The organism is Mesorhizobium sp. WSM4807, from assembly GCF_055811615.1.
Genome location: NZ_JBVVQY010000010.1, coordinates 1,400 through 56,812 on the forward strand (window position 1 = coordinate 1,400; position 55,413 = coordinate 56,812).

General features: G+C 62.3%; 53 protein-coding genes and 1 other RNA gene (1 of these 54 running past the window's edge). 33 read left to right on the forward strand and 21 right to left on the reverse strand.

Annotation, left to right across the window (positions count from 1 at the left end):
- Window positions 1-154: 154 nt before the first annotated feature.
- Complete coding sequence (locus AC0L3N_RS15005; protein ID WP_473548508.1) at window positions 155-532, forward strand: DoxX family protein; 378 nt, start codon at window positions 155-157, stop codon at window positions 530-532.
- 103 nt (window positions 533-635) lie between these two features.
- Entirely contained in the window at window positions 636-1,130 is a 495-nt protein-coding gene (locus tag AC0L3N_RS15010) for a DUF3592 domain-containing protein (RefSeq protein ID WP_473548320.1), read from the forward strand.
- 278 nt (window positions 1,131-1,408) lie between these two features.
- Here AC0L3N_RS15010 and AC0L3N_RS15015 read toward each other — a convergent pair whose 3' ends face one another.
- The 4 genes from AC0L3N_RS15015 to AC0L3N_RS15030 all read right to left on the reverse strand — a co-directional run bounded on the left by AC0L3N_RS15015 (window position 1,409) and on the right by AC0L3N_RS15030 (window position 4,852).
- Complete coding sequence (locus AC0L3N_RS15015; protein ID WP_473548321.1) at window positions 1,409-2,248, reverse strand: SDR family NAD(P)-dependent oxidoreductase; 840 nt, start codon at window positions 2,246-2,248, stop codon at window positions 1,409-1,411.
- A 294-nt stretch (window positions 2,249-2,542) separates the two neighbouring features.
- The gene (locus tag AC0L3N_RS15020; RefSeq protein WP_473548322.1) at window positions 2,543-2,926 is read right to left on the reverse strand and encodes a hypothetical protein; all 384 of its coding nucleotides are present in this window, start codon (window positions 2,924-2,926) and stop codon (window positions 2,543-2,545) included.
- 387 nt (window positions 2,927-3,313) lie between these two features.
- Window positions 3,314-3,802: a cupin domain-containing protein gene (locus AC0L3N_RS15025; protein WP_473548323.1), complete on the reverse strand. Its 489-nt coding sequence runs from the start codon at window positions 3,800-3,802 to the stop codon at window positions 3,314-3,316.
- Between the two features lie 420 nt (window positions 3,803-4,222).
- A complete protein-coding gene (locus tag AC0L3N_RS15030; RefSeq protein WP_473485198.1) occupies window positions 4,223-4,852 on the reverse strand; it encodes a TetR family transcriptional regulator C-terminal domain-containing protein in 630 nt (209 codons plus the stop codon).
- A 254-nt stretch (window positions 4,853-5,106) separates the two neighbouring features.
- On the opposite strand from AC0L3N_RS15030, the gene aptA reads away from it, so the two are divergent.
- The 4 genes from aptA to hydA all read left to right on the forward strand — a co-directional run bounded on the left by aptA (window position 5,107) and on the right by hydA (window position 9,754).
- The gene (gene aptA, locus AC0L3N_RS15035; RefSeq protein WP_473548324.1) at window positions 5,107-6,435 is read left to right on the forward strand and encodes an omega-aminotransferase AptA; all 1,329 of its coding nucleotides are present in this window, start codon (window positions 5,107-5,109) and stop codon (window positions 6,433-6,435) included.
- Window positions 6,436-6,547: 112 nt separating this feature from the next.
- Window positions 6,548-6,976: an endonuclease domain-containing protein gene (locus AC0L3N_RS15040; RefSeq protein WP_473548325.1), complete on the forward strand. Its 429-nt coding sequence runs from the start codon at window positions 6,548-6,550 to the stop codon at window positions 6,974-6,976.
- 12 nt (window positions 6,977-6,988) lie between these two features.
- The gene (locus AC0L3N_RS15045; RefSeq protein ID WP_473548326.1) at window positions 6,989-8,239 is read left to right on the forward strand and encodes a Zn-dependent hydrolase; all 1,251 of its coding nucleotides are present in this window, start codon (window positions 6,989-6,991) and stop codon (window positions 8,237-8,239) included.
- A gap of 63 nt (window positions 8,240-8,302) precedes the next feature.
- A complete protein-coding gene (gene hydA / locus AC0L3N_RS15050; protein WP_473548327.1) occupies window positions 8,303-9,754 on the forward strand; it encodes a dihydropyrimidinase in 1,452 nt (483 codons plus the stop codon).
- Between the two features lie 122 nt (window positions 9,755-9,876).
- On the opposite strand, the gene AC0L3N_RS15055 is transcribed toward hydA, so the two are convergent.
- Complete coding sequence (locus AC0L3N_RS15055; RefSeq protein WP_473548328.1) at window positions 9,877-10,281, reverse strand: cupin domain-containing protein; 405 nt, start codon at window positions 10,279-10,281, stop codon at window positions 9,877-9,879.
- Between the two features lie 116 nt (window positions 10,282-10,397).
- Here AC0L3N_RS15055 and AC0L3N_RS15060 point away from each other — a divergent pair, with 116 nt between their 5' ends.
- From AC0L3N_RS15060 to AC0L3N_RS15085, 6 genes are all read left to right on the forward strand, one after another.
- Window positions 10,398-11,189 carry an ABC transporter ATP-binding protein gene (locus tag AC0L3N_RS15060; RefSeq protein WP_473548330.1) on the forward strand — a complete coding sequence of 264 codons (792 nt, stop codon included), beginning with the start codon at window positions 10,398-10,400 and terminating at the stop codon, window positions 11,187-11,189.
- Window positions 11,179-11,697, forward strand: coding sequence for an endonuclease domain-containing protein (locus tag AC0L3N_RS15065; RefSeq protein ID WP_473548331.1), 519 nt, complete (start codon window positions 11,179-11,181; stop codon window positions 11,695-11,697). The genes AC0L3N_RS15060 and AC0L3N_RS15065 overlap by 11 nt, the downstream gene beginning before the upstream one ends.
- Window positions 11,698-12,576: an ABC transporter permease gene (locus tag AC0L3N_RS15070; protein ID WP_473548332.1), complete on the forward strand. Its 879-nt coding sequence runs from the start codon at window positions 11,698-11,700 to the stop codon at window positions 12,574-12,576.
- Window positions 12,573-13,709 carry an ABC transporter permease gene (locus tag AC0L3N_RS15075; protein ID WP_473548334.1) on the forward strand — a complete coding sequence of 379 codons (1,137 nt, stop codon included), beginning with the start codon at window positions 12,573-12,575 and terminating at the stop codon, window positions 13,707-13,709. The genes AC0L3N_RS15070 and AC0L3N_RS15075 overlap by 4 nt, the downstream gene beginning before the upstream one ends.
- Before the next feature lie 80 nt (window positions 13,710-13,789).
- On the forward strand, window positions 13,790-14,761 hold the full coding sequence (locus AC0L3N_RS15080; protein ID WP_123151994.1) for an ABC transporter substrate-binding protein: 972 nt from the start codon (window positions 13,790-13,792) through the stop codon (window positions 14,759-14,761).
- Between the two features lie 171 nt (window positions 14,762-14,932).
- Entirely contained in the window at window positions 14,933-15,382 is a 450-nt protein-coding gene (locus AC0L3N_RS15085; protein WP_473548336.1) for a CHRD domain-containing protein, read from the forward strand.
- Window positions 15,383-15,640: 258 nt separating this feature from the next.
- Here the strand turns inward: AC0L3N_RS15085 and AC0L3N_RS15090 are convergent, their stop codons facing one another.
- The 3 genes from AC0L3N_RS15090 to AC0L3N_RS15100 form a co-directional block, all read right to left on the reverse strand.
- Complete coding sequence (locus AC0L3N_RS15090) at window positions 15,641-17,290, reverse strand: thiamine pyrophosphate-binding protein (RefSeq protein ID WP_473548338.1); 1,650 nt, start codon at window positions 17,288-17,290, stop codon at window positions 15,641-15,643.
- Entirely contained in the window at window positions 17,287-18,462 is a 1,176-nt protein-coding gene (locus AC0L3N_RS15095) for a CaiB/BaiF CoA transferase family protein (RefSeq protein WP_473548339.1), read from the reverse strand. The genes AC0L3N_RS15090 and AC0L3N_RS15095 overlap by 4 nt, the downstream gene beginning before the upstream one ends.
- Window positions 18,463-18,614: 152 nt before the next feature.
- On the reverse strand, window positions 18,615-19,550 hold the full coding sequence (locus AC0L3N_RS15100) for an alpha/beta fold hydrolase (protein WP_473548341.1): 936 nt from the start codon (window positions 19,548-19,550) through the stop codon (window positions 18,615-18,617).
- Window positions 19,551-19,751: 201 nt separating this feature from the next.
- Here AC0L3N_RS15100 and AC0L3N_RS15105 point away from each other — a divergent pair, with 201 nt between their 5' ends.
- The 5 genes from AC0L3N_RS15105 (at window position 19,752) to AC0L3N_RS15125 (ending at window position 25,549) form a co-directional block, all read left to right on the forward strand.
- On the forward strand, window positions 19,752-20,771 hold the full coding sequence (locus AC0L3N_RS15105) for a ribonuclease T2 family protein (RefSeq protein WP_473548342.1): 1,020 nt from the start codon (window positions 19,752-19,754) through the stop codon (window positions 20,769-20,771).
- Between the two features lie 233 nt (window positions 20,772-21,004).
- Complete coding sequence (gene ettA, locus AC0L3N_RS15110; RefSeq protein WP_473548343.1) at window positions 21,005-22,654, forward strand: energy-dependent translational throttle protein EttA; 1,650 nt, start codon at window positions 21,005-21,007, stop codon at window positions 22,652-22,654.
- 45 nt (window positions 22,655-22,699) lie between these two features.
- Window positions 22,700-23,470, forward strand: a complete 771-nt coding sequence (tam, locus tag AC0L3N_RS15115; protein ID WP_473548344.1) for a trans-aconitate 2-methyltransferase — start codon at window positions 22,700-22,702, stop codon at window positions 23,468-23,470.
- 194 nt (window positions 23,471-23,664) lie between these two features.
- Window positions 23,665-24,786 carry a beta-ketoacyl-ACP synthase III gene (locus AC0L3N_RS15120; RefSeq protein ID WP_473548346.1) on the forward strand — a complete coding sequence of 374 codons (1,122 nt, stop codon included), beginning with the start codon at window positions 23,665-23,667 and terminating at the stop codon, window positions 24,784-24,786.
- 145 nt (window positions 24,787-24,931) lie between these two features.
- Window positions 24,932-25,549, forward strand: coding sequence for an MOSC domain-containing protein (locus AC0L3N_RS15125; protein ID WP_473548347.1), 618 nt, complete (start codon window positions 24,932-24,934; stop codon window positions 25,547-25,549).
- On the opposite strand, the gene AC0L3N_RS15130 is transcribed toward AC0L3N_RS15125, so the two are convergent.
- The 3 genes from AC0L3N_RS15130 to tsaA form a co-directional block, all read right to left on the reverse strand.
- Window positions 25,494-26,504, reverse strand: coding sequence for an aminotransferase class IV (locus AC0L3N_RS15130; RefSeq protein WP_473548348.1), 1,011 nt, complete (start codon window positions 26,502-26,504; stop codon window positions 25,494-25,496). The two genes, AC0L3N_RS15125 and AC0L3N_RS15130, sit on opposite strands and share 56 nt — an antisense overlap.
- A gap of 108 nt (window positions 26,505-26,612) precedes the next feature.
- The gene (locus AC0L3N_RS15135; protein ID WP_455841314.1) at window positions 26,613-26,924 is read right to left on the reverse strand and encodes a DUF2293 domain-containing protein; all 312 of its coding nucleotides are present in this window, start codon (window positions 26,922-26,924) and stop codon (window positions 26,613-26,615) included.
- The gene (gene tsaA, locus AC0L3N_RS15140; protein WP_473548350.1) at window positions 26,921-27,442 is read right to left on the reverse strand and encodes a tRNA (N6-threonylcarbamoyladenosine(37)-N6)-methyltransferase TrmO; all 522 of its coding nucleotides are present in this window, start codon (window positions 27,440-27,442) and stop codon (window positions 26,921-26,923) included. The genes AC0L3N_RS15135 and tsaA overlap by 4 nt, the downstream gene beginning before the upstream one ends.
- A gap of 144 nt (window positions 27,443-27,586) precedes the next feature.
- On the opposite strand from tsaA, the gene AC0L3N_RS15145 reads away from it, so the two are divergent.
- Window positions 27,587-28,609, forward strand: a complete 1,023-nt coding sequence (locus AC0L3N_RS15145) for an ArsR/SmtB family transcription factor (RefSeq protein WP_473548351.1) — start codon at window positions 27,587-27,589, stop codon at window positions 28,607-28,609.
- Window positions 28,609-29,526: a methylenetetrahydrofolate reductase [NAD(P)H] gene (gene metF / locus AC0L3N_RS15150; protein ID WP_077383108.1), complete on the forward strand. Its 918-nt coding sequence runs from the start codon at window positions 28,609-28,611 to the stop codon at window positions 29,524-29,526. Before AC0L3N_RS15145 ends, metF begins: the two co-directional genes overlap by 1 nt.
- A 607-nt stretch (window positions 29,527-30,133) precedes the next feature.
- Here the strand turns inward: metF and AC0L3N_RS15155 are convergent.
- Complete coding sequence (locus tag AC0L3N_RS15155) at window positions 30,134-31,051, reverse strand: DMT family transporter (protein WP_473548353.1); 918 nt, start codon at window positions 31,049-31,051, stop codon at window positions 30,134-30,136.
- Between the two features lie 231 nt (window positions 31,052-31,282).
- On the opposite strand from AC0L3N_RS15155, the gene AC0L3N_RS15160 reads away from it, so the two are divergent.
- The 3 genes from AC0L3N_RS15160 (at window position 31,283) to modA (ending at window position 34,043) form a co-directional block, all read left to right on the forward strand.
- Window positions 31,283-32,503, forward strand: coding sequence for an alanine racemase (locus AC0L3N_RS15160; protein ID WP_473548354.1), 1,221 nt, complete (start codon window positions 31,283-31,285; stop codon window positions 32,501-32,503).
- Between the two features lie 92 nt (window positions 32,504-32,595).
- Window positions 32,596-33,261: an MSMEG_1061 family FMN-dependent PPOX-type flavoprotein gene (locus tag AC0L3N_RS15165; protein ID WP_473548356.1), complete on the forward strand. Its 666-nt coding sequence runs from the start codon at window positions 32,596-32,598 to the stop codon at window positions 33,259-33,261.
- 89 nt (window positions 33,262-33,350) lie between these two features.
- A complete protein-coding gene (gene modA / locus AC0L3N_RS15170; protein WP_473548357.1) occupies window positions 33,351-34,043 on the forward strand; it encodes a molybdate ABC transporter substrate-binding protein in 693 nt (230 codons plus the stop codon).
- 39 nt (window positions 34,044-34,082) lie between these two features.
- Here modA and AC0L3N_RS15175 read toward each other — a convergent pair whose 3' ends face one another.
- The 3 genes from AC0L3N_RS15175 to AC0L3N_RS15185 form a co-directional block, all read right to left on the reverse strand.
- Window positions 34,083-34,232, reverse strand: a complete 150-nt coding sequence (locus AC0L3N_RS15175; protein ID WP_473548358.1) for a hypothetical protein — start codon at window positions 34,230-34,232, stop codon at window positions 34,083-34,085.
- 82 nt (window positions 34,233-34,314) lie between these two features.
- Window positions 34,315-35,496, reverse strand: coding sequence for a lytic murein transglycosylase (locus AC0L3N_RS15180; protein ID WP_473548359.1), 1,182 nt, complete (start codon window positions 35,494-35,496; stop codon window positions 34,315-34,317).
- Window positions 35,497-35,576: 80 nt separating this feature from the next.
- Window positions 35,577-36,368, reverse strand: coding sequence for a glycoside hydrolase family 25 protein (locus tag AC0L3N_RS15185; RefSeq protein ID WP_473548361.1), 792 nt, complete (start codon window positions 36,366-36,368; stop codon window positions 35,577-35,579).
- A 330-nt stretch (window positions 36,369-36,698) separates the two neighbouring features.
- On the opposite strand from AC0L3N_RS15185, the gene AC0L3N_RS15190 reads away from it, so the two are divergent.
- Window positions 36,699-38,078, forward strand: coding sequence for a serine hydrolase domain-containing protein (locus AC0L3N_RS15190; protein ID WP_473548362.1), 1,380 nt, complete (start codon window positions 36,699-36,701; stop codon window positions 38,076-38,078).
- Between the two features lie 271 nt (window positions 38,079-38,349).
- On the opposite strand, the gene AC0L3N_RS15195 is transcribed toward AC0L3N_RS15190, so the two are convergent.
- From AC0L3N_RS15195 to AC0L3N_RS15215, 5 genes are all read right to left on the reverse strand, one after another.
- Window positions 38,350-39,555, reverse strand: coding sequence for a M14 family metallopeptidase (locus tag AC0L3N_RS15195; RefSeq protein ID WP_473548363.1), 1,206 nt, complete (start codon window positions 39,553-39,555; stop codon window positions 38,350-38,352).
- A 103-nt stretch (window positions 39,556-39,658) separates the two neighbouring features.
- Window positions 39,659-41,311 (reverse strand): alpha/beta hydrolase, encoded by a 1,653-nt coding sequence (locus AC0L3N_RS15200; RefSeq protein WP_473548364.1) that lies wholly within the window; start codon window positions 41,309-41,311, stop codon window positions 39,659-39,661.
- Between the two features lie 423 nt (window positions 41,312-41,734).
- A complete protein-coding gene (locus AC0L3N_RS15205) occupies window positions 41,735-42,421 on the reverse strand; it encodes a class I SAM-dependent methyltransferase (protein ID WP_473548365.1) in 687 nt (228 codons plus the stop codon).
- Window positions 42,418-43,665, reverse strand: a complete 1,248-nt coding sequence (locus tag AC0L3N_RS15210; RefSeq protein WP_473548366.1) for a BtaA family protein — start codon at window positions 43,663-43,665, stop codon at window positions 42,418-42,420. Before AC0L3N_RS15210 ends, AC0L3N_RS15205 begins: the two co-directional genes overlap by 4 nt.
- An 81-nt stretch (window positions 43,666-43,746) precedes the next feature.
- A complete protein-coding gene (locus AC0L3N_RS15215; protein ID WP_473548367.1) occupies window positions 43,747-47,622 on the reverse strand; it encodes a hydantoinase B/oxoprolinase family protein in 3,876 nt (1,291 codons plus the stop codon).
- A 199-nt stretch (window positions 47,623-47,821) separates the two neighbouring features.
- Here AC0L3N_RS15215 and AC0L3N_RS15220 point away from each other — a divergent pair, with 199 nt between their 5' ends.
- From AC0L3N_RS15220 to AC0L3N_RS15250, 7 genes are all read left to right on the forward strand, one after another.
- A complete protein-coding gene (locus AC0L3N_RS15220; protein WP_123151969.1) occupies window positions 47,822-48,025 on the forward strand; it encodes a hypothetical protein in 204 nt (67 codons plus the stop codon).
- Window positions 48,026-48,485: 460 nt separating this feature from the next.
- Window positions 48,486-49,205, forward strand: a complete 720-nt coding sequence (locus tag AC0L3N_RS15225; protein ID WP_095494817.1) for a J domain-containing protein — start codon at window positions 48,486-48,488, stop codon at window positions 49,203-49,205.
- Window positions 49,202-49,963, forward strand: a complete 762-nt coding sequence (locus tag AC0L3N_RS15230) for an N-acetylmuramoyl-L-alanine amidase (RefSeq protein ID WP_473548368.1) — start codon at window positions 49,202-49,204, stop codon at window positions 49,961-49,963. Before AC0L3N_RS15225 ends, AC0L3N_RS15230 begins: the two co-directional genes overlap by 4 nt.
- A 185-nt stretch (window positions 49,964-50,148) precedes the next feature.
- Window positions 50,149-50,928 (forward strand): lytic transglycosylase domain-containing protein, encoded by a 780-nt coding sequence (locus AC0L3N_RS15235; RefSeq protein ID WP_473548369.1) that lies wholly within the window; start codon window positions 50,149-50,151, stop codon window positions 50,926-50,928.
- 60 nt (window positions 50,929-50,988) lie between these two features.
- Window positions 50,989-51,386: RNase P RNA component class A (gene rnpB, locus AC0L3N_RS15240), an RNA gene on the forward strand.
- 180 nt (window positions 51,387-51,566) lie between these two features.
- On the forward strand, window positions 51,567-51,842 hold the full coding sequence (locus AC0L3N_RS15245) for a type II toxin-antitoxin system ParD family antitoxin (protein ID WP_123151966.1): 276 nt from the start codon (window positions 51,567-51,569) through the stop codon (window positions 51,840-51,842).
- Window positions 51,839-52,141 (forward strand): type II toxin-antitoxin system RelE/ParE family toxin, encoded by a 303-nt coding sequence (locus AC0L3N_RS15250; RefSeq protein WP_473548370.1) that lies wholly within the window; start codon window positions 51,839-51,841, stop codon window positions 52,139-52,141. Before AC0L3N_RS15245 ends, AC0L3N_RS15250 begins: the two co-directional genes overlap by 4 nt.
- A gap of 9 nt (window positions 52,142-52,150) precedes the next feature.
- Here AC0L3N_RS15250 and AC0L3N_RS15255 read toward each other — a convergent pair whose 3' ends face one another.
- A complete protein-coding gene (locus AC0L3N_RS15255; RefSeq protein WP_473548371.1) occupies window positions 52,151-53,266 on the reverse strand; it encodes a cystathionine gamma-lyase in 1,116 nt (371 codons plus the stop codon).
- A 405-nt stretch (window positions 53,267-53,671) separates the two neighbouring features.
- On the opposite strand from AC0L3N_RS15255, the gene mraZ reads away from it, so the two are divergent.
- The 3 genes in view from mraZ to ftsL are tightly spaced (at most 6 nt apart) and all read left to right on the forward strand, a layout consistent with a single transcriptional unit that may run on beyond the window.
- Entirely contained in the window at window positions 53,672-54,130 is a 459-nt protein-coding gene (mraZ, locus tag AC0L3N_RS15260) for a division/cell wall cluster transcriptional repressor MraZ (protein WP_123151963.1), read from the forward strand.
- Entirely contained in the window at window positions 54,127-55,158 is a 1,032-nt protein-coding gene (gene rsmH, locus AC0L3N_RS15265) for a 16S rRNA (cytosine(1402)-N(4))-methyltransferase RsmH (protein ID WP_473548372.1), read from the forward strand. The genes mraZ and rsmH overlap by 4 nt, the downstream gene beginning before the upstream one ends.
- 6 nt (window positions 55,159-55,164) lie before the next feature.
- Window positions 55,165-55,413 carry the 5' portion of a cell division protein FtsL gene (ftsL, locus tag AC0L3N_RS15270; RefSeq protein WP_473548373.1) on the forward strand. It continues 147 nt past the right edge of the window, so 249 of the gene's 396 nt are visible here — the first part of the coding sequence; its start codon is at window positions 55,165-55,167; its stop codon lies beyond the right edge, outside the window.

The window sequence follows — 55,413 nt, forward strand, 5'->3', positions numbered from 1 at the left end:
CCGGGCCGGGGCCAGCGCATTCAAAAACCCGTGCACCGGGCGCTGGGTCCCCTCCCCCCCAATACATCGGGACGGGGCGCCAAACGCCGCCTGCGGGCCGGCACCTGCCGCGGGGCTAACCCCCCGCGTCTCTTTTTGCTTTGGGATCAAGAGCATGTTGTCGAATTTTGAGAATGAGATTCTTCTTGTCGCCCGCCTGCTGCTCGGCGGCGCGTTCGTCTTTGCCGGCCTGCGTAATGTGCAGAATGTAGGCTTCCTGACCCAGCTGATGACGACACGCGGCGTGCCGCAGGCGCGGCTGATGCTGTGGCCGGGGATCGTCCTGCAGATCGTTTCCGGAGCGCTGGTGATCGTGGGCATCTGGACCGCCTTGGCGGCCGCATGCCTGATCCTGTTCCTGCTTGTCGCGACGCCGATGTTTCACAATTTCTGGGACCATCAAGGGCAGGAACGCGCAGCCCGCATCAACGGCTTCATCGGCAACGTCGCGCTGACCGGAGGATTTCTGGCGCTGATGGGCCAGGCGCTTTAAGAGGAATCGCGCTGCCGCTATGGTATGAATTGTCATCAGCGCATTAATCGCTCCGTTGCGATTGCCTCGTATGATTGGCTCAGTTTCGCTTGTCGGAGCCTTTATGGAGCAAAGCTGGAATAGCTTCTGGGGAAGCGTTTCGCAGGCCTTTCACCTCGCGCTCTCGCCGCTTCGGGCGCTTGCCGAAACATTCGGCTATTTTCCGAGCGATATCCAACTCTGGTGCTTCGTCTGCGGTCTCTTTTTCCTTGTGCTTGTCGTTCCCCACACCTATGGCGATCTCGTGCTTCGGCACCGTCGCGTCTATGTGACAGGCAAGGTGGTGGAGATAAAGATGTCCGACGACTCGCCCAGGACGCCGACCATCGAATTCGCCGATCGCCTCGGCAAGATCTGGCGCTTTGAATCGCATTTGCCGGTCAATAACATGACCGGTTCGGTCGGAGCGGCGGTAAAGGTCATGTATGACCCCCTGCATCCGAACCGGGCACGGGAAGTGGGGCGGCCGATCATGAAGGCAACCCATACGGTGGTATGGTATGCCATTATCGCCGGGCTAATGGCGCTGGCCTTCTGGCCCGGCCTGACGTCCGATTGAGCCTTTTCGAACAGCGTGCCATACCGCTTGTTTTAATGCATGTCGTTATCCCAAAACCGCTGCGCACCCTCGGGTCAAAGCCCGACGGTAGGTTTTTGGGCGACGTGCACTATGCGGCAAATCGCTGGCCGGCCCCGCCAAGGCTGCGCCATGCACCCTTGAGCTTTTCCTGGTTGCGGCCGGTGATGGTCACCTTCATACCCGAGCCCGGCTTCCGCGCGTGGCCAGGCCGATGCCGGACGAGCCGCCGACGATCACGGCATGTTGGATTTTCTCAGTCATGAATGCCGTTCCTTCGATATCGGGGAGGGGCGCCCGACGAGGTCAAGGCTCAATGTCCGCAATTGCTGCCTTGCCTTTGCGTCATAGGCTTGCGCGTTGGCGCGAGATTCATTCCGGCCGTCGAAATAGAGGCCGCTCCGCCCTTCGAGCGCTGGCGATGTCGCGACGCTGAGGATAGCATCGGCGCCCGTCTCGACCGAGTTCCACGGCGTGATGCCTGCCTGCCGGACCATGGTCGTGTTCATGTAGCTTGCCGGATGCAGGCTGTTGACGGTCACATTGGCGCCCTTCAGTTCCTGCGCCAGATCGATGGTGAACATGATCTGCGCCAGCTTGCTCTGGCAGTAGGCGCGGACGCCGTCGTAGTTGCGGGTCAGCATGACGTCGTCGAAATCGATCGCCTGCTGGCCGGCCGAGGCAACGTTGACGATGCGCGCCGGCGCGCTCGCCTTGAGCAGCGGCAGAAGCTCTGATGTGAGCAGGAAGCCGGCGAGATAATTGACGGCAAAGCGCAGTTCGTAGCCGTCGGCGCTGACCTGTCGTTTGGTGCCCGCGGTGCCAATGCCGGCGTTGTTGATGAGAATGTCGAGCCGGTCAGTCCTGGCGCGCACGGCCTCGGCGAGACGGCGGACCTCGGCCAGGGACGACAGGTCGGCGACGACAAGCTCGGCCTTGCCGCCGGCAGCTTCGATCTCAGCGACCGTCGCCTTGCCCCGTGTCCCATCGCGGCCATGCACCAGGACCCGCGCCCCGCCGGCGCCGAGCCTTTGCGCGACCAAACGGCCGACGCCATCTGTCGATCCGGTGATGAGGATTGCCTTGTCGTTCAGTTCCATGCTTGGAGCCTCCATGTCATTGCTCTAAGTGGAAGATGGGACGTCCGGCACCGGTCAAACAGGTCAAACTTTATCCTGGTATCGATACTGCCTATACGCCGATGGGTAGTCCCCCGACGCATTCAGCCGATGCTGGCCGCAGCCTGTCAGCTTCCTCATCCTGGGGCGCAGCAAGGAGCGGAGCGACGCAGCGCAGACCCCAGGATGACGAAACGAGAGTTAGGTCGTGAACTCATAAATGCGGAATGACCAAGATGGGCGAAATGGGAAGCTGTCCTTAAAGGTTGCGGAGGTTCAGCCGGGGATAGGGGTGCGGAAGCCGTGAGTGTCGCAAAGCTTTTTGGCCCTGCCATCGATTTTGGAGTCACTATCAATTTCTTCGACTTCGACAGCCCCATCTGTCTTATGCGCAAAGAAGAGAATGGAGGTCGACACGCTGCCACCATCCGTAAGCCCACAAAGGTAGACAACCCCACTTTCTCCTATGCGAGCCATCGCGATGAACACTGTTGGTTCCGTCGAGATGGCAAGGTGCTTCCGGATTGCAAGCTTCAAGGGAGCTACATCGCTAAGCGTAGTGTCGTGGGGAAAGGTTTTCTCGGTGGCATCTTGAGCTAATGCCGAACTAGTCCACGCTCCGACGACAATCCGTGCAAGAAGAATCAAACCTCGCGTCATCCGAACTCCACCGGTGCAAGTTGTGGACGGCAAGAATCGACCCATGCCCTTCCTTCTGGGCAGCGCTACGACAATCCGTGACCCAATCACGACAGCCGAAATCATAGCGGGCAGAGCATCGAAAGACCGCTCTTGGAGCGAACTTCCCGTTCGGAATGACCCGAGGCGGTCATGCCCCAGTGGCAAATTCCAACGTCTCCGGGACCAGCTTTCTTAATATCGCCAATGGGCCACGATTTTTGGCAGAAGGAGAGAGAGAGGGAGCCTGAGCTGCCGAGCTCCGCTTCCGTTGATGCGGTTTGCATTTATCCGCGTGAGGTAAAGCTCGCGCTTCTATTCCGGGCAACAAGGGTGTGCGAGGTGCAAAGTAGCCGGCTGAGCCGCATTTCACTTCTTGCGCGGATCGTCAGCCGGGTTGATGTAGTTGATCCCTCCCGGACCGACAAAATGAACTTCGATGATACCCTCTTCCCCTGCTGTCCAGACGTAATGCGCGTGATTTGCTGGTTGCGCGTAGAAGGTGCCCGGTTTGAGCAAGTCACCATTCTTTTCGACCTTTTCCCCAACACCAAAGCCGACGCTACCGCTGATCACAGTAATGGTCTCGGCATACGGGTGAGTATGGGGCGGAACCTGATAGTTGGCCGGAAACTTGGCGCGCAGGACGACCACGTCGCCAGCTTTCGCCGGATCGCCCACCAAGATGGCGGTTTGAGCCCCTTTCGGCAGGCCCGGATTATCCTTCCATACCAGCTTGTCAGGCGTAAGCAGGGTCACATCCATATCGTCCGCGAATGCCGAACCTCCACATACGGCGAAAACTGCTGCAACTGTAATACCGAAGGCAAGTGTGGATCTGCGATTCATCGATTTCATCGCTTCCTCCTTTTAGCAGGTGCGTGGTGCGCACGAACAAATCATCCCAGAGCCCGACCCGACCAATTGTCAAATCAACTAATCGGTGGTCGCCACAGCCAACCCCCACCGTCGGGAATCGGGGCGTGAGGCGACCTTACCTGTTCCCGCTGTGTAGGTCAGGATATGGCGCTAGCTTCACGTGGTTGCATACCAATCTCATACGCCGGGATCGGGTGACGAGGGCGATATCGACGCCCTTGCCCTATGGTCGGGCCAAGGTGTCAGCCTCGTCCGCCGCGTCCAGCCGGCCGCCGAGATTGTCCACGAAATCAGCGACGAGGCGCGGGCAATCCTCGCACGGCTTGGGAACGATCCATCTTTCTAAGGCCTGTGTGGGAAGTACCGCCGATCTCAATCGCGAACTTATGGGTCCGGACCCTAGCCCTTTGGTTTCAGCCCGTCGATGAACAATTGCTCGAGAAACCTTGCCGCGTCCTCGAAGCGGCCGTCTCCGCCGCGGTCGGGGCCGAGCACGGCGCGGACCTGAACGTCGAAATCGGCATAGTGCTGTGTCGTCGCCCAGATCGAGAAGATCAGGTGCCAGGGGTCGGTGCGGGCGATCTTGCCGGCGCGCATCCAGCCTTTGATGACGGCGGCCTTCTCATCGACCAGCGTCTTCAACTCGCCTTCCAGCATCGGCATTATGCGCGGCGCGCCCTGCAGGATCTCGTTGGCGAACAGGCGGCTTTCCCTAGGGAAAGCGCGCGCCATTTCGAGCTTGCGCCTGATGTAGCTGCGCAATTCAGTCAAGGGATCGCCGATGTCGTCGAGCTCGCGCAGCGGCGCCAGCCAGGTGTCCAGAAGCCGCTTCATCAGCGTCTCGTGGATGTCCTCCTTGCGGCGGAAATAGTAGAGCAGGTTCGGCTTCGACATGCCGGCGGCTTCGGCGATCTGGTCGATGGTCGAGCCGCGAAAGCCGTTGGTTGAGAACACTTCGAGCGCCGCCTCCAGGATCAGCTCGCGTTTTTCCTGCTGAATGCGGGTGCGGCGAGGGGCAGGGGTGTCCATGCCTGTCGTCATCCCCGCAGGACGTTGCCGCGAGGGTCATCTGGACCAATTCTCTGGACCAGTTTTTCTCCGGTCTGTGGAGCGCGCTTCAGCTGCCGCATTTCCGCTAGTAATCCCTTGACCGCCGGCAGGGCGGTGCTAACGTTTGTCCAATCGGTCAAAATTTGCGTAGCACGAAAACGCAGCAGAGACCAAGTGTCGGGAAGACCAAGCGTTAGCCGCACCGAAACAGGTTACAAGGGGAAGTCTTGGTCATGTCCAACCGGCTGAAAGTCACGCCGAACGATCTCAGCGCATTCTGGATGCCGTTCACGGCAAACCGGCAGTTCAAACAGGCGCCTCGCATGATGGTGTCCGCCAGGGACATGCATTATACGACGAGCGACGGGCGCAAGGTTCTCGACGGCACCGCTGGCCTGTGGTGCGTCAATGCCGGCCACTGTCGGCCGAAGATCACCGAGGCGATCCAGCAACAGGCCGCCGAGCTCGACTATGCGCCGGCGTTCCAGATGGGCCACCCGATCGTCTTCGAACTGGCGAACCGTTTGGTCGACCTGGCGCCGAAGGGCATGGACCATGTGTTCTTCACCAATTCCGGATCGGAATCGGTCGAGACCGCGCTGAAGATGGCGATCGCCTATCACCGCGCCAAAGGCGAGGGCTCACGCACGCGCCTCATCGGCCGCGAGCGCGGCTATCACGGCGTCAATTTCGGCGGCATCTCGGTGGGCGGCATCGTTACCAATCGCAAGATGTTCGGCACGCTGCTCGGCGGCGTCGACCACATGCCGCACACGCATCTGCCCGAGAAGAACTCGTTCACCAAGGGTGTGCCGGAGCATGGCGCGGAATTGGCCAACGAGCTGGAGCGCATCGTCGCGCTGCATGATGCCTCGACCATTGCGGCCGTCATCGTCGAGCCGGTGGCCGGTTCCACTGGCGTCATCCTGCCGCCGAAGGGCTATCTCGAGAGGCTGCGCGAGATCTGCACCAAGCACGGCATCCTGCTGATTTTCGACGAGGTCATCACCGGCTTCGGCCGCCTCGGCACGCCGTTCGCCGCCGACTATTTCGGCGTCACGCCCGATATCATGACGACCGCCAAGGGCGTCTCCAACGGCGTCATCCCGATGGGCGCGGTGTTCGTCAAGAAGGAAATCCACGACGCTTTCATGACCGGCCCCGAGCATATGATCGAGTTCTTCCACGGCTACACCTATTCGGGCAATCCGATCGCCTGTGCGGCAGCCCTCGGCACGCTCGACACCTACAAGGAAGAGGGCCTGCTGACCCGCGGCGAGGAACTGGCGCCGTATTGGGAAGACGCGCTGCATTCGCTGAAGGGCGAGCCGAACGTCATCGACATCAGAAACATCGGCCTGATCGGCGCGATCGAGCTGGCGCCCATTCCCGGCAGTCCGACCAAGCGTGCCTTCTCGGCGTTCGTCAAGGCGTTCGAGCGCGGCGCGCTGATCCGCACCACCGGCGACATCATCGCGCTGTCGCCGCCGCTGATCATCACCAAGGGCCAGATCAACGAATTGATCGACCATGTGCGTGAAGTGCTGAGGGCGGTGGATTGAGAAACGCGGCGCAGCTTTCCCTCCCCCTCGAGGGGAGGGTGGCCGCGAAGCGGTCGGGTGGGGTCGGTGGCGCCGCACGCCGACCTGACCTCTTGCTGCGAGGTTGTTTCTGATGCCCCGTACTCGCGTGAGCTTCGAAATGCGTCAAAAGGCGCGCGCGCTTCGAGTTCATGCGACCAAAGGCGAATCCCTGCTTTGGTATGAACTGCGCGAGCTGAAATCGGGCGGGTTCAAGTTCCGCCGTCAGGCTCCAATCGGGCCTTATATCGTCGACTTTGCCTGCCTTGCCGTAAAGCTGGTCGTGGAAGTGGATGGTGATTTGCACGAACAGGAACGAGGCAAACGGCACGATGTTGTCCGTGACGCCTATCTGCGATCGCTCGGATTCGATGTCTTCCGCGTTGACGAGCCCGATGTCATAAACAGCGCATGGCACGTCGCGCAAGTGGTCAAGGAGAAGGTCGTGCGCATGTTCGGCGACCCCACCCGACCGCTTCGCGGCCACCCTCCCCTCGAGGGGGAGGGGGACGCCGCGCAATAGATGAGGTTTTGAATGGCCGCTCCCGGCGAGAATCTGCGAATCAATTCAGACCGTTTGTGGGATTCGATAATGGAGATGGCGAAGATCGGCCCCGGCATTGCTGGCGGCAACAATCGCCAGACGTTGACCGACGCGGACGGCGAGGGGCGGCATCTGTTCAAGCGCTGGTGCGAGGCGGCGGGGCTCGAAATGGGCCTCGACGAGATGGGCACGATGTTTGCCCGCCGTGAAGGCACCGATCCTGATCTGCCGCCGGTCTATGTCGGCAGCCATCTCGACACCCAGCCGACCGGCGGCAAGTATGACGGCGTGCTTGGCGTGCTCGGCGGCTTGGAGATCGTTCGCTCGCTCAACGAGCTCGGCATCAAGACAAAACATCCGATCGTCGTCACCAACTGGACGAATGAGGAAGGCGCGCGCTTTGCGCCGGCCATGATGGCGTCCGGCGTCTTCGCCGGCGTCCTCGACCAGGCCGACGTGTACGAGCATGTCGACAAGGACGGCAAAAAATTCGGCGAGGAGCTCGAACGCATCGGCTGGAAAGGCACCGAGAAAGGCGGCGATCGCAAGATCCATGCCTTCTTCGAGCTGCATATCGAGCAAGGCCCGATCCTCGAGGACGAAGGCATCGACATCGGCGTCGTCACCCATGGCCAGGGACTGAAATGGCTGCAGGTGACGTTGACCGGCAGGGAGGCGCATACCGGCTCGACGCCGATGCCCAAGCGACGCAATGCCGGGCTCGGCATGGCGCGGGTGATCGAGCTGGTGCACGAGATCGCCATGGACTACCAGCCCGACGCCGTCGGCGCGGTCGGCCACATGGAAGTCTATCCGAACTCGCGCAACATTATCGCTGGACGGACCGTGTTCACCATCGATATCCGCTCGCCGGAAAAGGAGGTGCTCGATGCCATGGATGGCCGCATCCGCGAAGGCATCGACACGATCTGCGAGGCGCTCGACATCCAATACGCGATCGATCAGGTCGGCCATTTCGATCCAGTCACCTTCGACGCGGGCTGCGTCAAGGCGATCCGAGACGCCGCTGAACGGCTTGGCTACTCGCATCGCAATATCGTCTCCGGCGCAGGCCATGACGCGTGCTGGATCAACCGCGTCGCACCGACTGCGATGGTGATGTGCCCCTGCGTAGACGGGCTGTCGCACAATGAGGCCGAAGAGATCTCCAAGGAATGGGCGGCGGCCGGCGCCGACGTGCTGTTCCACGCGGTGGTCGAGACGGCTGTGATCGTGGAGTGAACTAGAAACCAAGATTCCGAACGCCGCTCACCAAGAAGCGCGAGAAAAACAAGGGAACAAAAAATGTCCAAAGTCATTAAGAACGGCACCATCGTTACCGCCGACCGCAGCTGGAAGGCCGACGTGCTGTTCAAGCACGGCAAGATCATCGCCATCGGCCCGGACCTGCATGGCGACCACGAGTTCGACGCCACCGGCTGCTATGTGATGCCGGGCGGCATCGATCCGCACACCCATCTGGAAATGCCATTCATGGGCACTTATTCGGCCGACGATTTCGAGAGCGGCACGCGCGCCGCCCTTGCCGGCGGCACCACGATGGTTGTCGATTTCTGCCTGCCGTCACCGCAGCAGTCGCTGCTCGAGGCCTTGCAGATGTGGGACAACAAGACCTCTAAGGCGTCCTGCGACTATTCCTTCCACATGGCGATCACCTGGTGGGGCAAGCAGGTGTTCGACGAGATGGCCACCGTGGTCGACAAGGGCATCACCTCGTTCAAACACTTCATGGCCTACAAGGGCGCGCTGATGGTCGACGACGACGAGATGTATTCGTCGTTCCAGCGCTGCGCCGACCTTGGCGCGCTGCCGCTGGTTCATGCCGAGAACGGCGACGTGGTTGCCGCCCTCTCGCAGAAGCTGCTGGCCGCCGGCAATAACGGCCCCGAAGGGCACGCCTATTCGCGCCCGCCGGAAGTGGAAGGCGAGGCGACCAACCGCGCCATCATGATCGCCGACATGGCCGGCGTGCCGCTCTATGTCGTGCATGTCTCCTGCGAGCAGGCCCACGAAGCCATTCGCCGGGCGCGCCAGAAAGGCATGCGGGTGTTCGGCGAGCCGCTGATCCAGCATCTGACGCTCGATGAGAGCGAGTATTTCGATAAGGACTGGGACCATGCGGCGCGCCGGGTGATGAGCCCGCCCTTCCGCAACAAACTGCACCAGGATTCGCTGTGGGCCGGCCTGCAGGCCGGATCGCTGCAAGTGGTGGCGACCGACCATTGCGCCTTCACCACCAGCCAGAAGCGCAACGGCGTCGGCGATTTCACCAAAATCCCGAACGGCACCGGCGGACTTGAGGACCGCTTGCCGGTGCTGTGGACCACCGGCGTCAACACCGGCCGGTTGACGATGAACGAGTTCGTCGCGGTGACCTCGACCAACATCGCCAAGATCCTCAACATGTATCCTAAGAAGGGCGCCATCGTCGAAGGCGCCGACGCCGATATCGTCGTCTGGGACCCGAAGCGCAAGAAGACGATCACCTCCAAGAAGCAGCAGTCGGTGATCGACTACAACGTCTTCGAAGGTTTCGAGGTCACCGGCCTGCCACGCTTCGTCTTTTCGCGCGGCGAACTGTCGATCCAGGAACATGAGGTCAAGGCGAAGCCCGGCCATGGCGAGTTCGTCGCTCGCGAGCCGAATGCGGCGGTCAACCGGGCGCTGTCGACCTGGAAGGAAATTTCCGCGCCGCGCAAGGTGGAACGATCAGGCATTCCGGCGACCGGGGTGTGAGCTTGCGCGGGTTTGTCGAAGTCGGCGCCGCCCCTCTGGGGCAGCGCAAAGCTGAAGCGATTGCACTGTCTCCATGCCCAATACCAATTGACCGGCGGGTAGCCCGCCCATCAAAGCCGGCCTCAGGCGACCAGCCCATCCAGTTCCGGCAGCAGGACGACGCTTTCCTGTTCGTTGGGATCGGTGCGGGCGATGACCGCCGAGGCCGGGCTGTCGCTCAGATTAGCCGGCAGATGCGGCACGCCGGCGGGTATGTAGAAGAGGTCGCCGGCCTTGACCACGATCTGCTGTTCAAGCCGGTCGCCATACCAGGTATGGACTTCGCCGGAGAGCACATAGATCGCCGTTTCATGGCTTTCGTGCATATGCGCCTTGGCGCGGGCACCGGGCGGCATGGTGAGCAGGTGCATGCAGATGCCGGTAGAGCCGACCGTCTCAGTGGCGATGCCGGTGAAATAACTCAGTCCCTGCTTGCCTTCATAAGAGTTTTCGGGGCGGATAAGATGGCAGGTGGGTTTGGGCGGCATCTGGCAAACTCCGGGCGTCGATCGACTGGGACAAGGTAAGTGGAAAGCAGCATCGTGGCAAAAGCAACGGGATTCCGGCCGGCGCGGCAGCGGCGCGAAAGGGCAGGCTGCAGCCAATGACCGGACAGTCGCCAGCCGTTGTCTCGGCAAGCAAGCTCGGCCTGACCTTCCAGACCAATGACGGTCCGGTGCAGGCGCTGTCGAATGTCGACCTGACCATCGGCAAGGGCGAATTCGTCTCCTTCATCGGGCCGTCCGGCTGCGGCAAGACGACCTTGCTGCGCGTCATCGCCGACCTGGAGAAACCGACCTCGGGAACCATCTCCGTCAACGGCATGACGCCCGAGCAGGCGCGCCAGAGCCGCGCCTATGGCTATGTCTTCCAGGCGGCCGCACTTTATCCGTGGCGCACGATCGAGCGCAACGTGGCGTTGCCGCTGGAGATCATGGGCCTCTCGAAGGCAGAGCAGGCGGCGCGCATCAAGCGCACGCTCGACCTCGTCAACCTGGGCGGCTTCGAGCAGAAATACCCGTGGCAGCTTTCCGGCGGCATGCAGCAGCGTGCCTCGATCGCGCGGGCGCTGGCCTTCGACGCCGATCTTCTGTTGATGGACGAGCCATTCGGCGCGCTGGACGAGATCGTGCGCGACCATCTCAACGAACAGCTGCTGGAGCTTTGGGAGCGGACCAACAAGACCATCTGCTTCGTCACCCACTCCATTCCCGAGGCGGTCTACCTTTCGACGCGGATCATTGTCATGTCGCCGCGTCCGGGCCGTGTCAGCGACGTCATCGAATCGACGCTGCCGAAGCAGCGGCCGCTCGACATCCGCGAGACGCCGGAGTTCCTGGCGATCGCCGCGCGGGTGCGTGACGGGCTCAGGGCAGGACATAGCTATGAGGATTGAGCGGGATGGGCTCCCTCCTCTCCCCGACGGGGAGAGGGTGGCCGGAGCGAAGCGGAGGTCGGGTGAGGGGGCGGCGCCGACAGATCCGACCAAAAGAAATGTCGGGGCAACCGCTCGCGCTCGGAAGTTGCGGGTTGACGAGACCGAGGCTGAATACAGGCTTTGGGGGGAACTGCGAGGACGTCATCTCAACGGCTACAAATTTGTGAGGCAAGTGCCGCTTGGGCCTTTCTTTGCAGATTTCGTCTGTCGCGAGAGAGCGCTGATTGTGGAAATCGACGGCAGCCAGCACGCCGATTCTCCAACCGATGCCGCGAGAACTGCTTGGCTGAATGACCGCGGCTATTCCGTTCTTCAGTTCTGGAACCATGAAGTTTTGGCCGAACGCCGAGCGGTCCTTGATACGGTCTTAGCTTGCCTCGACGGAAAGATTTCTACCCCCTCACCCGGCCTCCGCTTCGCTCCGGCCACCCTCTCCCCGTTGGGGAGAGGAAGGGAACGCTGCTAGATGGACTCCTTTCGCGACAAGATCGTTCCGGTGACCTCGATCCTCTTAGGCGTGGTGGTCGTCTGGTATGTTTTCGCCGTCATCCTCAACGCGCCGTTCCAGCGCGATCTCGACCGACGCGCTAACCAAACGCCGGGGGTTGTGGAATTCATCGGCAAGACGATGTCGCAGCCGAAGCCGACGCTGCCGGCGCCGCATCAGGTGGCTGTGAATTTCTTCGAGAACACGTTTCTGCGCAAAGTCACCAGCAACCGCAGCCTTGTCTACAATGCCTGGGTGACGCTGTCCTCGACGCTGCTCGGCTTCGCCTTCGGCACGGCGCTCGGCACCGTCATTGCCGTCGGCATCGTTCATGTGGCGACGCTCGACCGCAGCCTGATGCCGTGGATCATCGCTTCGCAGACGATTCCTATCCTGGCGGTGGCGCCGATGATCATCGTCGTGCTGGCGGCGATCGGCGTCACCGGGCTGATTCCGAAGGCGCTGATCTCGACCTATCTGTCGTTCTTCCCGGTGGCCGTCGGCATGGTCAAGGGCCTGCGCTCGCCGGAACTCACCCATCTCGACCTGATGCACACCTACAATGCCAGTCCGTCGCAGACCTTCTGGAAACTGCGCGTGCCGGCGTCGGTGCCGTTCCTGTTCACCTCGATGAAGGTGGCGGTCGCCGCCAGCCTGGTCGGCGCCATCGTCGGTGAACTGCCGACCGGTGCCGTCGCCGGGATCGGCGCCAAGCTGCTCGCCGGCGCCTATTACAGCCAGACCATCGACATCTGGTCGGCGCTGGTTGCCGGCTCAGTGGTGGCGGCGCTGCTGGTTATGGTGGTCGGCATTGCCGGCCGCATCGTCGACCGTGCCATGGGCGGGAGGCCGGCATGAGCGATCTCCTCAGCCTTTCGTCGATCACGCCCCGCTCGTGGCAAGGGTATGCAGCGCTTGCGCTTCTTGCCGGAGCGCTGCTTCTTTGGCCGCCTGTCACTGCCACTCCCGGTTACGATGTGACGACCGGTGTTTTGATTTTCTTCCTGCTACTCCTCGCAATTCAGTTTGACCATTTTCCGCCCGTAGCCAGGGCAGTATTCCTTTTCCTCGGCGCGCATGGCGCGGCGTGGCTGCTGCTCGCCGGCATTACCGGCAACGAAGGCACCGCTCGCGCATCGTTCTATCTGCTGCTTGCCGCGGCATGGCTTCTGGCCTGGCGCTGCGTGACGGTCCTGTCCGCGCTTCGCCCGGCCTCGCGCTGGGCGGCGACCGCTTTGCGGCTGATCATCCCGGCGATCTTCGGCGCCTGGATCCTGATTATCTGGGAAGCGGTGACGCGCGGCGCGGGCATTCCTTTCATCCTGCTGCCGCCGCCAAGCGCGATCGGCGTGCGCATCGCCAATTCGCTGCCGGTGCTGGCCGCCGACGTGCGGCAGACCATCTTCAAGGCGGTGATCTTTGGCTACGTCGTCGGTAGCGGCGCCGGTTTCCTCGCCGCCATCGCGGCCGACCGCGTGCCGTTCCTGCGCCGCGGGCTTTTGCCGATCGGCAACATGGTCTCGGCGCTGCCGATCATCGGCGTGGCGCCGATCATGGTCATGTGGTTCGGCTTCGACTGGCAGTCGAAGGCCGCGGTCGTCATCATCATGACCTTCTTCCCGATGCTGGTGAATACCGTCGCCGGGCTTGCCGCCTCCGGCCATATGGAGCGCGACCTGATGCGCACCTATGCGTCGAGCTACTGGCAGACGCTGTTCAAGCTGCGGCTGCCGGCGGCGGCGCCCTTCATCTTCAACGCGCTGAAGATCAATTCGACGCTGGCGCTGATCGGCGCCATCGTTGCGGAGTTCTTCGGCACGCCGGTCGTCGGCATGGGATTCCGGATTTCGACCGAAGTCGGACGGATGAACATCGACATGGTCTGGGCCGAAATCGCAGTTGCAGCACTTGCGGGTTCGGTCTTTTATGGCGTGGTCGCTCTTTTCGAGAGAGCAGTCACGTTTTGGCATCCCTCCGTCCGTGGTGGATAGCGCGGTGGCGGGTTTGGAATCAGGGCGCATTGAAGGTTCTGATTCTAAAAGGGTGAACACTTAACTTCAGAGGGTAAAACATGAAAAGACTTGTGGTTTCGATGCTGGCCGGCGCGATGTCGCTTGCCGCGTTTCAGGCGATGGCCGCCGACAAGGTGACACTGCAGCTGAAATGGGTCACACAGGCCCAGTTCGCCGGCTACTACGTCGCCAAGGACAAGGGGTTCTACGAGGCCGAGGGCCTCGACGTCGAGATCAAGCCGGGCGGCCCCGATATCGCGCCCGAGCAGGTGATCGCCGGTGGCGGCGCCGACGTCATCGTCGACTGGATGGGCGGCGCGCTGGCCGCGCGCGAAAAGGGTGTGCCGCTGGTCAATATCGCCCAGCCGTTCAAGAAGGCCGGCATGCAGCTGGTCTGTCCCAAGGACGGCCCGGTCAAGACCGAAGCCGACTTCAAGGGCCGTACACTCGGCGTCTGGTTCTTCGGCAACGAATATCCGTTCTACGCCTGGATGAACAAGCTCGGCCTGAAGACCGACGGCGGCCCGGACGGCGTCACCGTGCTGAAGCAGAGTTTCGACGTGCAGCCGCTGATCCAGAAGCAGGCGGATTGTATTTCGGTCATGACCTACAACGAATATTGGCAGCTCATCGATGCCGGCTACAAGCCGGAAGAGCTGATCGTGTTCAACTACTCGGCCATGGGCAACGACCTGCTTGAGGACGGGCTCTATGCCTTGGAGGACAAGCTCAAGGATCCGGCCTTCGAGGACAAGATGGTGCGTTTCGTGCGCGCCTCGATGAAGGGCTGGAAATACGCTGTCGACAATTCCGACGAGGCGGCCGAAATCGTCATGGACAATGGCGGCCAGGACGAGAATCACCAGAAGCGCATGATGGGCGAAGTCGCCAAGCTGATCGACAATGCCGACGGCAAGCTCGACCCGGCGACCTACGCGCGCACCGCCAAGGCGCTGCTCGACCAGAAGATCATTACCAAGGAGCCGACCGGCGCCTACACGACCGCCATCACCGACAAGGCGATCAAGTAGAGCCGTCAGAGGCGATCAACTGGGCTTCTGCAGTCGAAAAAAGGGGCGGGCGACCGCCCCTTTTTTGTAGGGATGTAAAATAGCCGTTACCGGTGGAAACATCCGCTCGCCGCAACCGTTGTTGCGGTGCATCCAGCTTCAGCGGATGTCATCGCCACAACGGAGATTTCCATGCGCATGCAATCCTTCTCGCCGATGCTTTCGGCGCTGGCCGTTTCGGCTTCCTTCCTGTGCACTTCACCGGCCTTGGCCGACATGATGAAGATGAAGGCGACGCTCGATGGCGCTCAGCAGAATCCGCCCATCACCACAGAGGGCAAAGGCGAGGCCGATCTCGGCTTCAACACCGCCACGAAACAGCTGACCTGGAACGTGACGTATTCAGGTCTCAGTGGACCGGCGACGGCCGGACATATTCACGGTCCGGCAGCAAAGGGTGAAAATGCCGGCGTCGTCGTCCCGTTCAAGGGCGCTCCGAAAAGCCCGTTCAAGGGGGCGGCGATCCTGACCGACGCACAGGCTGCCGACCTGATGGCCGGGAAATATTACATCAACCTCCATACGGCGGCCCACAAGGACGGCGAGATCCGCGGGCAGATCGAGAAGGCAGCGGCGATGTAGCGCAACGTCGCCCGGCGGCGATTATAGCACTGCATTAAACTGTCGAAAGTTTGCGGGACAGCGCCCCCCTCTGTCCTGCCGGACATCTCCCCCACTTGGGGGGAGATTGGCAGCTTCATTGCCCTGCCTTTCCTCCAACGTTGAAAATTGGCGAAAGCAATTGTGACATCCGATCTCCCCCCTTGAGGGTCCCTTGAGGGGGAGATGCCCGGCAGGGCAGAGGGGGGCGCCAAGGAACTCGGCCTATGCCTCAGGCGCTCAGGACCTGTCGCGAATCTGGGTCATCGTCCGGGTCGGCGTGATGGCCTCGGGATCGAGCCTGATCTCGACGATCGACGGCTTGCCGCTGGCGCGGGCGCGTTCGAAGGCCGGCGCGAAGTCGGCCGTCTCCTCGACCGTCTCGCCATGGCCGCCATAGGCGCGGGCGAGAGCCGCGAAGTCGGGATTCTTTAGGTCGGTGGCGACGACACGGCCCGGATACTCGCGTTCCTGATGCATGCGGATGGTGCCGTAGATGCCGTTGTTGACGACGACGACAATGATCGGCAGATCGTACTGCACCGCGGTGGCGAACTCCTGCCCGTTCATCAGGAAGCAGCCGTCGCCCGCAAAGGCGATCACGTCGCGCTCGGGGAACAATTCCTTGGCGGCGACCGCCGCCGGCGTGCCGTAGCCCATCGAGCCGGAGGTCGGTGCTGCCTGCGTGGCAAAGCGGCGGGAACGGTGGAAGCGGTGCACCCAGGTGGCGTAGTTGCCGGCGCCGTTGGTGAGGATAGCGTCGTCGGGCAGCATTTTTTCGAGATAGTTCATGATCGGCCCCATCTGGACGGCGCCGGGGCCGCTTTCGGGCGGTGTCGACCAGTCGAGATAGGCGGCGTGCAGCTTCGGTGTTTCATCAGCCCATGCCGGCGTGGCGGCCGGCTTGCGCCCGGCAAAGGCTTCAACGAAAGCGGACGGCGAGGCGTTGATCGCCAGCGTCGGCCGATAGACACGGCCGAGCTCGCCGGCGTCGGCATGGACATGGACCAGCGTCTGGTCGGGGTAGGGGCTCTTGAGCAGCGTGTAGTCGGAGGACGGCATCTCGCCCATGCGGCCGCCGATCAGCAGCACGAGGTCGGCCTGCTTGATGGCGGTGGCCAGCTTCGGGTTGATGCCGATGCCGACATCGCCGGCGTAGTTCGGGTGAAGATGATCGAACAGCATCTGGCGGCGGAAGGAGCAGCCGACCGGCAGCGACCAGGCTTCGGCGATCGTCCGCATTCGCGCGACGGCCGCCGCATCCCAGCGCGTGCCGCCGAGGATGACAAAGGGGCGCTTTGCCTTGCCGAGCAGCTTTTCCAGTGCATCGATCTCGGCCTCGCCTGGCCGCGTTTCGACCGGCGTGTGGGGCAGGACGTCAGGCGCTTCGGCCAAGCTGGTCAGCATGTCTTCCGGCAGCGAGATGACGACCGGGCCGGGACGGCCGGACGTCGCCACCGCGAAGGCGCGGGTGACGAATTCGGGGATGCGCGCGGCGTCGTCGATCTCGACCACCCATTTGGCGATATCGCCGAAGAACCTGGCGTAATCGACCTCCTGGAAGGCCTCGCGCTGCTTGGCGTGGCTGGCGACCTGGCCGATGAACAGGATGACGGGAACCGAATCCTGCATGGCGATGTGGATGCCGGCCGAGGCGTTGGTGGCGCCGGGGCCGCGGGTGACGAAGCAGATGCCGGGCTTGCCGGTCAGGCGGCCATGGCAGTCGGCCATCATCGCAGCACCGCCCTCCTGACGACAGACGATGGTGCGGATCGGCGAGTCGTGCAGCGCGTCGAGCACCGCAAGGTAGGATTCGCCGGGCACGCAATAGATACGGTCCGTTCCATTGGCTTCGAGCGCATCGACGATAAGTTGTCCGCCGGTCTTCATTTTCCTGACCTCTCCAGTTCGGCAAGGATTTCTTTGGTGTGTTCGCCGAGGCGCGGCGAGGGCCGCTCATAGACCAGCGGCGTGCCCGACATGATCATCGGCGCACGCACCGAGGGCAACAGATTGCCATGGCCGTCGTCGAGGTCGAGCCGCATGCCGCGCGCGATGGTTTGCGGGTCGGCGAACATCTCGCCGATCGTGTTGATCGGGCTGGCAGGCACGCTTGCCGCCTCCAGTTTGGCCAGCAGCGGATCGCGATCGAAGGTTTTAAGCGCCTCGATCATATGCTCGCGCAGCTTCGCCCGGTTGGCGACCCGGGCGGGATTGGTGGCGAAATCGGGGTCAGACGGCAGGTCGTCCAATCCGACGGCGGCGCAGAATCTGGCGAACTGGCCGTCATTGCCGATCGCCAGGATGATGTGGCCGTCCTTCACCGGCACCACTTCGTAGGGCGCGATGTTCATATGCGCATTGCCCATCTGCACCGGCGATTTTCCCGAGACCAGGTAGTTGAGGTTCTGGTTGCCGAGCGCCGAGATCTGGCTGTCGTAGAGCGCCATATCGATATGCTGGCCTTCGCCGGTCTTCTCGGCGTGGCGAAGTGCGGCCTGGATGGCGATCACCGAATAGAGGCCGGTGAAAATGTCCGATATGGCGACACCGGCTTTTTGCGGCTCGCGGCCGGCTTCGCCGGTGATCGACATCATGCCGGCCATGCCCTGGATGATGAAGTCATAGCCGGCGCGCGGCGCATAGGGTCCGTCCTGGCCGAAGCCGGTGATCGAGCAATAGATCAGCCGCGGATTGACCTTGCGCAAGCTGTCATAGTCGAGCCCGTATTTCTTCAGGCCGCCGAGCTTGAAGTTCTCGATCAGCACATCTGATGTCGCGACCAGCCGGCGCACGGTCTCGGCACCTTCGGGCGTCGAGAAATCGATGGCGATGGAGCGCTTGCCGCGATTGCAGGAATGGTAGTAGGCGGCCGAAAGGTTTTCGCCGTCATGGCTCATGACGAAGGGCGGACCCCATTTGCGGGTGTCGTCGCCGCCATCCGGGCTCTCGACCTTGATCACGTCGGCGCCGAGATCGGCAAGCAGCTGCCCGGCCCACGGCCCGGCCAGGATGCGGGCGAGTTCGATTACGCGGATGCCTTTCAGCGGAGGCTCGGTCATGGATCACCGTGATTGATCGGGAACGCAGGCTCTAGTTTTCTTTTTATGCATGTCGTTATCCCAAAACCGCTGCGCACTTTTGGGCAACATGCACTATCAATCCCGCGTGCTGCTGTCACGGTTCTTGCAATGGGCCAACCCGCCAATGTCGATCACGCTTGTTTCAGCACCCTATCGGCCCATGCGGCGAAATCGTTCGTGATGATATCTCGATTCACCTCGTTCAGGCTTTCATGGCGGGTCTCGGCGTAAACCTTTGAAACGAGATTCGAAAAGCCCATCCTGTGCAGGCGCCCAGCGAGTTGGGCGACCGCCTTGCCGCCGTCGGTGGCGGGGTCCTTTTCGCCGCCGACCAGGCAGATCGGAAGGGTCTTGCGGACGCCGGAAAAATTGGCGTCGTCGGCACCGTCGAAGACAAAGCAGAACAGGTCGCGCCACATCGACACGGATGCATCCCAGCCGCACAGCGGGTCGGCGATGTATTTGTCGACTTCGGCCGCGTCGCGCGACAGCCAGTCGAACGGCGTCCGGGGATCCGGGACGGCCTTGCCCCAGGCCTGGAAGGTCAGTCTCGGCAGCATGCGCGACGGCATGTCGGAACCGAGCCGGAACTTTTCCCAGGCCAGGATGATTTGCGCGGCACGGCCGGCCAGCCCAGCGGAAAAATTGGCGTTCCAGATGGCGGCGGCGTGCAGCCGGTTCGAATGACGAAGCATGAAATTCAAGGCGACGAGGCCGCCCATGGAATGACCAAAAACGATGACGGGCAGGCCGGGATGGTCGCCGGCGATCAGGTCGTGCACGGCGGCGACATCGGCGATGACCTTGGCGCCGCCATCCGATTGAGCGAACTGGCCGAGTGGCGCGTCTGGCGCCTTGGTGGCGCCGTGGCCGCGATGGTCGTGGACGTAGACGTGGTAACCGCACTCGCCCAGAAAGGTAGCGAAGCGGACATAGCGCGCCGCGTGTTCGGCCAGTCCGTGATTAATCTGGACGACTGCGCGCGGGCGGCCCTCGGCGCGTTTCACATAAAGGTTGAGCTCGGCGCCGGTCGGTGATCGGAGCACGCGCTGCTGGCTGAATGACATTGTCGCTTCGTCTCCAACGCGTCTTTTGCGCCTGCGAACGTTTGTGTGCGCCGACGCCGGTTTTGCGTCAATCCGGTGGTGGTGTTTCGCAGCGCTGTTCTTGCGTCGCAACGCGGAGCATCGCAATTCTGACATGGAGAATTTGCTACCGAGAGAAGGCGGCAGTCTGTTGCCGCGGCATTTTGCAACCGGAGAGTACCCATGCGTACGCTGACAGGCCTTGTTTTTGGATTGGCACTTGTCGCCGCGTTGCTAACGGGTGCTGTGCGGGCCGAGGTGAAGTTGAGCGGCTCCTTCGTGGCCGACGCCACCTGTCCAGCGACCCAGGCCATCAAGAGCGGCAAGAACCCCGGCAATATCGCGACCGATGCGGGACAGAGCTATCAGCTTCTGGCTGGCAACAAGGATGCTCCCACGCACTATCTGATCCGTGTCCCCGGCGCCGATCTGGAGCGCCGCTGGGTGAAGGTCGATTGCGGCCATGTTTCGGGCGCGTCAACGATGCCGACAGCACCCCCGCCAGCCGACCGGGAGAAGTCTGCTGCGCCCGCTTCGGGAAAACCCGAATATGTCCTCGCGCTGAGCTGGCAGCCGGCGTTTTGCGAAACCAAGGCCGGCAAGACCGAATGCAAGGCACAGACCGCGGCCGGTTTTGACGCGACGCATTTCACCTTGCATGGGCTGTGGCCGCAGCCGAACGGAAATTTCTATTGCCAGGTGGCAGCAGCCGACAAGGCGAACGACAATCCGGCGCACTGGCAGGACCTGCCGCCGGTCGAGCTCGAGCCGAACACGCGGTCGGAGCTCGATCAGGTGATGCCGGGCACCGCATCCGCTCTCGACAGGCATGAGTGGATCAAGCATGGCACCTGTTACGGCAAGAGCCAGCAGGAGTATTTTTCCGATGCGCTGAACCTGACGCGCGCGGTGAACGCTTCACCGGTGCGCGACCTTTTCACGCAAAAAATTGGCCGGGATCTGACCTCCGACCAGATCCGCGCCGCCTTCGACAGTGCTTTCGGTCCCGGCGCGGGCGAGCGGGTTCGCGTCTCCTGTTTGAACGACCCTTCGAGCGGCAGGCGGCTGATCGGCGAACTGACGCTCGGCCTGACCGGCCCGATCGTTCCGAACTCTTCGCTCAGTGAGCTGTTGCTGGCATCAGTGCCGACGAACAATGCGGGTTGTCCGAAAGGCACTGTCGATCCGATCGAGTTCCAGTGACACGCCGAGCCGGGCGGGATGCTATGCGCCGATGCCGTGTCCTGACCTGGTCCACGCGCGGTGGCTGTCGGTCTCGTGGCCGCCCGGTTCGCCGACGACGCGGTCGCGTCCGTCTTCGGCCCGAAGACTGATCCGAAATGCCAAAACAGTTTGCCGTTCGGCGCGGCATCGCCTACATAGCGCGCAACTTCCATTCAATCCGACATCCAGTCGACTTTTCAGGGAAAGCGCGCGTGGCACGCCAGTTCATCTATCACATGGCCGGCCTCAACAAGGCCTATGGCACCAAGAAGGTGCTCGAGAATATTCATCTCTCCTTCTACCCCGACGCCAAGATCGGCATCCTCGGCCCGAACGGCGCCGGCAAGTCGACCATCCTCAAGATCATGGCCGGCATCGACAAGGAGTGGAGCGGCGAGGCATGGCTGGCCGAGGGCGCCACCGTCGGTTACCTGGCGCAAGAGCCGGGACTCGATGCGAACAAGACCGTGTTCGAGAACGTCATGGAAGGCGTCGCCGCCAAGACCGCGATCATAGAGCGCTACAACGAATTGATGATGAACTATTCCGACGAGACGGCCGACGAGTCGGCCAAGCTCCAGGACGAGATGGACCGGCTGAACCTGTGGGATCTCGAACAGCAGGTCGAGATGGCGATGGAAGCGCTCGGCTGTCCGCCCAAGGAAGCCGACGTCACCAAGCTGTCGGGCGGCGAACGCCGCCGCGTCGCGCTTTGCCAGCTCCTGCTGCGCCAGCCCGACCTTCTGCTGCTCGACGAGCCGACCAACCATCTCGACGCCGAGACGACGGCGTGGCTGGAAAAGCATCTGCGCGCCTATCCGGGCGCGGTGATGATCATCACCCACGATCGCTACTTCCTCGACAACGTCACCGGCTGGATCCTCGAGCTCGACCGTGGCCGCGGCATTCCCTATGAGGGCAACTACACCAAATATCTCGAAGCCAAGGCCAAGCGGCTCAAGCAGGAAGGCCGCGAGGACGATGCGCGCCAGCGGGCGATCGGCCGCGAGCGCGAGTGGATCCAGTCCAGCCCGAAAGCCCGGCAGACCAAGTCGAAGGCGCGCATCCAGGCGTTCCAGGATCTGCTGGATGCGGCCGACAAGCGGCGTCCGAGCGACAGCCAGATCGTCATTCCGCATGGGGAGCGGCTCGGCAATGTGGTGATCGAGGTCGAGAGCCTGTCGAAGGGCTTTGGCGACACGCTGCTGATCGACGATCTCGACTTCAAGCTGCCGCCCGGCGGCATCGTCGGCGTCATCGGCCCGAACGGCGCCGGTAAGACGACGCTGTTTCGCATGATCACCGGCCAGGAAAAGCCGGATGCCGGCACGATCCGCGTCGGCGAGACCGTTAAGCTCGGTTACGTCGACCAGAGCCGCGACGCACTCGACCCGACCAAGACCGTCTGGGAAGAAATCTCGGGCGGCGCCGAAGTGGTCAAGCTCGGCAAGTTCGAGGCCAACACCCGTGCCTATTGCGCGTCGTTCAATTTTCGTGGCGGCGATCAGCAGCAGAAGGTGGGCAATCTGTCCGGCGGCCAGCGCAACCGCGTGCACCTGGCCAAGATGCTGAAGACCGGCGGCAATGTGCTGCTGCTCGACGAACCGACCAACGATCTCGATACGGAAACGCTGGCGGCACTCGAAGACGCGCTGGAAAACTTCGCCGGCTGCGCCGTCATCATCTCGCACGATCGCATGTTCCTCGACCGGCTGGCGACGCACATCCTGGCATTCGAAGGCGACAGCCATGTCGAATGGTTCGAGGGCAATTTCGAGGATTACGAGCAGGACAAAATCCGCCGGCTCGGCCCCGATGCCGTCAATCCGCACCGCATGACGTACAAGAGGCTGACGCGGTAGGGTTTTTTTAGGGCGGCGAATTCTCAAATGATCTGAGGAGCTGAAATGGCCGACTGGTCCGCCGCCCAATATCTCAAATTCGAGGACGAGCGCACGCGGCCGTCGCGCGACCTTGTCGCGCAGGTGCCGGTGGAGATGCCGCGCCGGGTGGTCGACATCGGTTGCGGGCCGGGCAATTCTACCGAATTGCTGGTCGCGCGCTGGCCGAGCGCGCAGGTCAGCGGTTTCGACACCTCGCCTGACATGATCGAGAAGGCGAGGGCGCGGCTGCCTGAAATAACCTTCGAGCTGGCCGATGCGGCGGCGTGGCTGCCCGAAAAGCCGGTCGACGTGATCTTCGCCAATGCGGTATTCCAGTGGCTGCCGGAGCATCCGGCGATCTTCCAGCGGCTGATGGGATTTTTGGCGCCCGGCGGCGCGCTTGCCGTGCAGATGCCCGACAATATGGGCGAGCCCTCACACCGGCTGATGCGGGAGACGGCGGCCGAAATGCCGTTTGCCGAAAAGCTTAGGGGTGCTGCGGGCGGGCCGCTGCCGCCGGTGTCGTTCTACTATGATCTTTTGTCGCCGTTCTCAGACCGGCTCGACATCTGGCACACCGCCTACAATCATCCGCTTACCGATGCCGAAGCCATTGTCGAATGGCTGAAGTCGACCGGGCTGAAGCCGTTCCTCGATCGGCTGGACGAGGACGAGCGGCGGCTTTTCCTAAAGCGCTACACTGCCAGAATAACCGAAGCCTATTCGAAGACGGCAAACGGCAAGGTGCTGCTGCGTTTCCCGCGCCTGTTCATCGTCGCGCGGCGATCCGCTTAGAAACGGCCACACGAGAGGCAGTGCCTGGCGGCGCTTGATCCGCACCATGCGCATTTCGGCAACGCAAGGTTGTGGTCTTTTGCCTCAGGCACTTGATTTAAGCCGGCGTAAACACCCACCAGATACGAAAAACAGTTGCGCCCAACCTTCGCGGCGCCCAAATGAGAGCCGCAACGCCTGCGCATGGGGTGGAAATGCATCGCGTCATCATCAGCGGTATCGGCGTTGAAATCCCCGAGCCTTCGATCACCAATGAAGAACTGGTCGACAGCTTCAATGCCTGGGTCGACATCGAGAATGTCCGCCGCGAGGCTTCGGGCGAGACGCTGCTGCAGAAGTCGGACAGTGCCTTCATCGTCCATGCTTCGGGCGTACAGACCCGCCATGTGATCGAGCGGGAAGGCATTCTCGACCCGACCCGCATGGCGCCGCGCATTGCGGCGCGGCCCGACGATGCGCTGTCGCTCGAAGCCGAGTTCGGCATCGCGTCGGCCAGGAAAGCGCTCGACCATGCCGGCCTGGAGCCTGGGGACATCGACCTGGTGATCTGCTCGGCCTCGCATCACCAGCGGCCCTATCCGGCCATCGCTATCGAGATGCAGCAGGCGATGGGCACGAAGGGCGCCGGTTTCGACATGGGCCTTGGCTGCTCATCGGCGGCGGCGGCATTGCACATTGCGGTCAATCTGGTGCGGGCGGGCGCACACAGGCGCGTGCTGGTGACGACGCCCGAGATCATCACCGGCCATCTCAACTTCCGCGACCGGCAGACGCATTTCATCTTCGGCGATGCTTCGGTCTCGATGATCGTCGAGGGGCTTGCCCAGGGCGATAAGCGGCCGGGACGCTTCGAGGTGCTCGACACGCGCACCTGGACGCAGATGTCCAACAACATCCGCACCAATCTTGGCTACTACACGCGCACCGCCCAGGACGATCCGTATATGATCAATCTGGAAGGCAACCTGATCAAGCAGGTCGGCAACAAGGTGTTCAAGGAAGTCACCGTCGCCGGGCACAAGTTCATCGTCGAGTTCCTGGCCGAGCACGGGCTGACGCCGCAAGCGATTCGGCGCTTCTGGCTGCATCAGGCCAATGCCCGGATGAACGCCATGATCCTGAAGCTGTCGTTCGGCCACGAGGTCGGCCATGACCGCGCGCCGATGGTGCTGGAGCGCCTCGGCAACACCGCCGGCGCCGGCGCGATCGTCGCCCTGTCGGAGAACCACGCCGACATGAAGGCCGGCGACTACGGCCTGCTCTGCGCCTTCGGCGCCGGCTATTCGATTGGCGGGGCGCTATTGCGCATGCTCTGATCTACTTTGGCGCGAACGGCACCAGCATTAGAGGCCGCCGGTGTGTAATCGTATCAGTCTGCTTAATTGGAGCATCAGCGCTTTAGACTGGACCAGATGAACTCGCTCCGGCTAATTGCGTCGCGTCATGCAAGGAATGAAGCCCATGCTGGATCTCTTCCCCGAGGCCGAAAACCCGGTCGAAATCATCCCGGTGCGGAAGCTTGCCGCGCGGGTGGCCGCGCTTTACGTCGCGCCATCGGATCATTTCGAGACACGCGCGGTTGATGAACTGCGGCTCGGCTTCGACGGCATCGACGGCGATTTCCACGCCGGCGCGACGCGGCGTTCCGGCGGGCGCGAGCCCTGGTATCCACGCGGCACCGAGATGCGCAACGAGCGGCAGCTGTCTGTTGTGGCGGCGGACGAACTGGCGATCATCGCCCAGCGGATGGGCATCGCCGAGATCAAGCCGGAGTGGATCGGCGCCAATCTGTTGATCGAAGGCCTGCCGCATCTCTCCATGCTGCCGTCCGGCACGTTGCTGTTCTTCAGGGGAGGCGTCACCATCAAGGTCGACGCGCAGAACGGACCTTGCCGCATCGCCGGACGATCGGTCGCCGAAAATGCCGGAATGGCCGACCACGAGGCCGGCGCATTGCTGTTCCCGAAGGCGGCAAAGCGGTTGCGCGGCCTCGTCGCCTGGGTCGAAAAACCAGGCCGCATCACTACCGGTGAGGAGATTTCGGTGCGTGTGCCCGAGCAGTGGATTTACCGGGCCTGAGATAGCGCACCGGGCTGGACCAGACCGGGTCTTCGTGCTTTTGCCAATAGATCGCGATGAGGCGCTTGGTAATCGCGCCGACCTTGCCGTCTGCGACCGGAATACCGTCGATCATCGTCACCGGCATGATGCCGCCGGCGGTCGAGGTGATGAAGACCTCGTCGGACCGACGCAGCGCAGCGACGCTGACATCGGCCGCTGCAACGGCAAGCCCTGCCTCCGCGCAGAGATCGAAGACCGTGCGACGGGTGATGCCGGGCAGCACGCCGGCAGCCGGCGTCGACAGTTTACCGTCATCCACGCAAAAGACGTTGAAGCCGGGGCCTTCCGCGACATTGCCGTTGAAATCGAGGAGCAGCGCGGTCTCGGCGCCGCGGTCATAGGCGTCGTAGAGGCCTCGCACCAGGTCGAGCCAGTGATAGTTCTTGATCGCCGGGTCGATCGAAGCGGGTGGGATGCGCACCTTGTCGCTGATTGCCACATGCAGGCCGCGCTGCAATTGCTCGGCATTGGCGACCGAGCCGAAGGGAACGGCGAACGCCATGAAACGGTTGACCGCGTCGCGCGGGTCGCGGCTGAAGGTCGGCGAGGCGCCGCGCGTGCACAGCATCTCGACATAAGCGGCGCGATGACCCGACAGCGCCACGCAATTTTCGAGGATCTCGGCGACGCCATCGCGGTCGAACGGCATCGTCATGCGCAGCTTTTCCAGCCCGCCGAAGAAGCGATCGAGATGCAGGTCGAGGCGGAAGAAGCGACCGCCCCAGACATGCACCGTGTCGTAGGTGGCGTCGGAATGCAGGAAGCCCCAATCCAACACCGAGATCTTGGCCTGCGACATCGGCAGATATTGCCCGTCCAGGAAGGCAACGCCGTCCGGATAGGAGTGCGGGTCTATGTGATGGGCGGAGAGCGAGGGCAGTGGTTTGGCATGCGGATCGATCGAGTTGCTCATCACGTCCTCCGTCAGATCGTTTTTCGCCGCCCAGATGGCGGGATAGAGCGGCACGGCGGGTGGTACAAGACACAGGCTGGTCTTGCCGCTGGGCCATCAGAGACGTTGTTAGTCCTCATCATCATCCTCGAGCAGACGCGTGGCGCGCCAGCGGGTCAGCACGATGTTGGTCTGTTCCATGACGAAGAAGCGCGCCGAGTCGCGGTCGTAGCCTTCGGCCAGCAGTTTTTCGTAGTCGGTGTGCACATGACGGATATGGGCGATAGTCGCCAGCCACACGGCGATCGTCGGCGGCAAGCTCTTCATATGCACCGCGCCGGCGTCGGCGCGGATCTTTTCCATGTCGGCATAGGGCGCCAGCGGCAAAAGCGCTGTCAGCGCCTTGGCGATGGCGCGGCGGCGGCCGGTCGGCGCGCTCATTGCCCATCCCGTCCGGGCTCGTCCCGTCCGGCAATGGTCGCCTCGGCAAAGGCGTCGGTCGAGGCGAAATAAGGCTTGATGTCGATGACCGGCGTGCCGTCGAGCACGTCGATGGCATCGATATCGATACGGCCCGTATCGATGTCGAGGGCGACGAGCCTGGCGATATGCAACCCGACCGGGTTGGGCCGGGCCGGGGAGCGCAGCGAAAAAACGCCTTTCGGTTCAGTCGCATGGCGGGGTTTCTGAACAATCAGGGTCCGCGGCGCGTGGTGCAGCCAGGACAGGATGATGACGTGGCTGGCGCGCTCCAGCCCAAGCAGGCCGCTACGATAGCGCTGGTCGATCGTTAGAACCGCCTGCTGTCCGGTTTTCCGCGCGGCTTTCATGTTCTTGGGGCAAGTTTCCCGCGCGGTCCAGGGCGAGGCAATGCGGCCGATGAAGACGACATGGCCGTCCGGCGGCATCTCGGCGGGATCAGTTTCCAGAAGCTTTTCGCCGCTGCGCGTTTCGAACATGGTTTTCCACCCCGATCATGCATCCGGCTGTTGGCGATCCGCCACGCATGCGTCATTTTCTTGTCCGGGAGCGACATAGCGCTTGCAAGGCTATCAAAATCGACATAAACATATGTTTATATCTTTTTCAAAGAGAATGCTCGCATGCATGTCGCGCTCGACACCATGGTAGATACATTGAAGGCGGCGGCCGAATCCAGCCGGTTGCGTATCCTGGCGTTGCTGTCGCGCGGCGACCTTACCGTTTCCGATCTCACCGAAATCCTTGGCCAGTCGCAGCCGCGCGTCTCGCGCCACCTGAAGCTTTTGCTGGAGGCGGGGCTGATCGGCCGCTATCAGGAGGGCTCATGGGCCTTCTTCCGGCTGTCGGATTCGGATGCGGCGCGGGACTTCGTGCTCAGGCTGGTCTCCGGCATCCGGGGCGCCGATCCGCAGGTAGAGCGTGACCTCGAGCGGTTGGCGGCGGTCAAGCGCAAGCGGCAGGATCGCGCCGCCGAATATTTCTCGGTGAATGCCGCAAGCTGGGACCACATCCGCTCGCTGCATGTGCCGGACCGCGCCGTGGAGGCAGCGCTGCTCAAGCTCGTCGGCAAGCGGCCGTTCCAGTCGATGCTCGACCTTGGCACCGGCACCGGGCGGCTGCTCGAAATCTTTTCGCCGCTCTACCGGCGCGGCATCGGCATCGACATGTCGCGCGAGATGCTGACAGTGGCGCGCGCCAATCTCGACAAGGCCGGCATTTCGAATGCGCAGGTGCGCCAGGGCGATATTTTTGCGCCGCCAGTCGAGCGCGACGCCTTCGATCTCGTCACCATCCATCAGGTGCTGCACTATCTCGATGATCCTGCCCGCGCCATCCGCGAGGCAGCAAGGCTGCTGCGTCCGGCAGGCCGGCTGGTGATCGTGGATTTCGCTCCGCATTCGCTGGAATTCCTGCGCGACGTCCACGCGCATGTGCGGCTCGGCTTTTCCGACCGGCAGATCACCGAATGGTTTTCGGAGGCCGGGCTCGACCTCGAGGAGAGCCAGGAATTCGAGCCGCGCGCCGGCAACGAGCCCAGTCTCACCGTAAAACTGTGGCTCGGCCGTGACCAGCGCATGCTGATCGCCGATCCTTCCAACCACGCACAACCGGCCAATGCCTATCCGATAGGGGAAACCGCCTGATGAACCAGTTCCGCTTTTCCCGCCGCCCTGACATTGGCGACAAGATCAGGGTTTCGTTCGAGTTCTTCCCGCCGAAGAGCGACGAGATGGAAGCAAGGCTGTGGGACACCGTCACCCGGCTGCAGCCGCTCAAGCCGAAATTCGTCTCCGTCACCTATGGCGCCGGCGGCTCGACCCGCGAGCGCACGGCGCGCACGGTCAAGCGCATCCTCAACGAAACGGCGCTGACGCCGGCGGCGCACATGACGTGCGTCGATGCGGCGCGCCACGAGGTCGATGAAGTCATTCAGGAATTCGCCGACATGGGTGTCACCCGCTTCGTCGCCCTGCGCGGCGATCCGGCCGAGGGCGTCGGCGCCGCCTACCGTCCGCATCCGGACGGCTATGCCAATGGCGCCGAACTGGTGGGGGCGCTGAAAGGTGTCGGCGATTTCGACATCTCGGTCTCCGCCTATCCGGAAAAGCATCCGGAGAGCCCGGATTTTGCCACTGACATCGACATGCTGAAGCGCAAGGTCGACAATGGCGCGACACGTGCGATCACCCAGTTCTTCTTCGACAATGATCTCTACGAGCGCTATGTCGAGCGGGCACGGCGGGCCGGAATCTACATACCGATCGTGCCGGGCATATTGCCGGTCCACAATTTCACCCAGGTCGCCAATTTCTCGGCGCGCTGCGGTGCGCTGGTGCCGGCGTGGATGGCCGAGCGCTTCGACGGGCTGCAGACGGACCCGCAGACGCATGCGCTGGTGGCATCCGCGGTGGCGGCCGAGCAGGTGCTGGACCTTGTCGAGCGCGGCGTCGGCGATTTCCATTTCTACACCATGAACCGGGCCGATCTGGTCTTCGCCGTCTGCCACATGATCGGCATCCGCTCGCATGAGGCTGAAGCTGCGGGGTCTGCTGCGGCGTAAGTCTCGGCCAAGTCTCTGGAAATGCAAAAAGGCCGGGTAAAAACCCGGCCTTTTCGATGACTTGGACTATTCGGTGCTGATCTTCCGTTGCTTTGGCGGGTCTACGGAAGAAAGCCCATTATCAGGGCTCCGATGAATGCAAACGCAGCACAGATCATCAATGCGTTGATTGGCCTCGTGAGTCCCACGTCATAGCCTCCTCTTAAAGAGCTATGGCCAGAGTCTAGGGTCATTTGTGCCACAGGCAAGCGGAAAATATGCTGCAATGCGACGACATTGTGGAATTCACGAGCGGCCATTTGCCGTTAGGTATTGAAACTCTTCGACAAAATCCCGCTTCGGACCTGTGCATAAAATGTGACGAAGCTGGGGCGAGGATGGATATGGCAGCGCTACCGTAGCCGAAAGTCGGAATCGATTTTCGGGTCGATGCGAAGATTCAACCGGTTGGAGCGTCGTTTGCGCCTCCGATTGGATGCGAAGCTCTAAAGCGCGTCGCCTCTGGGAAGCGACCCGCTTCAGGTTGTTGTTTTGACGCATGTCGTTATCCCAAAACCGCTGCGCACCCTCGGTTCAAGCGCGAGGGCGTGCTTTTGGGCGACATGCATTAACGTCGGCCGAACAGGCGCCCGTCGATGGTGACGAGGCCGAGCGCGATCAGCGCCATGCCGCCGAGTTCGAACAATTCGAGCCGTTCGCCCAGGAACAGAAAACCGAGCAGGATGGCGCTGGCCGGCACGATCAGCGTGACCAGCGAGGCGTTGGTGGCGCCGGCCGAGGCGACGAGGTTGAAATAGAGGATGTAGGCGAAGGCGGTGGACAACAGGGCCAGCGCCAACACCGCTGCCCAGACCGGCGGCGAGGCCGAAAACAGGTTGGCAGTGCCGTGGCTAAGCAGGACGACCGGGATCATGATGATGGTCGAGGCGGTTAATTGTCCGGTGGCGATGACCGGTGACGGCACGCTCTTGAAGCGGCGGGCAATCATCAGCGCCACAGCATAGGACAGCGACGCGCCGACCAGCGCGAATTTCGCCCAGACCGGCCCGCCCAGCCCGGCAAGCAGGCCGGGACCGATCATCACCGCCGTGCCGACGATGCCGAGCGCGATACCGGCAAGCTTGTTCCAGGAGAGTTTTTCGTCTGATGTCAGCGCGTTGGCGAGGACCAATGTCCAGAACGGCGTCGTCGAATTGAGCACCGAGGCGACACCGGCGCCAAGCTCGGTCTGGCCGGCGAAGATGAGCGAGAAGGGAATGACGTTGTTGACGAGCGCCAGCAGGAAGAACAGGCCAGCATGCGGCAAGGCGAGGCGGAAGGACGGACCGCGCAGGCCGAGATAGAGCTGCAGCGCCAGCGCCGCGATGGCGACGCGAAACAGCACCAGCACCAGCGGCGGGATCTCGGCAACCGCAATGCGGGCAAAGAAGAACGAGCCACCCCAGATCGCACCGAGCAGCAGAAGCTGTGCCCAGTCTTTCAGGGCCATGGGTCCGCGCATTGCAGTCGTGGTTGTGATCGCCATAGATCGTCCTCCCAGATGGCTCTGAATGCAAGCCAATCAGGCGTCTGTTCAGGCCATATCCTGTTCGACGGCAAGGGCCACCCGAAACCAGATCGGTAGGCTAGCTTTTCCTGTCGTCTGGCCTGTCATCTGGCGTAGCGCCGCAGCGTCCGCGCCGCGAGACATAGAATTGTTTTCATTCACGCATAGGTTGGATTAATTGTGCGCAGTCTTAGGTCAAGGGATTCGTCCATGCAGCGATTCGAAAATGCGCGCGAAGCGGCGCTGGCGCTTCGCCCGGACGATCCGATCTATTGCTTCCGCCCGCAGGTGCTGAAGGCGGACGCCAGGCAGTTCATGGGGATGTTTCCCGGCAAGACCGCCTATGCGGTCAAGACCAACGGCGAGCAGATCGTGCTGAAGGCGCTGGCCGAGGCTGGCGTCAATGCCTTTGACGTGGCCTCGCCCGGCGAATTCGCCGCCGTGCGCGCGGTCTCGCCCGACGCCGAGATGCTCTACATGCATCCGGTCAAGGCGCAGTCGGACATCAAGCTGGCGCTGGAGAAATACGGCATCCGGGTCATCTCGCTCGACCATGAGGACGAGATCACCAAGCTGACCCGTGTGGTGCGGGCGCTCGATATCGATCCGGGTGCGATCACCGTGTTCGTGCGCATCCAGACGAAGGGATCGGCCGCCTACGAACTGTCGAAGAAATTCGGCGCCGGGCCGGCCAACGCGGTCGATCTGGCCGAACGGCTGAACCGGACGGGCTACAAGGTCGGGCTGTGCTTCCACGTCGGCAGCCAGATCGAGGATCCCGACACTTATGAGCGGGCGTTGGCCTCGGCCGACTGGGTGCGCAACCGCGTCAGCTTCGACATTGCCGGGCTCGATGTCGGCGGCGGTTTTCCCGCCGAATACGGCCATGATCCCAATCGCAAGCAGATCGAGATGCCGTCGCTCGGCCAGATCATGTCGCGGCTGTCAGGCGATCTGAAGGAATACCAGTTCGACCAGATGCCGCTGGTGGCTGAGCCGGGCAGGGTGATCGTGGCGCGCTGCCTGTCGCTGATCGTGCGCGTGCTGCTGCGCAAGGGCAAGCGGCTCTACATCAATGACGGCATCTGGGCGTCGCTGTCGGATTCATGGACCGGCAAGATCACGCTGCCGGCGCGCTTCATTCCAGACCCGGCGATCCGCTCGCGCAATGGCGAGGAGAAGACCATCGTGCCGTTCAAGGTCTGCGGCGCAACCTGCGATTCCGTCGACATCCTGTCGCGGCCGTTCTGGCTGCCGGAAACGGTCGATACCGGTGACTGGATCGAGATCGGCCATATCGGCGCCTATTCGCTGTCGCTCAGGACACGGTTCAACGGCTTCTACCCCGACACGTTCGTCGAGGTGACGACGCCGTTCGATGAAGGCGACGCGCCGCAGGGGTTTGCCAGCCTGGAGACGATGGCGGATTAGGGCGTGGACTCATTAGGTCAGGACGCGCACATTGGAAAAGTAAACCACCCGCGCCTGGCTCACCTACGATTGCATAACTGAGGGTAGATCGGATGCCCAGCGACATCAGACAATGCGATATGACGAGTCTTCGGCATCGCTTTCGCGATGTTGTCACCAGCGAGGAAGAGCTCCGAACAGTGGTCGGTCAGCCCCCAGAGCGTTCGGTCGCAAAGGTAATACAAATAATCGACGAATATGCGCGTCGCTTCATCGCTCATGCGCCTTTCGTCTTCGTGGCATCGGCCGGAGCCGATGGAATGGTCGACGTCTCGCCAAAAGGCGATCCAGTCGGATTTGTTAAGGTGATGGACGATAGGACTCTTGCCATCCCGGACCGATTGGGCAATCGCCGGCTTGATACTTTCAGCAATGTTTTGATCAATCCGAATATCGGCCTAATTTTTGTAATCCCAGGCGTCACGTATACGTTGCGCGTAAGCGGCAGGGCCATCATCGTTCGAGATCTTGAGCTTCGTGAAACACTGGCCGTCAATCAAAAACTACCCGATCACGTGCTCGTCGTTGACGTCCTGCATGTTCTTTCCCACTGTCCAAAATGTATGGTCCGCTCGGGATTCTGGCAGCCGGACGCATGGCCTGATACAAGTGGATTACCATCCTTTGCGGAAATGCTGGTCGCGCACGGAAAACTAGCCCAGACAGTTGAAGAAATGCAGGCAATCATAGACTCGGGCAACTGGGAGCGGCTCTACTAGGCCGCGTACTCACCGCGTCGCCGGATGCGGATTGCGACTAGTGCGGCGAGATAGTTCTCGGGTCGTTTCGACCGATTTCAGGTTAGGCCATGCATCAGGAAATCCGGCTTTTTGGTGCTATTGCTGTCCGACCCGCCGTCCTTGCTCTCATCTCCCAGTTCGAAACGGCCACAGGATTCACAGTTGCGGTCAAGTGGGAGCTCAATCCGACAGTAAAGAAGCAGATTGAAGCTGGGCAACCTTTTGACCTCGTCATCATCAATCCGAACATGGTTCAGGATCTGACCGCCTTGGGAAAGGTCAAGGCGGGGAGCCAGGTAGCGTTCGGCCGGATAGCGATGGGGGTGGCGGCCAAGGCAGGCAGTCGACCGCTCGACATTGGGTCCGTGGAAGCATTCGAACATGCGTTGAAGAGCGCCAGGTCAATCGCCTACGCCAGTGAAGGAACCAGCGGTGGCTATTTCTCCGGTTTGCTGGAACGTTTGGGAATAGCGGATGAGGTGAAGCCCAAGCTGGTGGCCGTACCAGGAGGGCAGACAGCGCCCGCCGTAGGCCGTGGGGAAGCCGAGTTGGGAGTCGTTCCCGTGACGTCGATTCTCGCCGCCGCTCCCGAGGTCATGCTTGTCGGTCAGTTTCCGGCAGAACTCCAAAGTTACGTTGACTTCGCCATTGGCATTAGCGCCGATTCAAGGGACGCAGTAGCCGCCAAGCAGCTGTCGGAATTTCTGATGTCGACTGCCGTTGATGACATTTTGGCGGCAAAGGGCGTCGAGCGCCGTTAAGAACATGCTTCAATAAGCAGCGATCGGGCCACGGCGGAGTTACAAGATCGCGTTGACCGGTTTCCGCGCCGACGCCTTGCGCGGCCGCTCGCCGGGCTCGGCCTCTGGAATCATCGGCACGATCAGCGCCCACTGCCCATCCGTCAGGTCCGTCGCGTATCCGAACCGAACCCGCTTCTTGCGTGCCATCGTGGCGGTCTCCGAATCAAAATCAAACCGACACTCGATGAATCACGCCAGGGGCACGCTGGGAATTCCCTCAAACGCTCTCTTACAGCTTCGCCAAAAGCTCCGGCGTCGGCCAGCCGTCGACCGGCAGGCCTAGCCGCATCTGCTCCTTGCGGGTCGCCTCGCGGGTGTTGGTGCCCAGGATGCCGTCGACCGTTCCCACGTCATATCCTTTGGCCTCGAGCTTCGTTTGCAATGCCCTCATCTGGGCGCCGTTGAGGCCGGGTTCGGGACTGCGCGGGTCGAATTGCGGTGCACCCGCCAGCCGCGCGGCGAGATTTGCCGCGGTCAGCGCATAGGTGAAGGACTGGTTCCATTCGAGGTAGACGTCGAAATTGTCGTAGACGAGGAAGGCCGGACCCTTGCGGCCCATGGGCAGCGCGAGACCTGCCTTCAGGTCGTTGTCGACAAGCGGCGTGCCGTTGGGGTTGGTGACACCCCACTGAGCCCACTGCGTCAGCGGCAGCCTGTTGGTGCGGCCAGTCTGGTCCCATGGCATGTCGTCGGGCACGCGGACTTCCTCGATCCAGGGCTGGTCGCGTTTCCAACCGCGCGACATGATCTTGTTGGCCGTGGTCATGATCACATCCGGCGCGCTGCTGCGCAGGTCGACCAGACCGTCGCCGTCGCCGTCGACGCCGCGGCCGAGATAGTCGGACGGCAGCATCTGCGTCTGGCCGATTTCCCCCGCCCAAGCGCCGGTGACATCGGCCGGCACGACGCCGCGATCGATGAGGGTCAGCAGCGGCGTGATCTGCGGGCGAAAGAGTTGCGGGCGGCGGCAGTCATGCGAGAGCGTGACCAGTGCGTTCAGGGTGTGGAAATCGCCCTGCACGGCGCCGAAATCGGTTTCCAGCGCCCAGAAGGCGGCGATGATCGGCGGCTGGACGCCGAATTCCTGGTCGGCGCGGGCAAAGACGTCGGCGTATTTTTTCAGATTGGCGGCGCCCTGCTTCAGCCGGTAGGCTGAGATCATCCGGTTCGAGAACTCGACGAAGGTCTGGGTAAAGACGCCCTGGGCGCGGTCGCGCGCCAGCACCTTTTTGTCGGCGGTGGCCTTTTCCAGCGCCTCAAGGCCGGCAGTGCCGACGCCGGCGTTCCTGGCCTCCGCCGCTACGCCCTGCTTCCATGCCTCGAAATCGCCGCCGCATTGCTGTGCCACCGCTGGCGTCGCCGCCGTAGCTGCCAGAAGCAGCGCCGCGAGAATTTCCAAGCGCAATCGCATCGCCATCCCCCAAGAAGATCACCAGCGGTTGCAAGCATCCTTCATTTGGCTGTGTCGAAAAGCAGGCGGCAGGCCCGGTGTCAACGGGTGTTCTGCCGCAGCCACTTGTTCCAGGCTGCTTCCGAGCCATTGAAAACGTTGATATCGGCCTTGCCTGAGATGCCCGGCACAATACCGGTTCCGGTGTACTGCCAGAAGGTGAAGGGGTGGCTGCCGTATTTCTTGCGCGGGTGGCCGGCCACCGAACGCAGCCAATAGGGGTAGTCGCGGAAAACCGACAGGCCGTTGTCGTCGAAGAAATCGATCGAAGTGTAGATGATCGGCTTCTTGCCATAGTGTTTTTCGACGATTTCGAGGAATGTGCTCATCTCGCTGCGCACCGTGGCCGCATCCGGCCGCAGCTTGCAGGTCGGCGATTGCGGGTTCCATTCCATGTCGAGAACCGGCGGCATCGCCGAGCGGTCCTTGGGCACGTTCTGGATGAACCAGCGCGCCTGCGTGGCGGCCGGTGTGCAAAAATAGTAGAAATGATAGGCCGCGCGCGGGACTCCTGAGGCTTTCGTGCGGCTCCAATGCTCGTTGAAATACTCGTCGAAGCGATCGCCGCCTTCCGTCGCCTTGATGAAAACGAAGGAAATGCCGCTGGCCCTGGCCGCCGGCCAATCGACCGAGGTCTGGTATTTGGAGACGTCGGTGCCGTGAACGGCATAGCTCCACGGCGCGCCGCTGTCCCATTCATGCGGGTCGGAGTCGTCAAAACGGGGTGCGCGCACCGCAACACTCGGGGCGCCCGGCAGCGACGGCGCAAGATCGTCGACGGTCGAGCAGGCGCCCAGCAGCGTCAGCAAGATGAAAGCCGCGAAACGGCGCATCGCTACTCCTGAACCGGTTTCAGCCGGCCGCTGATGGGTTGTTGCTGCAGGTGGTCCCTCGACCGTGCCCCCAAGCGATCGCCCCACAGGACCGCTCTATCTTTTAAAGTGCGCCGCTTCGGCGCGCCTTAATCTTTGTTATGCATGTCGTTATCCCAAAACCGCTGCGCACCCCCGGTTCGGGCCCGGGGGCATGCTTTTGGGTGACATGCATCAGTGATCGCCGATCATGGTTGATATTCCGTTGACAGCGCTCGACCAGAACCGCGATTTTGCCGAAGCAATGGCGGCAAATCGATGACATAGATGAGCGTCCGGGGGGAGTCGGAAATGCGGATTGTTCTGAGACTGGTGAAATGGCTGCTCGGGCTGGCCGTGCTGGCGGTCGCAGCACTCGCCGCCTGGCTTTACATCGCGCCGCCTGAACTGATCCGCGTCGGCTCGGGTTACACGGCCAAGATCATCTGCTCGAATGTCTTCGTCGCCGGACGCGATGCCGACCAGGTGCTCGCCGTCGACGTGCAGGCGCCGGGCCATCCGCTGCTCAGGCTGATGAGGGTCTCCGTCGACAAGGAGCAGGGCACGGTTTGGGCGGGGCTGTTCGGCGTGTTCGGCAAGAGCGTCGCGGTCGTTCGAGACGGGCTCGGCTGTGCTTCGGTTCCGGATGGCGACATCGCCACGGCCAAAGCAGTCGACGGGCCGGCGCTGATACCGGCGCCGTCGCGCGACGCACTTTGGCCGGACGGCGACAGGGTCGACGCCTCGCAAAACCCCGAAATCGCGAAAATCCTCGACGATCCTGCAATGACCGGCGCCGGTATGCGGGCGGTGGTGGTGGTCAAGAACGGCCGCATCATCGCCGAGCGCTATGGCGACGGCTTTACCGAAAAGACGCCGCTGCTTGGCTGGTCGATGACCAAGACGGTAAATGCCGCGATTGTCGGCACAGTGGTGAAGGACGGCAAGATGGTGATTACGAACCAGGGCCTGTTCGGACCCTGGAAAACGGACGGCCGCGCCGCCATCAGTCTCGCCGATATGATGGCGATGTCGAGCGGGCTGGAGTTCAACGAGGATTATGGCGACGTCACCGACGTGACGCGGATGCTCTACCTCGAGCCTGATATGGCGGGCTTTGCCGGATCCAAGTCGCTGACCGGCGAGGTAGGCAAGGTATTTGCCTATTCGAGCGGCACGGCAGTGATGCTGTCGCGGCTCTGGCAGGATGCGATCGGCGATAAGGATGAGGCGCTGGCGTGGCCACGAGTCGCACTGTTCGACCCACTCGGCATGCAGAGCGCGGTGCTGGAGGCCGACGAGCACGGCACCTTCGTCGGCTCGTCCTATCTCTACGCCACCGCGCGCGACTGGGCGCGCTTCGGCCAGTTCCTGCTGCAGGACGGCGTCTGGAACGGCCAGCAGATCCTGCCTGCCGGCTTCGTCGCCTGGATGCGGGAAGCCGCACCGGCCTCGAAAGTCTACGGCAGGGGCCAGGTGTGGATCGAGGGGCCGGGCGACGAGGAGAACCCCGGCGCCGGCATCGCTGCGGGCCTGCCAAGGGATACCTATTGGATGGAAGGCCATGACGGGCAAACGGTCGCCGTCATCCCCTCGGAGCAGCTGGTGGTGGTGCGGCTCGGCCTGACGCCGGCCAAGCTCGGCTACCGGCCGCAGATCATGCTGGCAGCGCTGGGGAAGGCGCTGCATTAGGGGCAAAACCCAATCACCTGAACGACCGAGTTCGGACCCTTCTCGGACATTTGACGCCGAGAGCCGGGACGACGCAAGTTGGGTGGGAAGCGGACGCTCCGTCGCTAGTCGTTTTTGGAGTACGGATCCTACGAGCGCGGTAAGGCTCAATCTGTCGGCGCGGCCTCCAGTCCGGCGATATCGAATTTCACCATAGAGCACCACTCGGCGACGCGTTTGGATTGGCGCGATCGCTCGTCAGTTCACCTAAGCCGCCTCGGCAGGGTGTGAACTACTCGGGATAAGTCTCGACGCCCTCCGGCGCCGCCCTGTGGAAAAGGACAAATACCAAGGTATTGCCGGCCTCGGCCGTCGTATCGCTGCGCAGACCCGCCACCTCTCCAGCCACGCTGCTGGTGTACTCCGCAACCACCTCGCCGAAGCTGTTACGCTGAATGGCCACTTTCTGTCCGGGTCCGACCTTGTCGTTCAGCTTGACCAGATGCTCGACGAACCCGGCCTGGGTTGCCAGGATCGGGAACGCACTGTTGCCGACAAAAACATTCACATCCTTGCCTGTGCGTCCCATTGGCCAGGCAAGGATGCCATGATGCTTGAGGACGTTCATCGTGCCTTCAACGAATAGGGGAATCATCTCAAGGTCGAGGATACGCGCAGCACCAACCTCCGGACAAAAGGATGGGATACCCGCGGCGACAAACGCGTTATGAAGGACACTTGGATACACAGGATTGTCGAAGATCTGGCCCACTGGATAAAGTTCCAGCATCGTCTTGATCTCGGGCACATCCATGTCGCCAATATTGAATGCGGAGGCATCGAATCCGGTCGTCCCGGTATGGAAGTGGATTGCGACGTCAGCGTTCGGCCGAAGGAGCCGGTTGAACAGGAGACCGGCGTGGCGGCTGGCCGCACTGGCACCGTTCTCGTTGCCGGGCCATTCCCTATTCATGTCGATCAGGTCAATGCCCCTGCCAGAATTGGGCCATCTGCGCTGCATGCTTTCCATGGCTGGACGGGACACGTCCGTGACCGCCATCACTGTGCCCGACATCTCCGCCGGATCAAGTTGGTTCATCACGGTCTGGACCGTATGCACAGAACTCATCTCGTCACCATGCACACCACTGACCAGGACAGCGCGCTTGCCCGGCTTTGCCCCCCTAGCGACCGTCACAGACACATACCAGTGCTGTCCGGTGGGCATCTGCACGCCCTGAAAATACAAAAAATGCTTCTTGCCGGGCTCCAGGTCCTTGACGTCGAGCACGCTGACGACTTTTTTCCCCTGGATCACATCGCCGGTATAGATCGTTGCTGATGGCGCACCCGGTGTCGGGCTAACCGATGAAGCCGCTGAGCCCTGGGCGTTCGCAGAACCAGCATTGGCCGCGAAGACGGCCGCCGCGCCTACCGAGGCAATGGATGCTACAATTAGATCCCGGCGATCGAGGCCCTTTTTAGGTTTGTCCGACATGATGAGGATCTCCTTATGTCGTGTGGAAAGCCAAAGTCGAATGCCAAATGTGTAGACTTTCGTAGGCAAACCGTTCGCATAACGCACTCGTCGCAGGCAGCGATCACATCCTGCCGCGAGCGGCAAGATACTGCTTCAATCGCGCGATCTGGTCGGCAGACCAGCCCTGCGGATCAGTCACCGCGAGCCACGCGTCGACGTAGTGTTCGGGCGCAAAGACATGACCATAGCCCATCGGCGTATTGGTCGCGACGGCCATGTCAAGGACCAACTGTAGCATCGATACCACCGGATACCACCGCAGTTCCGGCGATACGTCCGGGCCGCGTGGAGCGTCCATCCACTCGGGACGACGATAGAAGTCGCGATAATCGAAAAACGTAATCGCATCGCTGGCATATTGGAGGTAGACAATGCGCATGGGACCCCAAGGCGCGTCCGCCGGACCGGCCTCGCCATTCTGGTTCATGAAGCGGACGAACGAACCGTTCCGGAACCGCGGCAACCAAGCGGGCGTACCGGCATTGCGATGCTCCGTAATGCTGCGCCAAATTCTGCTCTCAAAGGGCGGACCGCTCCACAGCGCCCCTTGGACAGGGTCACCAAGGATCTCGAAAAGCTCCACCGATCCCTCGGAGTTCATCGCTCCGAGGCTCAGGCCATGCAGATAGAGTTTGGGTCGCCTGTCGTGGGGAAGCGTCGTCCAGTATTCATAGACTGCGGCAAACAAAGCCCTTGCTGCTTCCGAGCCGTATTCCGGCTCGACCAGCAACGATAGCGGGCTCGACAGATAGGAGTACTGCTGGGCAACACTCGCCACGTCGCCATTGTGGAGGTATTCAACCGTATCCATCGAGGCGGGATCGATCCAGCCACTTCCGGTAGGCGTGATGACGACCAGTACGGAGCGTTCGAAGGCCCCGACGCGCTTTGATTCCTCAAGGGCAAGTTGCGCCCTCTCTTCGGCAGTGTCGGCCGCCCGAAGCCCCACATAGACCCGGATGGGTTCGCGCGCATCCTTTTGCGTGAACGTGCTTATCTCGCTAGCGGTAGGTCCCGTCGCGATGAACTCTCGTCCTGCCCGTCCAAGTTCTTTCCAGCTGACGAGGGAAGCGGCACTGCCGGTCTTGAGCGGAGGTGTCGGCTGCGCTCGATCCGGTTCGACGAGGGCATCAAACGTTGCGAAGGACGAATCGGCGACGTAGAGCGCGTAGCGGACGAGCACGCCATTTGCGACCGCCCAGAACAACAGTATCGCGACAGTGAAACCGATCACATTCGAAACCCTGCGGGGGACGAAGCGGCCCGACCTTTCTGAAATCAAACGGGAGATGCGTTTGAAGAGCCGGGCCAGCGCGATGAGCATCAGGAACGTGACGATCGCGATGACGCAGACTTCAAGCGGATGCGCGCTCGTCACGGGTTCGAGGTGCATCAGTTGACGGATTGAATTTTGCCATTCCGCTGCCCACCATAAAAACAAGATGGCGATTGCTGCGCAAATGGCCGCGACGGCGATCTTGAGAGCAAGCAGGAACCGCTCACGCGGTTCCGGAAGCTCCATATAGGCCCACAGCCAGCGCCACGCGACTCCGATGCCGTATCCGGCGGCGAAACATGCCCCGGAGAGCACGCCCTGGGTCAGATAGGTTCGAGGAACAAGGGTCGGCGTAAGAGAAGCTACGAAGAACAGCGTGCCCACGACGAGGCCGCCGGCAGAAAGCGAGCACCAGAACTTTGTCACCCAGTTACGCATTTGGCCGCTTCGCTTCTCCTAGGATAGCGGTCTCGCGATGAATACGACTAGCCCATCATGGCTTGCTCTCGCGTTTTGTAGAAGGAGGGCAGGATAAATTTCCAGCTGCTCCGTGTGGCAAGTCGCAATATCTGGTTGAGTTGCATTGCGATCGCCAAAAATCCCCGTCGCTGTTGGAGAGCCGATGTTTGCAAATGGCGCGACCGCACCGGGAAGCCCGGACGAGTCAAGAGGATACTCGGTTGAGCGTTGGCCTTTCGCGCCGGAAGACACAAGCGGCGTTCGCCAGGTCTAGTCTAATCCGATTCAGAGTTCGTTCTCGTGAAGAGCGTGACGAGGTGGATGGCAATGTCCGCTCCTGACGCGCGAAGTTGCCCGTCTTCGACTCCGGCTCGGCCTGACCTGAATTTCAACACACCCTGACTAGCTGCGCTGCCCGACCACGGCGAGCCATGCATAGCCGCGATAAAGTGTTCTGAATCGGAGGCTTGCGCCGACTGTTGCAGATTCCGATTCCAGGACATCGCGCAGCGCTTCACGCGGCTCGACATGGAATTTTCTCAGCCAGCCGCGCAGCAGCGTGCGGAACCAGCGGGGCAGGGCTTCCTGCTGGCCGAAATCGACGACGTGCAGCGAGCCGCCAGGTGACAAGGCTGCAAGTGCCGCGGAAACCGTCTTCTCCCAACCGGGGATCATCGACAGCGAATAGGACACGAATATGCGGTCGAAGGTAGCCAGGCCGAACAGCGCCTCCGCATCGAAATCGGTGGCATCGCCGCGCGCCAGCGCAACACGGCCGGACAAGCCTTCGCGGGCCATGGCGGCGCTGGCCGTCTCCAGCATTTCGGTGGAAATATCGAGGCCGAAGAAGCGGGCGTCGGGATAGCGGCGGGCGGCAAGCACGATGTTGCGGCCGGTGCCGCAGCCGAGTTCGAGCACCGTGCCGCCGGCGGGCACATCCAGCCCTGATATCAGCCGGTCGCGGCCGAGCAGGTAATATTTGCGGGTCAGGTCGTAGATGTGGCGCTGCCAGCGGTAGACGCCGTCCATCAGTTCGGCGTGCCTGGCCGGCGGTTCGGCGTGCCTGGCCGGCAGTTCGGTCGCGCTCATGCGGACTGCTTCACATAGAGGTGGAAGCCGCCATAGATGGCCGACCGGTCGCGGGCCGAGAATTCGCGCGACGCCTCGTCCGCATAGCTCCACTGGTCGAGCAGCGAATTCGAGACCCGGCCGGGCAGCAGGCTGGGTTCGGCCGCGGTGCGGAAGATGACGCGGGCATCAGTCGACGCGGTGCGGGTGATCTCGGCCCACAGCGCGTTGAGCTGATCGTCGGTCATCCAGTCCTGCGCGTCGAGCAGGACGAAGCGGTCGACCGAACCGGCATCCTTGCCGGCGAGGAATTCGATCAGATTGGCATGGTGGATGGCGACGCGGTCGACATTGTTGCGGATCGTCTTGTAGTTCCGCTTTTCGAGATAGGCGGGCAGCGCCGCCTCGCCGGGATTGGGGTAGCGGCGGGCAAAAGCCTGCCAGGCGAAATAGTTGTTCTCTAGCGGAAAATCGCAAGCGAGCTTTTCCAGCCGGGCCTTCAGCACGCTGGCCATGGTGCCGTCGCCCGAGGTGATCAGCGAATCGTACTGGGCCGGCGGAATGCCGAGGCCGAACAGCGAGGCTTTTCGCGAGGTGGCCCATTTCAGCAACGGCTTTTCGAAGACCGGGGCCAGTTCCTCGTCGAAGAAGCGGCGCTGGTCGGCGAGGCTTTTGGCTTCCATGATGCCGGCCGGATCGACGCCGAAGAATTTGGCGGTGCGGTGACCCATGGCGATGAACAAGCCGAGCAGGCCCGTCTGGTAGAAATTGCGGTCGAAGACGGCGATGCGGCGACGGCGGCGCCAGTTGCGACGCTCCCAGTAATGGCGACTGACCGGGTCGAGATGCGGCGCGATGAAGCGGTCGTAGGCTTGCGAATTGTGACGGGTCTCGGCCGCACCGAAGAAACGGAACAGGTCGCCCTGCGACGGCAGATGGCGCACCGCTTCGAGCTTCATGCGGTTCAACGCGATGTGGGCGGCGTTGAGATCGACGGCGTCGATCCGTTCCGGTGACCGGGTGAGATAGGCGAGGATGTTGCAGCCGCCCGAGGCGATTGTGACGACGCGGTGGCCCTGGCCAAGCTGCATCGCGTCGATGTCGACATCGGGGTCTTCCCAGATCTGCGGATAGACGAGGCCGGAAAACAGAAAGGCGAAGAGCCGTTCGGAGAGGCCGGCCTTCGACAGCGGGCGGTTCTGGTAGACGGCCTTGCCAACTTGCTTGCCGCGGCGAAAAACCAGTTCTCCGGAAAGATCCGTCATGACAAGGCGATTCCCGTTTGCTCTGGCGCAAGCGGGTAGCGCAGGTGGATGACAGGCGGGTGACAGCCTGTTGAGATGAGCTCAGGCCTCGCCAAACCCGCCCGGCGTCGGCGTCGTCACAATGACGGCTTCACCGGCCTCCAGCACCGTCTGGTCGCAAGCCTTCAGGACTTCGATGCGGCCATCCTTGCGGCGGACCTTGGTCGAGCCGGCCTCGCCGTCGCCGCCGCCATCCAGGCCTTGCGGCGGGCGGTTGCGATGCGAGGACAGGATGGCGCATCCCATCTTTTCGAGGAAACGAATGGTGCGCTCGGTGCCGTCGCCGGCACTCCATCTGCCTTTGCCGCCGGGACCTTCGCGGATGTGGAAATCCTCGAGCAGGACGGGAAAACGCAGTTCCAGCACTTCCGGGTCGGTCAGGCGCGAATTGGTCATGTGGGTGTGGACGCCGGAGGTGCCGGCAAAGCCGCGGCCGGAGTTCATCCGGCCGGCCGGCGAGCCGGAGCAGATCGTCTCGTAATATTGGTACTTTTTGTTGCCGAAGGTGAGGTTGTTCATCGTGCCTTGCGCGTTGGCCATCGCGCCCATGGCGCCGAACAGCGCATTAGTGACATGCTGCGAGGTCTCGACATTGCCGGCGACGACGGCGGCGGGGTAGGCGGGCTTCAGCATGCAGCCATCGGGAATGACGATGTTGATCGGGCGGAGACACCCGGCATTCATCGGGATCGTGTCCTCGACCATGACGCGGAAGACATAGAGCACGGCTGCACGGGCGACCGGCTCGGGAGCGTTGAAATTGTTCTTCATGACCGGCGACGTGCCGGTGAAGTCGACGGTCGCCTCACGCTTTTGCCGGTCGACTGATATCTTCACCTTGATGATTTGGCCGGTGTCGGTCGGATACTCGTATACGGAACTGTCGGGCAGCCGCTCCAGCACGCGGCGCACGCTTTCGGCGGCGTTGTCCTGGACGTGACCCATATAGGCCTCAACGACATCGAGGCCAAAATGCGCGACCATCTTGCGCAGTTCGGCGACGCCCTTTTCGTTAGCGGCAATTTGCGCCTTGAGGTCTGCGATGTTCTGATGCGGATTGCGTGCCGGGTAGGGGTGGTCGGTGAGCAGCGTCTCCAGTTCCTTCTCGTGGAACCGGCCGCGATCGACGATGCGGAAATTGTCGAACAGCACGCCTTCCTCGTCGACGGTGGTGGCGAGCGGCGTCATCGAGCCGGGCGCGGTGCCACCGATGTCGGCATGATGACCGCGGGAGGCAACGTAGAAAAGGATTTCCTCCCCCCTTGAGGGGGAGGTGCCGCCGAAGGCGGCGGTGGGGGTCTCCTCAGAAGGCACCGCCGGAACGTCGAGCACTGCCGCAGCGACCCCACCCGACCACTCCGCGGCCACCCTCCCCTCGAGGGGGAGGGAAAACACCGGCGTCACCACGGTGATATCAGGCAGATGCGTGCCGCCATTATAAGGCGCATTCAGTGCAAAGACGTCGCCGGGATGGATGTCGCCGGAGTTCAGCCGGATGATGGTTTCCACTGAACGGTCCATGGAGCCGAGATGCACCGGCATGTGCGGCGCGTTGGCGACCAGCGCGCCATTGCGGTCGAAGACGGCGCAGGAGAAATCCAGCCGTTCCTTGATGTTGACGGAATAGGCAGTGTTCTGCAGCGTCACGCCCATCTGTTCGGCGATCGACATGAACAGGTTGTTGAACACCTCCAGCATGACCGGATCGGCCTCGGTGCCGAGCGCCGCCTGCCGGCGCTTTTTCTCGATACGGCGCAAGAGCACGTGGTTCTTGGCGGTGATCCCGGCCTGCCAGCCCGGTTCGACGACGATGGTCTGGTTCGGCTCGATGACCAGGGCAGGGCCGGCAATCCTGTGCCCCGGTTTGAGCGCCTCGCGGCGGAAGATGCCGGCGTCTCGCCATGTGCCGTCGGCGAAGATTTGCCGAGCCTCCGAAGGGCTTGCGGCCACGTCCTCAAGGGCTGAATCACTTTCGTCGCGGCCAGTGCCGCCGGTGTCGATGCCTTCGACGCCGACTGATTCCACGATCATCGGCTTGTCGTCATAGACGAAGCCGAACTGCGCCTTGTGGGCCATTTCGAAATCGCCCTTGGCGCGTGCGATCGAGCCGCGCTCGAAATTCACCGGCAGCGCGGTGTCGGTGCCGTCATAGCGGACCTGCAGCACCGGTTTCGAGGCGACGGCGTCCTCGGCGATGCCTTGTGCGGCGAGCTCGTCGATGACGGCTTTGCGCAATGTCGCGATAAGGTCGTCGATCGCCGGCCTGGAGTCTTCCGCCAGCGGTTTCAGCAGCGCCTGCTGGCGTGACGAAAAAATCGAGGACAACCCAATGCCATAAGCCGACAGCAGGCCGGAGAAGGGATGGATCAGCACCGCTTCCATGCCGAGTGCGTCGGCAACGAGGCAGGCGTGCTGGCCACCGGCGCCACCAAAACAGTTCAGGAGATATTCGGTGACGTCGTAGCCGCGCTGCACGGAAATCTTCTTGATCGCGTTGGCCATGTTTTCCACGGCGATGGTGACAAACCCCTCGGCGACAGCTTCCGGCGTCCGGCCCTCGCCGATTTCGGCGGCGAGTGCCGCGAATTTCTCGCGCACGGTTTGCACGTCGAGCGGCTCGTTCTGGCCGGGTCCAAAAATGACCGGGAAGAAGTCTGGTTGCAGCTTCCCCAGCATGACATTGGCGTCGGTGACGGCCAGCGGGCCACCGCGCCGGTACGCGGCCGGGCCGGGATTGGCGCCGGCCGAGTCCGGCCCGGCGCGAAAGCGGCCGGCCTCGAAGTGCAGGATCGAGCCGCCGCCGGCGGCGACGGTGTGGATGCGCATCATTGGTGCGCGGATACGCACGCCGGCAACCTCGGTGTCGAAGGCGCGCTCATAGTCGCCGTCATAGTGGGCGACGTCAGTCGAGGTGCCGCCCATGTCGAAGCCGATGACCTTGTCGAAACCGGCGAGTTTTGCTGTCTCGACCATGCCGACGACGCCGCCGGCCGGGCCGGACAACAACGCGTCCTTGCCCTGGAACATGTCGGCGGCGGTGAGGCCGCCCGACGACATCATGAACATGAGCCGGGGGGATTCCCTCCCCCTCGAGGGGAGGGTGGCGGCAAAGCCGCCGGGTGGGGTCGTTGCGGCAGTGCTCGACGTTCCTTGACGCCTCGCGCTGCCTTGGGCGACCCCCTCTGTCGGCTTCGCCGACATCTCCCCCTCGAGGGGGGAGAGGACGCCCAGTTCACCTGCCACCTTCTGCACATATCTTGAAAGGATCGGCGACAGATAGGCGTCGACCACGGTGGTGTCGCCGCGGCCGATCAGCTTGATGAGCGGTGAGACCTCGTGGCTGACCGAGACTTGGCGAAACCCCAGTTTTCTGCAGACTTTTGCAACCGCTTTTTCGTGGTCGGGATATTTCCAGGCATGGATGAAGACGATCGCCACGGCGTCGATGCCGTCGGCCTTGGCTTGTTCGATCGCCGGCCGGCAGGCGGCAATGTCGAGCAGCCGTTCGACGCAGCCGTCGGCGCGCACGCGCTCGTCGACCTCGATGACGCGCTCGTAAAGCTGTTCGGGAAGAATGATCTCCTTGGCGAAGATGTCGGGTCGCGCCTGGTAGGCGATCCTCAGCGCGTCGCGAAATCCCCTGGTGATGAGCAGCAGTACACGGTCGCCCTTGCGCTCCAGAAGCGCGTTGGTGGCAACGGTGGTGCCCATCTTCACGTCGCCGATCAGGCTGGACGGGATCGGAGCGCCGGATTCTAACCCGAGCAGTTCGCGAATCCCCTGGGTGGCGGCGTCGGCATAGGCTTCAGGATTCTCGGACAGCAGCTTGCGCGGGTGCAGCCCGCCTTTCGGATCACGGCCGATGACATCGGTGAAGGTGCCGCCGCGGTCGATCCAGAAATCCCATTTGGCGGTCACGGCAGCTCTCCCAGGCATTTTATTGATTCAATGTGTTAATTCGCCATGGCTTGGTGTTAGTTCGCCACGGCTTCGCCGGCAACGGCAAAGCAGATGATGTTACATGCGGAAACGCAACGTTATGAAACTCATAGGGCACTTGGTGCATTCTGCCCTCGATCGTCACCGGTAGCGGGGGCGTGATTAGAGGAGAGATGTCATGAAGAAACTCATTCTTGCGTCAGTTTCGGCGCTTGCCCTGCTTGGCGTTGCGGCTTGCAGCGACAGCGGCACGGGCGGGGACGCCACAACCACGCAGAGCACCAATCCGCCGGCGGCTGAACAGCCGATGCAGCCGGCTCCTGATGCCACCAAGCCGGCCGAGCCGGCTCCGACAGAGCCTGCTCCTGCGCCGGCGCAGTAGTTTATCTGACTGAAGATTGAGGGAAGGCCGGCATGATGCCGGCCTTCCCAGCATCTGGTTCAAGACACGCGCCTTGCGGCGATGGCCATCACCGCAAGCGCGAAGGTATGGTTTCGCCCGTCACTTTTTCGCCCAGCAGAAGGGCCGAAATTGCAGCAATTGTGCCTGGCTGACGCGGGCGATAGCGCCCGGCAGACCACCTGCCTGCCCGGCATTTCCCGCGCCAGTTTCCCCGAGACGACATAGCCTAACCTCGCCGCCAGGGCGGGAACGAACGGCAAGATGTCGCAAGGCCTGCGGTTTTCTCGCGATATGGCCGGTGTCGCGGCTGCCGTCTGCTTGTTTTCCATAATCGATGGTTAGCGCCACCTACTTCAGGCATCCCACGAAATCGGCTGGGCCGGCCCTGCGGCATTGTCTTCGCTTGATAGCGGTGGCCGGTTAGCCCTAATAGGTGATCATGTCGATTTGGGATCGCCTCGGCGACTTCATCACCCGCGTTTCGTCCTCAACCTCGTCGGGTGTCGCCGACGTCGTCGAGGCCGTGCGTACGGTTTTCTCCGGCGATCCCGATCTGCGCCGGCGCGTCGCCTTCTCGGTGGCGATGATCGCGCTGTCGGCCAAGATGGCCAAGGCCGACGGCATCGTCACGCAGGACGAGGTGCGCGCCTTCCAGCAGATATTCGAAGTGCCGAAGGACCAAACGCGCAATGTGGCGCGGCTCTATGATCTGGCCAAGCGCGACATCGCCGGATTCGAGACCTATGCCGCGCGGATGGCGCAGCTTTGCGGCTCCGGCCATTCGAACTGCGCGATGCTGGAGGACATTCTCGACGGGCTGTTCCATATCGCCAAGGCTGACGGGCTGGTCCACGAGCGCGAAGGCCAGTTCCTGCATCGTATCGCCGAGATATTCCGGATCGAGGAGGCGCATTACCAGAGCATTCTGGCCCGGCACGTCGACCTGGGTGCGGCCGATCCCTATGTCGTGCTTGGCATCGAGCGGGGAAAAACGTTCGAGGAGGTCAGGAAGCGTTATCGCAAGCTGGTTTCGGACAACCATCCCGACCGGCTGATCGCACGCGGTCTGCCGCAGGAATTCATCAAGATCGCAACGAGCAGGATAGCGGCAATCAACGCGGCCTATGAGATGATCGAACGAGGCCTGCGGCACGCATGAGCGGCTTCCCCCCCGACGAGCCGAGCGCCGAGGTAAGGGTATCGCCGAATTTCGGTCCACGACGCGAGAAGCCCGACATGATCGTGCTGCACTACACCGGCATGGAGACTGGCGCCGGCGCCGAAGCATGGCTGTGCGATCCGGCCAGCGAGGTTTCGTCGCACTATCTCGTCCATGAGGATGGCCGGATCGTCCAGATGGTTAGCGAAAGCGACCGTGCCTGGCATGCCGGCAAGAGTTCGTGGTTCGGACGCACCGACATCAACTCCTGTTCGGTCGGCATCGAGATCGTCAATCCGGGGCATTTGCTGGGCTATCGGAATTTTCCGAAACGGCAGATCGATGCCGTCATCGGCCTGTGCAAGGGGATTGTCCAGCGCCATTCCATTCCAGCCCAACGAGTGCTCGCCCACTCCGACGTGGCGCCGGGACGCAAGATCGACCCGGGCGAGAAATTCCCTTGGAAGGCCCTGTTCGAGGCCGGTGTCGGCCATCTCGTCGAAGCGGCACCTGTCAGGCGTGGCGCGGTGCTGAAGGCCGGCGATGCGGATGCCGAGGTCGAGGCGCTGCAATCGATGCTGGCGCTCTACGGTTATGGCGTGGAGATATCAGGCAATTTTGACCGGCGTACCGAAATCGTGGTCGAGGCTTTTCAACGGCACTTCCGCCAACGCAAAGTGGATGGTGTGGCCGACGGATCGACAATCCACACGCTGGAAAGGCTGCTTGCCTCCGTGAGGGCAGTTCCGTCCAAGTAGTCTTTTCCTAGCTGTTAAGTTACAACCTGTCACTTAAAGTGACTTGCCTCGCCTTTTTTGCCGCCAATTCGGTCGTCAAAGGCGATCCGTGCAAGTTGTCGGACCTACAGCCCCCCCAGATGTTCCGATGTTGATTAGCGTAGCTGCGTGAAGTTCTTCGCGCGGCTCAAACAGAACAGGATCCCATGCAGAAATTGACCGTTTTAACGGCAGCTGTTGCTGCCGGCGTAATGACTTTTGCCATCGGTGCGGCGAATGGCGCGCCACTGAGCCAGCGAGCCGACCAGGGTTTCATTACCGCGTCCGACAAAACCGCCACGCCGAAAGCCGGCCAGCGGGCAAAGGAAAAAAGGACAGCCCCCGCAAAGGCGGAAAAAGCTGCTGCGGTAAAGGTGAAAAAGCCAGCATCCGCAAAGGCGGAAAAAGCTGGGGTAAAAGTGAAAAAGCCAGTCTCTGCAAACAAGGCAGTCTCCAAGCGGCATGTGAAGCGCAACAGGACCCGCATCGACCAGGCGACGACGGCGGCGATCGGCCGGAAAAGCAGGGCGGCGGCGCCGAAGGCGGCGGTCGCCGGCGGCAGCGGCCAGTATTCGACGATCATCGAGCGTCATGCCGCCAGCAATGGTGTGCCGGTGTCGCTCGCCAAGGCCGTCATCATGATCGAGAGCAGTTTCCAGCCGAACCAGGTCGGCAGCGCCGGTGAGATCGGCCTGATGCAGATCAAGCCGTCGACGGCGCGGATGATGGGTTACAGCGGCTCGATCAAAGGTCTCTACGATCCCGAGACCAACATCAAATACGGCATGAAATACCTCGCCATGGCGCGGAACCTCGGCGACGGCACGACATGCGGCACGATCCTGAAGTACAATGCCGGCCATGGCGCCAAGCGTATGAACCCGATATCCGCGGCCTATTGCGGCAAGGTCAAGGTGCAGCTGGCCGCGCTTGGAGCGCCGGCGTAAAAAGCCGGAACCTGCTTTTTTTGTTTGCGTTTTCGGACGTGAATCCCTTTATACGCCTTGCCAGCTGGCCGGGCGGCCGTACCCGCGAAGCCGAAAGGCTGCGGGTGAGGAAAGTCCGGGCTCCATGGAGACACGGTGCCGGTTAATGGCCGGCGGGGGCGACCCTAGGGAAAGTGCCACAGAAAGCAAACCGCCACGATCCGTCGTGGTAAGGGTGAAAGGGTGGGGTAAGAGCCCACCGCGCGACTGGCAACAGGAGCGGCACGGTAAACCCCACCGGGAGCAAGACCGAATAGGGGCGGTGCGAGGGGAAACCCTCGAGGGCTGTTTCCGGCTCACCGTCCGGGTAGGTTGCGAGAGGTGCATGGCAACATGCGCCCAAGATGAATGGCCGCCACGTTCTCGCGCCGCAAGGGGCGAGGGCCATACAGAACCCGGCTTACAGGCCAGCTGGCAATTTCTTCCAGATTCTACAAGGAAATTCCCTGATATCAGCAGGTTGCGTCTTCGGGCGCGCCTGCTGGTTCAGGCGCCTCATTGACTGAATCAGCTTTCACTGGGCTGTGCATGGAGCGAGCGTTTCTTGAAATTGGTACGATTAAATCGTACCATAGGCCGGGCAATATCAGGAGCGCATCATGGGCCAGGTCGACAAACGCAGCATCACGCTTTCGCCGGAACTGGCGGCGGCCGTCGACGATGTGGTCGCCGCAGGCGAATATGCTTCGGCGAGCGAGGTGATCCGCGACGCACTCAGGCAATGGAAGGACCGCCGCGACTTGCATGGCTACACGGTCGAGGAGCTGCGCAAGCTGGTGCAGGAGGGGATCGACAGCGGGCCGGGACGGTTTGCGTCGATCGACGAAATCAAGGCCGAAGCGCGCAGGCGATTGAAATCCGATAACGCGGCATGAATTTGCTGCCCATCATCCGAACTGCAAATGCAGAAGAGGATTTGATCGCGATCTGGCTTCATATCGCGCGAGACGACGAGGCTGCAGCAGACCGGCTGCTCGACCGGATCGAAGCCCGCTGGCAGCAACTGGCGACTTATCCCTTCTCAGGCGCGCCGCGCGAAGACATTGCGCCCGGCATTCGCCACCTGGTCGTCGGCGAATATCTCACCCTGTACCGTGTCGGCGGAGATGCCATCGAAATCCTGCGTGTGCTGCATGGCCGGCGCAATATTGAAACCGACGATCTGGCTTCCTGATCGGTTCGTTCAGCCGCCGGCGCCGTCCAGTGACGCCTCGATCGCCTGCCCAAGCTCTTCCACCGGCTCGCAGCCGACCGACAGGCGAACAAAGCCGGGCGGCACTGCATCACCCCAGCGGGCGCGCCGCTCGGCCGAAGAGTGGACGCCGCCGAAGGAGGTCGCGGGCTGGATCAGGGCGCAGGCGCCGATGAACGCTTCGGCCTTGGCTTCACTCCCCAGGTCGAGACCGATAAGGAAGCCGAAACGCTCCATTTGGGTGGTCGCCAGATTGTGCGAAGGGTCATTCTCCAGTCCAGGAAAGCGGACGGATTTCACGCTCCGATGATTTGTCAGGCGTCGGGCGATCAGTTCGGCCGATTTGCACATGCGGTCGAAGCGGACTTCCAGCGTCTCGAGGCCTCGATGGACCAGCCAGGCTTCGAATGGTCCGGGGATGGAGCCCGACAGTTTGCGCCAGTCGCGGATGGCGGTGATGATCCCGGTGTCACGGCTGGCGACATGGCCGAACAGCGCGTCGGAATGGCCATTGGGCGCCTTAGTGTCAGCAGCAACGACGATATCGGCGCCGAGATCGAGCGGGCGCTGACCGTAAGGCGTCATCGTGGTGTTGTCGGCGACGACCAGCGCGCCGGCCTCGTGCGCAAGGCGCGCCACGCCGGTCAAGTCGCAAATGTCCAGCCCGGGATTGGATGGGGTCTCGACGAACACCAGCCGGTAGCCGGAAAAACTGCCGTCCAGAAAGGACTCGGTCGGTCTTGTGTCAAACGAGACGCCTAAAGGTTTGAGGAAGCGCTCGGCAAGCAGGCGCGGCGTGTAGTAACCATCGGACGGCAACAGGATGCGATCGCCTGCCTTGAGCAGCGCGAAGAAGACCGCCGAGATCGCGGCCATGCCCGACGGGAACGCTACAGACGGCGCGTCCTCAAGGTGGCCGAGCATGTCTTCCACCGCGTCCCATGTCGGGTTGTCGTAGCGCCCGTACTGGCTGACGCCGGCCGGGTTGCCGGGCAGATGGAAAGTTGTCGTCACTATCAGCGGTAGTGAGACCGGGTCGCCCTTGGCGAGCTTGACGCCACGCAAATGGGCAAGGGTGGCGGCGCGCGACTTCGCTGTTTCGGACATCGGTTTTTCGAACCCTGACTTTGAGGAGAAGAATGCGCAGACGCTATGCCGGGTCACACCGGCAGGCAAGCGCCGAACCGTGCCGGCAAACCGCTCTAAACGCTTCGTTAGGCTTAATGGAGCATAAAGACGGGAGTGCCGTCAAAGCTGCTCTTATCGGTTGTGGCGCGCGCGTTTGTGAAGCCTATTCCCGTTGACGCCCATAGCGCCCCATGATATCCCATTTCGATATTCAAGCCTTCGTTCCGCGTCAGGGTGAAGCGTACGCCAATCGGGCAGCCGCGGCGGCTGAGCGTTTGCTTGTTTTCGCCTGGAACGAAGTGAGTTTTGGGCAGGGACCGCGCCGGGGCGGCGCGGGCGGGAAGATGCAGAGGGGTGCGGCGGCGCAAGCGGCCGTAACGCGTAATGGACCGGTTTCTGTCAAGCGCGGTGAACAGGATCGATGCGAAGGGACGGGTGTCCGTTCCAGCGCATTTCCGTGCCGTTGTCCAGAAACGCGGCTATTCGGAACTCTATGCGCTGCGCTGCCTGGATCGCCCGGCGATGGATGTCGGCGGGCTCGACCTGCTCGACCGCTACGAGCAGCGCATCGCGCAGGAAGACCCCTTCCTGCAGACGGCGGACGACATGTCGTTCTTCTGCCATGGCGATGGGACATTTCTCAAGCTCGATCAGGACGGCCGCATCTCGATGACCGATTTCATCCGCGAGCACACCGGCATTTCCGCGGAAGCGGCGTTTGTCGGTCGCGGCAATTTCTTTCAGATCTGGGAACCTGGACGGCTCACCGCCTATGGGGCGGAAGCACGCGCCCGGCTTTTGCAGCTTCGGCAGGGGACGAAGCCTGGGGAGCGACCGGAATGATGGCGGGCTACGGCGATGACCCTCACGCCGCAGGCGGACCGGCTCGCCATATTCCGGTCCTCCTTGCCAAAGTGATGGAGGCGCTTTCGCCTAAGGCGGGCGAGCTGATCGTCGACGGCACCTTCGGCGCCGGCGGCTACACCAAAGCCATTCTGGCAAGCGGCGCCTCGGTCGTCGCCATGGACCGCGATCCGGATGCGATCGCTGCGGGTCGTGTCCTCGAACAACAATCAGGCGGCAAGCTCAGGCTGGTTCAGGCGCCGTTCTCGACATTGGACGAGCATGTCGAAAGTGCTGACGGCGTCGTGCTCGACATCGGCATCTCCTCAATGCAGATCGACCAGCCGGAGCGCGGTTTTTCGTTCCGCGCCGACGGACCACTCGATATGCGTATGGCGCAGGCTGGCCTCAGCGCCGCTGATGTCGTCAACAGCTTCAAAGTGGGCGACCTTGCCCGCATCTTCGGGTTTCTTGGCGAAGAGCGTCACGCCGGCCGCATCGCCCGCATGATCGTGAGCCGTCGCGAAAAACATCCGTTCGAGCGCACGCTCGACCTTGCCGACGCCATCGAGACGCATGTCGGCCGCGCGCCGAAGGACAAGATCCATCCGGCGACCCGCGTCTTCCAGGCGCTGCGCATCTTCGTCAATGACGAACTCGGCGAACTGGCCAAAGCGCTGTTTGCGGCTGAACGCGTGCTGAAACCGGGAGGACGGCTGGCCGTGGTGACGTTCCACTCCCTGGAAGACCGCATCGTCAAGCGCTTCATCGCCGATCGCGCCGATGCGGCAACCGGATCCCGGCACCTGCCCGAGGCGCAAGCGCGCACCGCCACCTTCAAAAAGGCGGGTAGCGGCGTGACGCCTGATGAGGCCGAGATATCAGCCAATCCGCGCGCACGCTCGGCAAGGCTGCGCGCTGCGATCCGCACCGAAGCACCGCCGCGCGCCGGCGACTTTTCGATTTTCGGGCTTCCAAAACTTCCTGACCCAAAACTTCCCGGTGCCGACCGCCCGGGAGAGAGGTGAGCGCACGTGTTTCGTACCAGCGACATAGTCCTTATCGCCGTCATGGTTTCGGCTGCGGCCTTGACCTTCAAGACCAAGCGCGAGGCCGAGGAACAATTGGCGGCGGTGCACAAGATCCAGGCGCAGATCCGCTATGAGGAGGATACGATCGATCTCCTGAAGGCGGACTGGAGCCTGCTGACCCAGCCGTCGCGCCTGCAAAAGCTGGCCGAGATCTACAAGTCGCAACTCGAACTCGAGCCGGTCAGCGCCCGC

What these genes read in the sequence shown, in the direction of transcription:
- AC0L3N_RS15130 (WP_473548348.1), bottom strand. Translation starts at nt 26,504, where the DNA reads ATGAGCAACTCGATCGATCCGCATGCCAAACCACTGCCCTCGCTCTCC.
- AC0L3N_RS15045 (WP_473548326.1), top strand. Translation starts at nt 6,989, where the DNA reads ATGGCCGCTCCCGGCGAGAATCTGCGAATCAATTCAGACCGTTTGTGG.
- AC0L3N_RS15015 (WP_473548321.1), bottom strand. Translation starts at nt 2,248, where the DNA reads ATGGAACTGAACGACAAGGCAATCCTCATCACCGGATCGACAGATGGC.
- AC0L3N_RS15220 (WP_123151969.1), top strand. Translation starts at nt 47,822, where the DNA reads ATGAAGAAACTCATTCTTGCGTCAGTTTCGGCGCTTGCCCTGCTTGGC.
- AC0L3N_RS15195 (WP_473548363.1), bottom strand. Translation starts at nt 39,555, where the DNA reads ATGTCGGACAAACCTAAAAAGGGCCTCGATCGCCGGGATCTAATTGTA.
- AC0L3N_RS15230 (WP_473548368.1), top strand. Translation starts at nt 49,202, where the DNA reads ATGAGCGGCTTCCCCCCCGACGAGCCGAGCGCCGAGGTAAGGGTATCG.
- aptA (WP_473548324.1), top strand. Translation starts at nt 5,107, where the DNA reads ATGTCCAACCGGCTGAAAGTCACGCCGAACGATCTCAGCGCATTCTGG.
- AC0L3N_RS15105 (WP_473548342.1), top strand. Translation starts at nt 19,752, where the DNA reads ATGCGTACGCTGACAGGCCTTGTTTTTGGATTGGCACTTGTCGCCGCG.
- AC0L3N_RS15065 (WP_473548331.1), top strand. Translation starts at nt 11,179, where the DNA reads ATGAGGATTGAGCGGGATGGGCTCCCTCCTCTCCCCGACGGGGAGAGG.
- AC0L3N_RS15135 (WP_455841314.1), bottom strand. Translation starts at nt 26,924, where the DNA reads ATGAGCGCGCCGACCGGCCGCCGCCGCGCCATCGCCAAGGCGCTGACA.
- AC0L3N_RS15005 (WP_473548508.1), top strand. Translation starts at nt 155, where the DNA reads ATGTTGTCGAATTTTGAGAATGAGATTCTTCTTGTCGCCCGCCTGCTG.
- AC0L3N_RS15145 (WP_473548351.1), top strand. Translation starts at nt 27,587, where the DNA reads ATGCATGTCGCGCTCGACACCATGGTAGATACATTGAAGGCGGCGGCC.
- AC0L3N_RS15165 (WP_473548356.1), top strand. Translation starts at nt 32,596, where the DNA reads ATGCCCAGCGACATCAGACAATGCGATATGACGAGTCTTCGGCATCGC.
- AC0L3N_RS15080 (WP_123151994.1), top strand. Translation starts at nt 13,790, where the DNA reads ATGAAAAGACTTGTGGTTTCGATGCTGGCCGGCGCGATGTCGCTTGCC.
- rsmH (WP_473548372.1), top strand. Translation starts at nt 54,127, where the DNA reads ATGATGGCGGGCTACGGCGATGACCCTCACGCCGCAGGCGGACCGGCT.
- AC0L3N_RS15190 (WP_473548362.1), top strand. Translation starts at nt 36,699, where the DNA reads ATGCGGATTGTTCTGAGACTGGTGAAATGGCTGCTCGGGCTGGCCGTG.
- AC0L3N_RS15155 (WP_473548353.1), bottom strand. Translation starts at nt 31,051, where the DNA reads ATGGCGATCACAACCACGACTGCAATGCGCGGACCCATGGCCCTGAAA.
- AC0L3N_RS15160 (WP_473548354.1), top strand. Translation starts at nt 31,283, where the DNA reads ATGCAGCGATTCGAAAATGCGCGCGAAGCGGCGCTGGCGCTTCGCCCG.
- mraZ (WP_123151963.1), top strand. Translation starts at nt 53,672, where the DNA reads ATGGACCGGTTTCTGTCAAGCGCGGTGAACAGGATCGATGCGAAGGGA.
- AC0L3N_RS15100 (WP_473548341.1), bottom strand. Translation starts at nt 19,550, where the DNA reads ATGTCATTCAGCCAGCAGCGCGTGCTCCGATCACCGACCGGCGCCGAG.
- AC0L3N_RS15120 (WP_473548346.1), top strand. Translation starts at nt 23,665, where the DNA reads ATGCATCGCGTCATCATCAGCGGTATCGGCGTTGAAATCCCCGAGCCT.
- AC0L3N_RS15090 (WP_473548338.1), bottom strand. Translation starts at nt 17,290, where the DNA reads ATGAAGACCGGCGGACAACTTATCGTCGATGCGCTCGAAGCCAATGGA.
- AC0L3N_RS15085 (WP_473548336.1), top strand. Translation starts at nt 14,933, where the DNA reads ATGCGCATGCAATCCTTCTCGCCGATGCTTTCGGCGCTGGCCGTTTCG.
- AC0L3N_RS15030 (WP_473485198.1), bottom strand. Translation starts at nt 4,852, where the DNA reads ATGGACACCCCTGCCCCTCGCCGCACCCGCATTCAGCAGGAAAAACGC.
- AC0L3N_RS15250 (WP_473548370.1), top strand. Translation starts at nt 51,839, where the DNA reads ATGAATTTGCTGCCCATCATCCGAACTGCAAATGCAGAAGAGGATTTG.
- AC0L3N_RS15245 (WP_123151966.1), top strand. Translation starts at nt 51,567, where the DNA reads ATGGGCCAGGTCGACAAACGCAGCATCACGCTTTCGCCGGAACTGGCG.
- AC0L3N_RS15235 (WP_473548369.1), top strand. Translation starts at nt 50,149, where the DNA reads ATGCAGAAATTGACCGTTTTAACGGCAGCTGTTGCTGCCGGCGTAATG.
- AC0L3N_RS15095 (WP_473548339.1), bottom strand. Translation starts at nt 18,462, where the DNA reads ATGACCGAGCCTCCGCTGAAAGGCATCCGCGTAATCGAACTCGCCCGC.
- AC0L3N_RS15210 (WP_473548366.1), bottom strand. Translation starts at nt 43,665, where the DNA reads ATGACGGATCTTTCCGGAGAACTGGTTTTTCGCCGCGGCAAGCAAGTT.
- tam (WP_473548344.1), top strand. Translation starts at nt 22,700, where the DNA reads ATGGCCGACTGGTCCGCCGCCCAATATCTCAAATTCGAGGACGAGCGC.
- AC0L3N_RS15025 (WP_473548323.1), bottom strand. Translation starts at nt 3,802, where the DNA reads ATGAAATCGATGAATCGCAGATCCACACTTGCCTTCGGTATTACAGTT.
- AC0L3N_RS15070 (WP_473548332.1), top strand. Translation starts at nt 11,698, where the DNA reads ATGGACTCCTTTCGCGACAAGATCGTTCCGGTGACCTCGATCCTCTTA.
- tsaA (WP_473548350.1), bottom strand. Translation starts at nt 27,442, where the DNA reads ATGTTCGAAACGCGCAGCGGCGAAAAGCTTCTGGAAACTGATCCCGCC.
- AC0L3N_RS15020 (WP_473548322.1), bottom strand. Translation starts at nt 2,926, where the DNA reads ATGACGCGAGGTTTGATTCTTCTTGCACGGATTGTCGTCGGAGCGTGG.
- AC0L3N_RS15075 (WP_473548334.1), top strand. Translation starts at nt 12,573, where the DNA reads ATGAGCGATCTCCTCAGCCTTTCGTCGATCACGCCCCGCTCGTGGCAA.
- AC0L3N_RS15055 (WP_473548328.1), bottom strand. Translation starts at nt 10,281, where the DNA reads ATGCCGCCCAAACCCACCTGCCATCTTATCCGCCCCGAAAACTCTTAT.
- AC0L3N_RS15255 (WP_473548371.1), bottom strand. Translation starts at nt 53,266, where the DNA reads ATGTCCGAAACAGCGAAGTCGCGCGCCGCCACCCTTGCCCATTTGCGT.
- AC0L3N_RS15175 (WP_473548358.1), bottom strand. Translation starts at nt 34,232, where the DNA reads ATGGCACGCAAGAAGCGGGTTCGGTTCGGATACGCGACGGACCTGACG.
- metF (WP_077383108.1), top strand. Translation starts at nt 28,609, where the DNA reads ATGAACCAGTTCCGCTTTTCCCGCCGCCCTGACATTGGCGACAAGATC.
- hydA (WP_473548327.1), top strand. Translation starts at nt 8,303, where the DNA reads ATGTCCAAAGTCATTAAGAACGGCACCATCGTTACCGCCGACCGCAGC.
- AC0L3N_RS15205 (WP_473548365.1), bottom strand. Translation starts at nt 42,421, where the DNA reads ATGAGCGCGACCGAACTGCCGGCCAGGCACGCCGAACCGCCGGCCAGG.
- AC0L3N_RS15185 (WP_473548361.1), bottom strand. Translation starts at nt 36,368, where the DNA reads ATGCGCCGTTTCGCGGCTTTCATCTTGCTGACGCTGCTGGGCGCCTGC.
- AC0L3N_RS15200 (WP_473548364.1), bottom strand. Translation starts at nt 41,311, where the DNA reads ATGCGTAACTGGGTGACAAAGTTCTGGTGCTCGCTTTCTGCCGGCGGC.
- AC0L3N_RS15180 (WP_473548359.1), bottom strand. Translation starts at nt 35,496, where the DNA reads ATGCGATTGCGCTTGGAAATTCTCGCGGCGCTGCTTCTGGCAGCTACG.
- AC0L3N_RS15060 (WP_473548330.1), top strand. Translation starts at nt 10,398, where the DNA reads ATGACCGGACAGTCGCCAGCCGTTGTCTCGGCAAGCAAGCTCGGCCTG.
- AC0L3N_RS15225 (WP_095494817.1), top strand. Translation starts at nt 48,486, where the DNA reads ATGTCGATTTGGGATCGCCTCGGCGACTTCATCACCCGCGTTTCGTCC.
- AC0L3N_RS15125 (WP_473548347.1), top strand. Translation starts at nt 24,932, where the DNA reads ATGCTGGATCTCTTCCCCGAGGCCGAAAACCCGGTCGAAATCATCCCG.
- AC0L3N_RS15010 (WP_473548320.1), top strand. Translation starts at nt 636, where the DNA reads ATGGAGCAAAGCTGGAATAGCTTCTGGGGAAGCGTTTCGCAGGCCTTT.
- AC0L3N_RS15040 (WP_473548325.1), top strand. Translation starts at nt 6,548, where the DNA reads ATGCCCCGTACTCGCGTGAGCTTCGAAATGCGTCAAAAGGCGCGCGCG.
- modA (WP_473548357.1), top strand. Translation starts at nt 33,351, where the DNA reads ATGCATCAGGAAATCCGGCTTTTTGGTGCTATTGCTGTCCGACCCGCC.